The following is a 57,671-nucleotide window of genomic DNA, read 5'->3' as shown; positions in this document are numbered from 1 at the left end:
TGACGTCGCCCTGTACCTGAGTTGGTGCCGACGGACGGGGCGGGACTGGCGGGTAGCGGCCCAGGACCTGGGTCTGTTCATGGTGTGGCTGAAGTACACGCCGGTACAGGCCGACGGGTCGGTGGGCGCCGTGGTGTCCGGACCTGGAGCGGTGCCGGTGCGGGGCGAGCGTCGGGTCAACCGCGTCCTGACCGGGGTGCGCGGCTTGCTGGCTCATGCGATCCGGATCGGCGAGGTGCCGCCGTGGATGCTCGGTCAGATCTACGAGCTGGCCGACACCCGGGATCTTCCGCACGAGGCCCATGCCGAAGGTGCCGGGCTGGAGTACCGGCTGAAGGCACGGCACCGGCTGCAGGAACCGGAATCACAGGTGGACCGGACCAGCGACGAAGCGGTGGTCGCGATGTTCCAGGCATGCCGCAACGCACGGGACCGGCTGATCGTGCTGCTTCTGGCCCGGGTCGGACTGCGCCGGGGCCAAGTGGCCGGGCTGCGCCGCGAGGACTGCCACCTGCTGATGAACTCCCGCGCGCTGGGCTGTGAGGCGGAAGGCCCTCACCTGCATGTCGTGCGGCGGCAAAACCCCAACGGGGCGTGGTCGAAGTCCCGCCGCGCCTGGGTGATGCCAGTGGACTTCCTCGTCGTGCAGGCTTTCGACCAGTACGCCGCTGAACGGCATGAGCGTCTGGGCGCTGGCGGCAGCGACTTCCTGCTGGTCAACCTCTTTCGCCCGCCGCTGGGGTCGCTGGTCTCGCCGGACGCGATCGGCGATCTCATCGAGGCCCTGGCCCGGCGAGCCGGAGTCCAGGAGCGTGTGGCGCCGCACCGAATGCGCCATGGCTTTGCCAGCAACGTCGCGGGCGCCGACGGCACGCTCGATGAGATCCAGAACCTGCTGGGGCAGTCGCAGCCTGCGTCGGCCCAGCCGTATCTACATCCCTCCCCCGGGCGCTTGCGCGCCGCGGTCGAGCGAGTGCCGACGCCACGCGAACTGCTCGACGGAGTGGGCCGGTGACGATCAGCCAGCCAATGTCCCTGCCCGCGACGGACGAGTTCGAAGCGGTCACCGCAGAGCTATGGGGGGCTGTCGACCCGGACTTCCTGTCACTGCTGGGCTGGGAGCCGCAGACGCGGCTGCTGCACTTCCCGCACGACCACCTCTACCTGGGCGTGAAGGCCTGCATCGTTCCGGATTGCTACCGCGCCAGCACCTACGCCTGTGGGCTGTGCTCCGGCTGCCGGAGCCGCTGGAAGCGACAATGGCAGGACCTCAGCCCCGAGGAGTTCGCCGCGTCGCCCGCGGCCCAGGCCGGGCGGTATCTCGGCATCGAGAACTGCGTGATCGCCGACTGTCCGCGGCCCTGGAAGGGTGCACGCGTCCGGTTGTGCGCGGCGCACCACTACCAGCGGACGGTCACGCTGAAGCTGCCAATGGAAGACTTCCTCCTCCACCCAGATGTGAGAGCACTGGAGTCGTACGGGTTGTGCCAGACCGCGGCCTGTGTGCGGCAGCGGCCGGGGAAGACCGCGCCCTACTGCGAGGCTCACAAAGCACGGCTGCGTGACCTTCGACACCGCATCAGGGACTTCGCCGAAGACCACTGGCGGCGCACGGTGACGCCGATCGACGAGGCCAACGAGGTCAACCTGCGCGGCCTGCCTGACCGTGTCGTCGCCGAAGTCCTGTACGGCCTGCAGGAGCGGATCCGGGACTGCGTGCGGACCCCGTACTACAAGCTGCGCCCGTTCTGCGACCTGCTGCGCCGACGGCAGGTGTCCTCGATCGAGGAACTGGAGCTGACCGACCAGAGCAGCGGACTGCACCGGCAGCTGCGCGACGCCTTCGTCCGGTACTCCAGCCGCCGCGGAATGTCCCCCGAAACTGAGCGCCACAAGGACTTGTGGGATCTCCAGGCGTTCGGCCACACCAAGTGGCTCCGGTTCACCGGCATTACCCAGCCCTGGCTGCGGCAAGCCGCGAAGATGTGGGCGTGGGACGACCTTCCCCGGCGCCGCGGCAACAACGTTGGCGATACGGTCCAGTCCCGGCTCAACTCGCTGGAGAAGCTGTCCGAGAGCCTGCGCTTGCAGCGCCCGGACCACGGCACTCACCGGGCGGCTCTGGGCCGCGGAGACATCGTCGCGTTCGGCAACCGCATGGCCTTCCTCGAACAACGCGGGGACATCACGCTCAGGAGCCGCCACGATCACTGCATGTATGTACGCCGCGTCCTGATGCGGATGCGGTCGATGGGACTGACTCGGCCGACCCAGCCACTGCACGGACTCCCGGACGACTTCGCCATGGGGCTGGAGGACGTGCCCGCCCTGCCCGACGATGACGAAGCCGGTCACGACCTGCCTCCCGAGGTCATGGAGGTTCTCTGCGCGCACCTGCCGCAGCTGGAACAGGAACACAACCGGGAATTCCGCCTCACCGTCGAACTCCTCGTCGACACCGGCCGGCGCCCGGTCGAAGTCTGCAAACTGCCCTGGGACTATCTACAGCGGGACGGCGACGGCAAGCCGGTCCTCGTCTACGACAACTACAAGTCACACCGCTACGGCCGCCGCCTTCCCATCCCGGAAGCGACCGCCGGCCTCATCACCGAGCAACAAGAACGCGTCCGCGCCGGGTACCCGGGCACGCCGCTGAACCGGCTCAAGCTGTTGCCGACGACCTACTGCGTGGACGGCACCCGTTCCATCAGCCCCACGTGGGTGTCCGGAAGACACCGGATCTGGGTTGACTCGCTGCCCGACATCCACGTCATCGCCAAGGTCGCAGTCGAGGGACAGCTCGTTACCAAGAGGCTGCCGTTCGACAAGACCAAGATCTTCCCCTACGCCTACCGGCACACCTAGGCGCAACGCCACGCGGACGCCGGAGTCGCCGTGGACGTCCTTCAGCTGCTCATAGACCACGAGCAGTTGGTCACCACGCAGCAGTACTACCGTGTCGGGGAAGAACGCCGCCGGGAGGCTGTCGAGCGGGTCACCCAGATGCAGTTCGACCGTCACGGCAACCGCGTCTGGAGGCAGGCCAAGGCCCTACTGGACACCGAACACCTCCGGCGAGCCGTCGGCGAGGTCGCCGTCCCCTACGGCGTCTGTAGCGAACCGTCCAACGTCGCCGCGAACGGCCAGGACTGCCCCGTCCGATTCCGCTGCGTCGGCTGTGGCCACTTCCGCACCGACGTCTCCTACCTGCCTGATCTGGAGACCTACCTCGCCGATTTGCTACGCAACCGCGAGCGTCTCCTTGCCACGGTCGACGCCGACGACTGGGCGAGAAGCGATGCCTTGCCCTCCGACGAGGAAATCAGCCGCGTCCGCCGTCTGATCCGCCGCGTCAAAGACTCCGTCGACGAGCTCACCGACGAAGAACGCGCCGAGATCGACCACGCCACCGCCCTGGTCCGACGCGCCCGCAACAGCGTCGTCCACCTCGGCCTGCCCCGCATCCGCCAGCCCCTGCCCGACCTCCGACCGAACCGGACCGCATGAACGCCAACCCCCTGATTGAGGGTCGCAAGGCGGATTCAGCCCGCCGCCGCCAGCGCGTTATCAAGGCCATCAACGCCGCCAGACGCGCCGGCACGGCCATCAGCGTCTCGGGCATCGCACGGCAGGCCGGAGTCGACCGCGCCTTCCTCTACCGCCACAAAGACCTGCTCGCCCAGGTCCACGCCGCCGGCGCCGAACCACCCGGCCGACGACGCCAGCCCTGTCGTCAGCAGGGCCTCGCTCCAGGCAGACCTGGCGAACACACTGGACCGCGGCAACCGTCTTGCCGCGCGCGTCAGGCACCTGGAGAACAAGCTCTCGGAACTCCTTGGCGAGCAGGCTTGGCGAGAGTCCGGGCTCGGGGCCCCCGACGACGTCGAACAGCTCAAGAGCCTGATCACCAGGCTGGAACAACAAGTGGTCGACCTGACCGGCCAGCTTGAGGAACGAGACGAGGAACTGCAGGCTGCACGGGCGGCTAACCGGCAGCTGATCAGCCGACTCAACACCGCCCGCCCCACGGAAAGGTGAAGAACGGCAAGGGGCCCCGACCGACGTCGGGGCCCTTTGTGAGGCACCGCGAACCATGGACTTCCTGTGCTCTTCACGAGGCCAGTGGATCAACGGCCAACTCCTGCTGTGCAATGGCGGCTTCGCCTAACTAATGCTCTGACCGGAAAGGCTCACCGGCCTGGTGGGGCGCTAGCGTGCTCCCATGAACGATCACGGTGTTGCTCATGGCTTCACGTCGGTGGACACCCAGCCCCGGCCCTCCGATTGGGTTCACGTCTTGGACCGGTTGGCTGCGGAGCCGTTCTACGCTGCCTACAAGCAGCGGCTGCAGGAGTTTCTTCGTGTCGAGGCCGGCGGACTGTTCCTCGAGGTCGGAGCGGGTACCGGGGACGCCGCTGTGGCCCTGCGCTCGCGCTGCGGGGCCGAGGTCGTCGCGGTCGACAGCTCCTTCACGATGATCTCGCAGGCCCGGGCGCGAGGACTGCCGCGTGCTGCAGTCGCGGACGGGCACCGGCTGCCATTCGGAGCGTGCCAGTTCGACGGCGCCTGGGCTGACCGGGTCCTGCAGCATGTCGCCGACCCCGTCCAGGTGCTGGACGAGCTACTGCGAGTCGTACGCCCCGGTGGCCGGGTCGCATTGGCAGACCCGGACTACGACACCCAGGTACTCGATATCGACGACCAGGAGCTTGCCGGCCATGTGCTGCGCTTCCGGGCCGAGGTGGCGCTGCGCAACGGCTCGCTGGCCCACCGGCACGCCGGACTGCTCGCGGTCCGCGGCCTCCACGACATCACAGTGGAAGCCCGGACGCTGGTCGTGCGCGACCCATCGGCGGCCGACAATGTCATGGGCCTGCGCACCTGGGCCTACACCGCTGCGGCCCGGGGCTACCTTGATCCCATCGACGCGGAACGGTTCGTGGCCCAGTTCGACGATGCCGTGCGCACGGGTCGCTTCACCTACGCCGTCACGTTCTTCCTGACGGTCGGCACGCTGCCCAAAAAACCGATGACCAGCGGGTGACAGCGGCGTGCCGCACAGCAGGCCACGGCAGTCACCATCCTGCCGGTGATGTCCTGGCCAGGGCCCGCTTGATCTCGGCTGCGGGGAACGGAGTGCGCTTGCTCTGCGTGAGCAGTCGCTGGTGAAAGTCGTCCAGGACGATTGCATGCGGCGCGTGACGGTCGATGATCGCGCCGATGTCGGACGGAACGCCGTCGGGCCTGTGGCCTTCGACCCAGGCTCGCAGGAAGGCCCCGTGTTCGTGTTCGGTGCTGCCACCACGCACACCGTCGGGCAGGTGATGGCGAAGGAGGTGGCCCGGTGCGTAGCAGCGGTCGTACACAAGATGATCGGCGAGGAAGGCGCTCTCCTTCGCCGAAAGGTCGAAGTCGCGGCTCAACGCGAGCCCGAAGTCCGCAAAGTACACCTGCCGGCCGTCAGTGAGCAGGTTGGCGAAGTGTGAGTCGAAGTGGACCAGTCCGCGCGCACTCATGAACTCCGTCCCCCGCAGCAGCGCATCCTCGAGCCACTCGTAGGACGACTCGCCACCTGGACCCCGCCAGGCCGCATGACGGGCGTTGCTGAGCCATGCGGCGAGCGTCTGGGGCACGTGTTCCAAGAACAGCACCAGGCTGAAGGATGACCCTCCGATGGCCTTCAGCCGACGGCGCACGGCTGGCGACCCCTCCCAATGGGAAACCGCCCCCTCAATGCCCCCGAACTCGTCAACGAAGTCGGCAGGGGCACTGTCTGGCAAAACCCGCCAGTGATAGAGCAGCGGGAAGCCCGCGTACTCGTTCTTCAGCACCCAGCCTGTGGCCAATATGTGAGCGGCCAGCTCACGCCAAGCACCGAACCCCGCCGATCCCACCCCGTACTGGTAGAAGAGGGGAAGCTCGAAGAGGTTAGCGGTCGACCGCACGTGCTCCGGTTGCAACTCGATGTCCGTCAGCGGGACCCGCTTGACGAAGACGCGTATCCCCTCGATCTCCATCTCCGCCGACCTGCCTCCGATACCGGAACCGAGACTTGGCGCGGCGGCCACTGCATCCCCAAGCCGACGGTCGCTGAACAGGGACAGCCGTGCTCCCGCGGTCACGTATGCGGACACCCGCGAATTATGTCCTGACTCGGTCACATCCATCGGCGGCTCCAGCCTGGCATCAGAACTGACTGCTGTTGATCATGCCGGAGGCACGCGCTATTGCCGAAGTCGGGGTCATCACCGCCAGGGCACTGGAAGGACCTGGCCATTCGGTGAGGCGATGGAGCATCAGACTCGAAGGGTGAAGAATTAGGCCCTGTCTTGCACCACACCTGTTGCGATCACTACGGTGCTCACTCATAGCCACTGAGCTGCAAGAACTCCGCCGAAAGTGCGCATCAGGGTAGGCGATCTCCAGAGAATTTCGGGTGTGCCTGGAACGGCAGCACCCGCGCCCGGCCTACCGGCGCGTGCCCGACGACGTCGTCCGCGCCCAGCACAAGGCGATGACGTACTCGCACCAGCAGCTGGCCGCCGAAGGCTTCAACACGATCGTCTTCGCCGACAACCTGTACCGCCTGGAGCCGCTGTTGAAGCGGCTTTCCGAGCGCCGCGAGGCTGACCTCGGGCGTGACGGCGGCAACGGACTGGGTGACCTGCTCCTGGTCCGCCGGTTCTTCGGCCCGGAGATCCTGCCTCTGTGGACGTGGCGGCCGGGCTCGGACCTGGTGACCGGCCCGGACCGCGTCGCGGAGATCCGCCTCGGGCAGCAGTACCTCACCCTGGCCTTCCGCGCCGACGTCGACGGCGAGGGCGATTACGGCTTCGACGTGCTGCTGTCCTGCCCCACCGACCCGGAGTGCGCAGGGCAGGCATGGGCGCCGGTCTACTCGGTCACCGACCTGCACAAGGCACTGACCGGCGCCATGGACAGCGATCCGGACATCGTCTGCACCGTCCACGGCGACGGCGTCGACGACCAGGACGACGACCCCGAGGGCCGCGCGGACCTTCAGGCGCAGTTCGCGGACGCGGTCGCATGAGTCGCGCCGCCGACGGACCGCACCCGCTCACCCCGGCCGACCTTCCGTCCGGGGATGAGTGGTGGCGCGGCTTCCCCGAGTGCCACCTGCCGATCCAGGGCGGAGGCGCCGGCCTCGCCGCGCACCGCCGCACCGTCCACACCAACGCTGGTGATCCCCGGCGGCCCATCACGATCCATCCGGAGTTCTGACCCGCCCTCACCGGCGTGACGGACGCTCCGTGCCGCCCCGGCCCCGTTCGACGGAGGCCGGGGCGGTCGCGGTGGTCCCTCAACACCGAGGCACCAACACCGAGCAGAGAGTGGAGCTGGACGTCATGCACCTGCGCATCTACGAGGTGGACGTCCCCATACACGACACCAACCACCCCGACCGGCACGGTGTGACTGAGTGCGCTAGTTGTCCAGTGAGTGTGCAATCTGGCCAATTGAGTGCCCAGCGTTGAGCCGGGACGCTGAGCCAAAGCACGATAGTTGTCACCAAGGCAGGCGTGCTGTCACCAGGGCCACCGGGGGGCGAGTGCTGAGCAGAGTTCTGGACCGCGGTGCAGTCTCAGCTGTCCACCCCGGCTTCCCACTTGCGTCGGCGCAGCATGTGGTCGCTGAAGAGGTGTCGGCTCTGGTCGAGCAGTTCACCCACCTCTGCGTCGCCGCGCCGCCCGTCAGGCGACGGATGCCAGCGCTGCACTGATTGCGCGGCCCAGGTGCGCAGCTTCATATCCGGGTCCTGGAACAGACCGACCGCCGCCCGTAGCGCCACTGTGCCGCCGCGCGCGTCGAGCAGCCGGAACGCGCCGACGCGGACGTGCCGCGGCCGGTCGGTACTGGTGCGCTCCAATAGCCAGTCGGCGGGCAGTTCCTTGGCCGAGGGCAGCAGGGCGGCGGCGGTCTCGCGGACGACACCGGCGGCAGGGTCGTCGAGGAGCGGCCGCAACTGCTCCGCATCCGCGCAGTCCAGCGCCCGCAGCCCTGCCACCGCTCGCGCCCGCACCCCGGCCGCTGGGTGCACGAGCAGCAGCCGCAGCAGCCCGGCGTCCGCGCGGTTCCCGCACTCGGCCAGCCCGATGACCGCACCAGGCGGCAAATCGGGGTCGTCCGGTGTCGTGCACCGCTCCCGGTACCAGACCGCCGGGTCAACACCCTGCTGTCGTACGACATACCGGGCACAAGCACGCACGAGCGCGGAACGGTCGCTGAGAAACGGCTCCGCCTGCTCTGCCCGCCCCGCCCGTCTCAGCGCGGTGACGCCGGCCGAACGGGTACGCGGGTTGCGTGCGGACAGCAGTGGAGGCAGCACACCCTCGTAGGCATCCTCATCCCCCAGAGCCGTGAGCGCCGCTTTGGCACACAGGTCCTGGACCACGGTGTCCTGGTCCCCGGCGGCCGCGCGGGCCAGCTCAGCGGGATGGAGCAGTTGGCCCTCGATGGCAAGCCGGTACGCGAACCGCCGGACGATGCGGTCGGGGTCAGCGAAGAGAACAGCGAGCTGCCCGTGGGATGCCTGTCGCAGGATCTGGCCGAGCACATCGACGCCGAAGGCACCTCTGTCGCGGCGGCCGACGCGGAGGATGAGCGGCGCGAGGTCGAGGGCAGAGTCCACGTTCAGGGCCTCGCGCAGAGCCTTCCGGGCGTGCTCGCGCACCTGGCCGACCCAATCGGCGCAGCGGATCACGACCAACGGCAGCAGACCGGGGTATCGGACCGACTGATGCACCGCCTTCTGACGGATCCTCCCGTCGCGGTGGCAGAGGGCGAGTGCGAGCCGAGACTCGCCGAGCTGAGTCAGGTCGGCGGGCAGTGGGGCGGAGTACTCCCACCCCGGCAGGAACTCCGGGCGGTGCCAGGCCACCTCACGCACTCCTGCGTCCAGCGCGAGCCAGTCAGCGGGGTCGGCGACATCAAGCGTGCTGTGAAGCGGCGTACCTCCCGCGAGCCGCGTCGCTGCCACTGTCCCGTCCTCGATGTCCGCAAGCATTCCCGCCCCTCCAGCAGTCGTACCAGGTGATCGTAGGGGCGGGGTTCGTGTAGGGCGCGCGAAATATGGCCCGTGATCGCCAAGGGCCGCCGTATGGCACCCTGCCCACCAGAAGCCGAACGCGGTGACATCGCCCCTGCTTCGCTTGCCGCTGGTGACAGGTAGCGCGCCGCGTCGGTGACAACCACCATGCTTTGTCCTACTGAAGCCGCAGGCCAGCCGATGCCGGTGGTGACAACTATCGTGCTTCGGCGCAGACGCGATAGGCGTCGGGCTGGTTGTCGGTGGCATCGGGTTGGATGAGCACGTGACTGTCTATGACGCGGCCCGCCGCCTCCCCTCTATCGCCGACCTGCGGGACCTGTGCCGTTCGCTGGCGATGCTCGATGCGATCCTGAGTCCGGATTGGGAAAGTCGGTACTACTCCTGCAACGCTGGTTGGGCCGAGGGCGAGGAGATGGCCTCGATGCGCAATGGGTCGGGGGACGAGTATTCCATCGTGTTCTCGGCGGCCGGGGTCTATGTGCGCGGCTTCTGCCATGAGTCTCCGATGAGTCCGTATGGCAACGATGGTGAGCCGTGGCCGGGAGTGATCGACGAGGTCCCCGAGCTCTTCAAGCCCTTCGTTGAGGAGCCGGCGTTCACCGACGAGGACGACGTACCGGTCGTGACGGCCTGCTTGTGGCGGGGAGCGACGGATGATCGCTGGCACCACGGCGCGATCGAGTTCCCCGAGAATGCTGTCGACCCCGATGGGGCGACGAGCCTGTTCGAGCTTCTGGTCGACCGTTCGCCGGAAGCGTTCCAGCGCTTTGTCGAGGACTATTACGAGGTCTCCGTGGACCTGGAGGCAGTGAGCCACGTGTTTGCCCTGCGGCCGCTGAGTCAGGAGCTTGTGTCGCTGTTGAACTCTGAGGTCAGCCTGACGGACCTCGCTCAGGACATCTCCGAGATCGGCTATCCGCAGCCAAACTAGGAGCCAGCCTGAACGTCAGTTACTGACCTTGAATGCGTGATGTCGTCATGGTGGCTGGCGTCGGAGGCTGGTGCCGGTGAGGCAGCCGTCGAGGACGTCGTGGCGGTATTGGAGCTGGCGGAGGCCGCGTCGGACGGCGGTGATCAGGTCGTCGGGGTCGGCGAAGGCGCGGTTGGCTGTGGTGGTACGTCGTAGGACGGACCAGATGCCTTCGACCGGGTTGAGGTCGGGTGCGTAGGGCGGCAGTTGGAAGACGGTGAGCCAGTCGCGCTCGGCGATGTAGCGGCGCATTCCGGCAGTCAGGTGGGTGTTGAGGTTGTCCCCGACCAGCACGATCGGGCCGCCGAGCTGCTGGTGGGCGGTCTGGATGAGGTCGCGGTAGTCCTTCCAGGAGAAGCTTTTACGCCCGTCGGGGCGGGCGTCCGGGCTGGGCCGGTAGATCAGCCGCGAGCGTTCGCTGGCCTTGTAGCAGGCCAGGGCGGCCACCGATAAGCGGCGGCGGGAGCGGCCCCGCACGCGGACCACAGGGGTGTGGCCGCGGCGGGACCAGGTGCGGGTGGTCGGCGGCGTCATCGAGAATCCGGCTTGGTCCTCGAAGACGAGCCAGGCGTCGAGCGCCGCCACGGTCCTTCCACCTGAGGCCAGGTCTCCTTCATCCAGCCGGCCACCGCCGCCTCGTCTGAGCAGCGCGGCGACGCCCTGGACTGTGTAGCTCTTGTGGAACCGTCGCCCGATCAGGGTCTTGATCCGCGACAGCGTCCAGGTTTGGTCCGGCCAGCCATGCGCGACCGGGCCCTTGAGCAGTTCCCGCTCGAGGGCGGCGAAGAGTTCATCGCTGAGCAGCGGCAGCGACGCCGGCCCCTTCGAGGCCAGGGCTTTCGGCCCGTACTGCAACCAAGCCTTGCGCCACCGCTGTACCGACCGGACGCTGACCCGCAGGTCGTGAGCGATGACCGCGCTCTCGTCGCCCTGCTGGAACCGCTCGGCCGCCTCCAACCGCAACTTCTCGCGGAAGGCCCGCCGTTCGTCAGTCAGCCCGCCCCCTTGCGCATACCTCATGCACTTGGCGTACCGCAGGGATCATGGACCGTCAGCCCTACCGACACCACGCTTTGAAGGTCAGTAGCGAGCTGGGAAGGAGTCCAGGGCAAGATCCCATCGGTCGGCCTCGCGAAGCAGTACTGCAGTATCCAGCCGTAGCTCCACGAAGTACTGGTAGACGTCCGCCCCGTCATTTTCCTGCTGCCATGGGGGCGCCGCCTCAAGGGAGAGGTGAACACGAATCGCTGCCCCGCTGTCGCTTCGATCAGCGAGGCTCACGGCAAGGACCGGTTCGACGAACCATGTGTCCGGAGACAGCCAGCCTTCGGCATCGGGCTCCGTCACCGCCACCGTCCCGGCGGCCACCGCCCGCAGCCAAGCGGACACCTGCCGGGCTTCATGAGCCAGCAGACATGGATCAGCAAAGGTCCAACTGCCCTGGGGAGTGGCCACTGATCCACCAATGACCAGCCAGTTGTCGTCGTACGAGTCGCCCCGGACCGCAGCGAACTGATAGCGCAGCGGACAGAGCTCGACACTGCTCGCGTGATCACCCAGAAGCACTGCCACAGGATGCCACGGCCCGAATGCGTGATTCAGCAGCCTACGGAGGACTGCCGGACATGGTGCTCAGCCTTGTCCAGCCATTCGGTGAACCAGTCGCTGAAGGTGACGGGCTTGCCCTCCGCGTCGACGAGGGGCTCAAGATCCGCGTCGTCTGCTCGGGGATCGGACCACATAGTGCCGCGGTGGGAGCCGCTAAGGACTAGCCAGCTGCGCTGAGCACAGCCGTGGTGGCAGATCACGATGGCGCCGGCGGTGCGCTCGGGGGCGAACATGACGGCTTCCCATCGTTCATCCCACGCCTCAATGGCGGTGTCGAAGTCCTCGATTTCCTCGAAGTCCTCCTCTTCGGGACGCTCGGCCAGCAGCCGTTCGAGGACCTCTGGGTCCGGGCCCTTGTCGGGGAACGGTTCGGCAAGCTTGGACAGATCGGCCAGGTCGGCACCGTCGCCCTCCCAGCGCCAGCGGCCCTGAATGCGTCGCACGGGAAAGACGCCATAGGACGGCCCCGCGCCCCCGGCGGCGACCGTCGCGAGGAAGTCCCGGTACTCCGAAGGCAGTCGCACGCCTATCTGGCCTTCCAACTCGACGATCTCGTCCTCGCCAAGCGGATCCTCGAGCGTCCACCGATGACCGAGTGTACCGAACACCTTCTGGCTCGCCGGGAGCGCGCTCAGCTCCACGATCCGCTCCCTCACCCCGGCCCAATCCTGATCAACCATGCAGCGACCATATGCGCCGCCGCTGACACGCCCACCGGAGGGTCGTCGTGTCCTGAGGCGAGTCAACGCCCGCCGAGACTGTCGACCTGACCACCGAACCCACGCGTGGGAGGGACAGTTCGGCGCGACAGTGAGCGGGTTCCGCCGTCCACACGCACAGGATTCCCGGAACTCGCGCGCTTTGCGCCCCGGCGGCCAGGAGCCCGTCGCCCGGATCGAGTGCCGCGCCGGCCGCCGCTTCGCCTGGCTGTATCGCATCGACCTCGCCCTGCCCGTCCGGCCGATGACCCTCGCCAAGGAAGCCGCACTCGACAAGGCGATGGCCGCCCGCACCACCTGCCCGGCATGCCGCCGTCGCTATCACCACGCGCTGCCTCTGCGCACCCTCGGCAGCTGCCTTCTCCGAACTACCGGGGCGTCCCGTGGTCAGGTGACAGGACGATCAGTCCTGCGGGGAAGGGGCCGGTATGGGGCCGGAGAACTGCTGTGAACGGCGCGGGTGTTAGCTTCCCTCCCGTGTTAAAACACCAGGACGAGACCAGGGCGGCCTACGACGGGGTCGTCGACCTTTATGCGTCGATGTTCGCTAATCGGTTGGAGACGCAGCCGTTCGCACGGAACATGATCGGCACCTTCGCCGAGCTCGTGCGTGGCACGGGGAACCTGCGGGCAGCCGACGTCGGGTGCGGACCCGGCCATTTGACCGCCATGCTGCACGACTTGGGGTTGGACGCCTTCGGGCTCGACCTCTCCCCGGCTATGGTCGCCCACGCCCGGCGGGCCCATCCGGCGCTGCAGTTCGACGAAGCACGAATGGAGGCCCTGCCGGTCGAGGACGGCGCGCTCGGCGGAGTGCTGGCCCACTAGCCGATGATCCATACCCCACCTGAAGAATTGCCCGCGCTGCTCGCTGAGCAGGTGCGTGTCCTGGCACCAGGGGGCCTGCTCCTGGCGTCCTTCTTCGGAACCGAGGGGCCGGAGCCTGTCCGCTTCGACCACAAGGTGGCGCCTGCCTATAGCTGGCCGGCGGAGCAGTTTGCCGAGTTGCTGGCCGGGGCCGGACTCGCCATGGTGGCTCGGTTGCTCCACGACCCAGCGTCCGAGCGGGGCTTCCTCGACACCCACCTGCTGGCCCGCCGCCCGTAGAACGTGGCGCGTGGCCGGGGTGGTGTGGATCATCCGCGTGGATGAAGCTCGTCCAAGCGCCGCGTTCTATGGCGGTGGCCGCTGAGCACGCCAGAGCGACAGCCGTTCAGTCACGCAGGCCCCGGCGGGGTGGCCGCCGTAGTGGTGCGAGCAACGATCTCCCGGAAGGTAGGAATGCCCAGGTCGACAGACTCTTGCTTCCGGGAGATCTGGGCGTCGAGTTGGGCAAGCTTCTCCTCGGCGTGGGTCAGGCTGCTCTGCAGCCCCTCGATCTCACCGAGCCACCCTTCCCTTTCGGCTTCCAAGATGCGCGTGAGGAGGTTGTCGCGGATTTCGACAAGTCGGGGACGCTCTGTCGCGTGGACGATCAGGACGGGGCACCGGACACAAGCGTGTTCGTGAGCACAGTCAGTTCCGTATGCGCGGCCGCAGTCGCCCAGGGCGAGTTTGCGACGCTCAAAGTGTCCGAGAAACTCTCCCCATTCCTCAGGAGTGACGGTGCGGTATTCATCGGCAGGTCGCAGAGCCCGGCGCCGGGCGATGAACGCTCGATGTGCCTCGATGGCATCAGTGGGGTAGATCGCGGCGTATCCCATCGTCGTTCCGATGTGGTCGTGACCAGCGATGACCTGGGCGATGTGAGGGGGCAGGCCGTTGAGGATGGAGTCCGTGATGAAGATCCGGCGGAAGTCGTGGGGCTGAAAGATGAGGGGGTCGCCCGCGCTGTCCGTCAGACCTGAGGCCAACAAGGTGACGTCGAGTCCCCGACGGATCGTCGCTCGTGACAGCGGACGCAAGTAGCCACCAGAGCGATCCTGAAACAGGAGAGGCATCGGCGGGTTCCAGACCCGTTCATAGTGGTCATAGCTACGAAGAACGGGGACTCTCCCGTCCGATCCTCGGACTCGAGAGACGACCGTGCTCAACACGTCCGCCAGCTCCGGCGTGACCAAGACAAGTCGCTCTTGGTCCGTCTTCGACGGGGCGATCTGCAAGAGCGGAACGGTCTGACCGGTGGTGGGGAGCTTGTAGCTGACGATGCTGTGATGCCCCAGCTCGAGGAGTTCCTCGATACGGATGCCGGTGTGCCGCAAGATCTCGATGGCAGCCCACCCCCAGAATGCGCTGCGCTCCTCACCCGCGAATGAGCGCCGGGTGCCCTTCGCATCCCAGGCATGGATCGGACGCCCGTCAGCGCATTTACTGAAGCGCGGAACTCTGAACGTCTCACCAAGCACGCTGAAATCCGAACCGAGCGGGGCAGCGTTGAGTGCATCGAGGCGCATGGTGGCCTCTTTCAGCAGGCGGTGAGCCGTCTTCACCAGCGTGGGCAGCGCCGGCAGGCGCTCGCGAGTACGTCGGTCCATGCGGGCCTTGAGCTGCTTCCCAGCCTTTCTTCCCGAGCACTCGGCTTCGCTGATCGGACAGGGCGCCACCCAGGCAGCCCACTGGCCAGGGTCCTCCACTGCCCACTCCGCAAGGTCCAGGTAGAAGGCTCTGACCTGGGTTTTGATCCCGATTGCACCTCGGCGTGGCTCTGTGAACTCACGAAATGATCCGTCGGGCAGACGCTTCCGGACGGTCTTCGTAGCCAGGCGGACCTTCCAAGCAGTGATCACCTCGGCAGGCAGCCGAAGAGAGTCGATGCCCGGATGATGCCGCTCCAGGTCGCCCCAGAACCGAAGCGCCAGCGAGATCGTGAGCGCCTGCAGCGTCGTGAAGTCCAGCCCTACGGACCGATGGGAGAGGTAGGCGACCAAGAGATCGCGGATCGGACGGCACTTCAGTTCGTAGCGGTCGACAAGGTCCGCCGGGGTGAGTTGCCCGGTACGGTTCGAGATCCGGAACAGCGTGTGCGGTGCGTCTGCTGGAAAGAGACCCAGGTCGCGTAGCCAGGTGTAGGCGAGCTGGATCCGTCCATTGCTGTTGCTCGGATTCTTGCTTTGCCAGAGCAGCAGGTCGCCGACTGTGGACGTTCGCGTAATTCCCCAGCCGAAATGTCACGTAATTCCCCAGGTACTGGGTCGTGAGCCGACTGTGAAGTCCTGGGTCAGTCCCACCAGAGCACGAGGAGAAGGTGCCGTTGGGATGCAGCGAGGTAGAACTCGCGCAGGGCATTGAAGTGCCTGAGCAGGTACTTCCTCGGGCCACCGACGATCTTGTCCGCCCCAGGACCGATCAAGGAAGCGGCCTCGCTGTCGTCGGTCGGCAGGCCGGCCAGGACGGCCGGAAAGTCGATTTGACCGAGCAGTTCCGAGACGCGGGCTACTTGACCTGCGGAAAGGGCAGTGGGAGGCGGTCCGAAGGAACCGATGGCATGCGGGTGCGTGTTGAGGAAGCCGAGATCGATCACCGAGTCTCCGGCGGTGGCCTGCCGAAGAGCATCCAGGTGGACGCCGTCGATACCTGCCAGCTCGCAGGCCCGTTCCAACATGGCCGGTGCCCAGTCCAGGTCCAGGACGTCCGCCGACGGCGGATCCCAGTTGGGATCTCCATCGGTCGATGTTCCGGCTGACCGACGGCAGGCGGCGAGATACTCCGCCGGGACGCGGGCGAGTTGCTGGGTGACGGCCATGACGGCAGTATCCCGACGGCGTCCACCGGTTTTCCTACTTGGTCGGGGGCCTGCCGTTCTTGTCGGTGGGGTTCTTCGGGCGCTTGTTGGGGCGGTAGCTGGGGCCGTTCATGATGACCTGGTGGCTGGTGTTGATCAGCCGGTCCAGGAGCGACTCGGCGACGACGGGGTTGGGGAAGAGGGGATACCAGTCGCTGGGCGCCCGGTTGCTGGTGATGATCAGGGACCGGCCCTGCCGCTCAGAAACGAGTTCGTAGAGGTCGTCGGCGTGGGCCGCGGAGAGCTGACGCATGGCGAAGTCATCGAGGATGAGCACGTCGGGCCGTACCAGTTCACGGATCCGTTTCTCCCAGGTGCGGTCCGCGTGCCCGCCGGCGAGTTCGGCGAGGATCCGGCTGGTCTTGGCGAAACGGACGTGGGCGCCCTGACGGACCGCGAGGTGGCCCAGCGCCTGGGCGATATGTGTCTTGCCGACCCCGACCGGGCCGAACAGGATGACGGACTCGCCCGCGTGGAGCCAGCGCAGGGCTCCCAGGTCGCGGATCTGGGCCGCGGGCAGTTTCGAGGAGGCGGTGAAGTCGAACTCCTCCAGGGTGACCTGCTGCTCGAACTTGGCCCGCTGGAGCCTGCGCTGGAAGGCAACCGTCTCGCGGCGGGTGATCTCGTCATGGCAGAGGACCTGGAGGAAGTCGAGGTGGCCGAGTTCGCCGCCGTGGGCCTGGGCGAGGCGGGCGTCGAGGGTCTCCAGCATCCCGGACAGCCGCAGGGACTTGAGGGACTCGCGCAGGGCGGTGTCCATCACGCTCATCGTGCCGCCACCTCGTCTTCGCCGTGGACCTGGTCGTCGCGGGTGCCGTCCGGGGTGTCCGGGGGTGTGACGGAGCCGAAGAGCCCTTGCGGGCCGTGGAGGAAGGCCGCGGCGCCGGCGTCTCCGCTGGTCTCGGGCTCGGGATCGCTCTCGGTGCCGGCGACCAGGATGCCCTTGATGGTGCGGTAGGACGGGTCGCCGACCGTGATGGCTCTCGCGCAGGCCGCCTCCAGGCGAGTGTCGCCGTACTTCTTGCGCAGTCCGAGAACCCCCTGGGCAGCGCGGAGCCGGTAGAGCGCGTTGACCTCCAGCAGCTGGTCGACGACCTCGCGGCAGGCGTCGCCGACCTCGGATGCCTGGGTGCGGCACCAGATGGGCGTGCCCTTGTCGACCGTCCAGGACCCGGACACGTGCGTGCCTGTCACCTTCTGGCCCTTCTTCATGGGCACACCCGTGTCACGCCAGCTGGACGTCGAGCTGACCGTGACGGTCGCGGCCTTAGCGACACGCCGCATCTGGCGAGTTGGGCCTGCCTGCAGGCGCTGCCGGACCGCCCGGCGAATGAGTGCCAGGTGCCCGCAATGCACCGTAATGAACGGCTCGGGTTCGTACTGGGTGGCTCAATGCATGGAAGCCCAGGACTACCATGCGTTAAAGAGATCACGCACAGTAATCGACTTTAGTAATCACGATGTGAAGCTAGCCACAAACCGATCTTCAGTTCGTTTCTTACTGGGCACTTCCTCGCCCTTACGCCCAGTAAAGGTCTACAGGCAGTGGGTCACAACTGACGGGGCGCATGCATAAGCGGCCTGCGTGTGCAAACCCGGTGTCGCATCAATACCTAGGGCCTTCGATCCACCCGTCAAACCGGCTCAGTGCCTGAGAATTGCAGGAATTACGTTGGGTAGTCTCGAGGCTACCGCGGCGTCTATCTGTGCGACGATGCCGCCGGCGGTGCAACCCCCTCCCCACCGGCCTTCTGGTCCCGCGGGCCAGGAAGTCGCCTGGTCCCTGCCATCGGGCAGGCACTGGTGAGGGGGGTGAGTTCCTGTGAAGGGGCGTCACCGTCGGCGCGGTCCGGGCTGGTTACCGGTTCTGCGTCAGGTAGCGACGGTGTGGACGGAGATGGCGGCCGCCATCTACTACACAACCAAGTTGCCGCAGTCGCCATTGTGGGACTGGGTGGTCAGCTCCCTATTCGCATTAGGGAGCTGACCAGTCCCACCGGCCGCTGCGAAGCCGCACCCACCTGCCAGTGGGTGCGGCTTCCTGCGTTCATGGGCGTACTGGGCCCGGCCAGCGTACGCTCCAACATGTTCGCAAACGACAGCTGAGCCTGCCGTCTACCTTGCCCATTCCAGTCCGAGGGCGGCGAGCGCCTGGCGCTTGTCTTCGGTGAGCCTGTCCCGCCTAGAACGTGCGCTCGAGAGAAATGTCCGGAGCTTCACTTCCGCCCCATCCTCAAGCCGTTCGACGTGGCCCCGAGGGACCGTCACAGAGCCCGTACGCGCCCTGTGGCAGGGCCTCCGCCCCCGCTCGAACGCCCCAGAGCCGCCCTTACGGGCCTTGGCGGGCGTCTCCTGCGAGCGCGGGCAGGCCCGTGATGCCGAGCCGCTCCAAGCGCTCATGGGCGCCGTGGACGGGGTCGCGGCGCATCTCTGCGTCCGGGGCCGGGAGCCGGCTGCGGCGATGCCCGAGCTGCTCCAGCGCTCGCGCTCTCCGTCGTGAAGGGCCTGTCAGCTCGGTCGTCCTTCATCCACCGACCAGCTCATGCAGCGCGTAGTGGTGAAGCGGCGTTGTCTGGGGTAGCCACAAACACGGGCTACGAACGGCTTCCACGGCGATCAGCAGGGCTCCGGGCGGCCCCGCGCGTCGGCGGCGGGGACCGAGGGAGGGGCAAGCCATGGGGACACGGATACGTATGAGGAAGATTTTCTGGGCTGCGATGGCGGGGGTTGGAGGGGTTGGGCTCATCCTGCTGACTCCATTTCTCCTCATGGCAGTTGGACCTGACGACGCAGACTGGGCAAAGCTGAGCCAGATCAGTCAGGCTTACGGGGCGCTGTCGGTCATTCTTTCTGCTGGTGCCGTCGCTGGAGTCGCGGCCTCGCTGGCGTATCAAGCCAGACAAACACGTATCGCGACGGAGGAGACGACCTGGAGTGCCCACCGGGAGCTCCTCCTCTTGGCGCTAAGTAAGTCTGAGTTCCTCACGTGTTGGGAGCCGCCGTCCACGTCTGTGACCCCAGATGAATGGCGACGCATTATTTACACCAATCTCATCATTCAAGACTGGGAGAAAACTTATGTTCTTGGCTTGATGACCGAAGCGCAATTATCTAGGACTTTTGAACTGCACTTCCAAGGGGAGACAGCGAGAGATCACTGGTCGAACTCGCGAGAACACTACTTGCGCTATGCCGGTGGTGGGATGAACCGGAGACTTCGAAACTTCGCGCGCACGGCAGACCGCTGCTACCAAAACGCGGTAGCTGCCGGGCCAGCGATCCCGGCACACAGCTACTTCACTTCACCCGTCCTCGTACAGCCGCCGCCATCGCAGGCCTGATGGGCAACCAAGGTCTCACGCTGCCCAGTCGACACCGAGCGCGGCCAGCCGAGCTGTCCAGGACCGGTGTTTGTGATCAGAGGCGGGTGGTGTGGCCTGGGCTGATCAGTTTGCTGTGCGGCTGCGGTGTGGCCGTACGCATGCCTCGGTGGCTGTGACGATCATGAGGTCCGGACGACGGTGGACTTCCGAAGTGCAGCTTTGTCAGGTAGCGGTGGTGGTGATCAGGTTGTGTCATCTGCGACGTGCATGGTTCATGTTCAGTGATCGTTTGGAATGGACGCCCGCACCGTGATTCTGACGCGGGTCACCGCCGACACCTGGTCCGGTTTGCCTCGACGCCTCGACGCCTCGACGCCTCGTTCCCCGGCACCGGCTACCACCGCTCCACCCTCACCGTCCACGAGGTGTTCTGCGAGCCGGAGACGTCCCCTCGCTCGGCATGCCACCAACCCGATCACCGATGACGTCAGCGAGACGAAGCTGCGCGGCGGGTACCGGCCGCGCGATCTGCTGCCCTGCGGCGCCGTTCGGCCCGGTCGGGCCGGTTGACCTCCACCACGTGAAGGCCCGCCGAGCGGGCGGCCCGGGTGAAGCCCGCCCCGCAGGAGGCGGTGCCTTCCACGCCGATCGCGATCACGTGTCCGTGCGCGGTCAGGAAGGCGATCGCCGCGGCATACCCGGCGCCGGTTCGGCAGGCTGCAGGGGCCCAAGGGGCCGGGACCCGGGAAAGGACTGCAGATCCGCCGCGTTTCACAACCGCGCAAATAACCCGGATGTCCAGACTCTCTGGACATCCGGGCTATGGTGGTGGTGTGACTTCAACTGTCGACCTGCTCCGCGGCATGCTGGGCGAGAACGCGTACAGGGCCTTGGAGACATTGGCCAGCGCGGCCACACCCCTGTCCGGCCGGAAGGTCGCGAAGGCGCTGGACGTATCTCCAACCACGGCGACGGCGGCGCTGGACAAGCTTCGAGAGGCCGAGTTCGCCACCTCAAGCCAGGTCGGGCGTGCCAAGCAGTGGCGCCTCAACACCGAAAACGACACGCTGCGCACATGGCTGGAGGAGACCCGGATGAGTGCCGCCAACGCTGCTCCCACCGGGATGAGCCCGTACGCGACAGGTGGTGGCGGCGTCACCTTTGAGCGCAAGGTCGCCGTCCAGTATCTTGCTCGCCTCCTCCTCGGCGAGGGCGCGGCCGAGCTGGGCGACAGCCGGTCGGTCGTCAGCGTGGCCTTTCAGCAAGCACCCGAACACTCGGTTGACGACCTCGTCATCCACGCGGCATGTGCTGACGAGCCGGAGCCGTCCCTGGTGCTCGCCCTCGCCATGCGCCGGGCACCCGACCTTGTGCAGAGCAACGAGTCGAGCAGGAAGCTCATCTGCACGTTCGTGCAGGAGGTCGTCAACGCACCCGCCAACGGGCCCGAATACCGAGCGGCTCTGGTCGTCGCCGGTCCGCAAGAACACGCGGAGCAGTTGGCGGTACTCGCAGCCGGGGCCGGCAAGCAAAAGGATGCGCCCAGCTTCTTCGGCCTCGTCCGGACGCACCAAAAGTTCCGGGCCGACATTCGGGCACGGCTCACGCACATCGAAGAACTCGTCAAACTCGCCCTGACCACGCTCGGGACCGCCGATCCCAGCCCGCAGCTTGTCGAACAGCGCACCTGGGAACTGCTGTCACGGCTGACCGTGCTCATGCCCCGACTCGAGACACCAGACGAATCGGACTGGGCCCAAGTAACGAACTCCCTGATCCCCGTGGCCCGCGGCACCGACCTCTACGGGGCAACGCGGTTGCTGGAACGGCTCGTCGCCCTGGCTGACGAGTACCCGCCGAAGGCAGCCACCGTCGACCTGAGTCTTCTGCGGCGCGACGCGCACCAGGTCCTCGACTCGGCCACACGCCGCCACCGGCAGGGATGGAGCGCACTCGGCCACCTTCACGAACGGGCGCTTGCCTCGGTGCGCGACGAGATCGCCACCGAGGACGGTCGAACGGTGCAACTTGACCGGAGCGATACGGCACTTCAGCTACTTCAGCTCGTGGAGTCCCCGGCGGCGGCGGTCGTCGCCCACGGTGACTCCGGCGTGGGCAAGAGCGCCCTCGTCGTGCGCACGCTCGCCAACGCTGCACAGGACCCCGATTCCATGCAGGTGGCGTGCATCAACCTGCGGCATCTTCCCCCCACCACAGTGGAATTGGAGTCCGTACTCGGCACCTCGCTCACCGCGCTACTCGGCGAGCTGAGCGCCCCTCGGCGCCTCCTCGTTATCGACGGCGCCGACGCATTCGCCGAGGGCCTACGGAACCCCTTCCTCTATCTGGTCGACGCGGCTGGTCAGGCCGACGTCAAAATCGTGGCCATCACGGCGAACGACGCCCAGCAAGTCGTCCGCGACACGATCAAAGAACGCTGCGCCGGAGAGGTCGCTGGCTTCGAGGTACCACCGTTGACCGATGCCCAGGTAGCAGACATCGTCGCAGTCTTTGAGGAGTTGTCGGCCCTCGCGGCGGACCCGCGCTCACGTGAGCTGCTGCGCCGACCCGTGGTGGTGGACCTGCTCGTTCGAGGAGGCGTGAAGGCCACACCCCTCAGCGACGCCGATGCCATGCAGCAGGTGTGGTCGGGACTGGTGCTCCGTCAACGTCCTGAACGGGGGACCCCGGACGCCCGGAGCATTGCCCTTCTCCGCCTGGCCGCCCTGGAACTCGGCCAAGGAGACCCCCTGGAGGTCGTCGGAGCAATCGACCCCACGGCGCTTGCGGGACTGCGCCAGGATGGGGTGCTGCGTACGGGCGAGGACGACCCGTTCGCCATCGGTCCGCAGTTCACCCACGACGAAGTGCGCCGGTACGCGATCGCCCGGCTCTTCCTCTCAGCCAGCCACCCCACGGCGAAATTGGTCGAGGCCGGCGTGCCGCGTTGGGCGCTCGGTGCCGCACGCCTTGCCTGCCAGGCACTGCTTGCCGCTCCCGACACCCCGAAAGCCCCTCTGCGCGGCAGGCTCGCCCGCCTGCAACAGGCCTTCGACGACCTGGCTGCGGCAGGCCACGGGGACCGCTGGGCAGACGTACCCGGCGAAGCGCTCCTGACACTCGGAGCGCCCGACCCGGTCCTGCGCGAGGCCTGGCCCACGCTGCGCGCTGAGCCCGGCACCGGCTTGCGGCGACTCATCCGTCTCGTGCACCAGCGGCTGCACAACGAAGCGGGTCTGGTGCGGATCGCCGCAGCCGAGCCGCTCATCGCCCTGCTCCTCGACGAAGACGAACCCTGGCAACAGGGCAAGCACGTGCAGGGCATGCTGCGGGACTGGCTCCACGCCGTCATCATCGCGGAAACACCCGCCGGGCATCCGCTCCGGGTCAAACTGCACGACCGCCTGCTTGCCGCCTGCGCCGCTGCAGACCGCCGGCTCAACGACGAGCAGGCAGCCGCGGCTGCGGCCCGGGCGGCTCTGTCGCCGGAGGAAGCCGAAGCCAAGCGCCAGTTCCTGGAGAAGCAGCGGCTGCCCTTCATGGGGGACAGCCGTCGGCGCGCGCGCCGACGCAGTCGGCTTGAGCTCCCCCGCGAGATCACCGATGAGCTTATGGTCGAACTGCTGGCACTGCTCGGCCCGGATCTCGGTGAGGACGGCGAGGCCGTCCTGCGCCGTGTTGCGCGCGACGCGCCGGCATGGGCCGGTCCCGCTGTCGAGGAGGTACTGACCGGCCGGGCGTTGGCCATGTATCGCCGCGGTTTCCTGGCCGAGCTGACCGAGGCCTACTACATCAACGAGGACCACGACGGGGCAGGATTCCACGAGTACGGCATCCGGCGCCATACCGCTCGCAGCCTCGGCGTGGCGCCGCTCGCGGCCTGGTACCGCGGTCCTTTCATGCCGATGTTCCGCTCGGACTTCCGCAACGGCGTCTCGATGCTGAACCGTATGCTCAACCACGCCGCGCTGGTGCGCGCACGCACCCTCGCCGGCGGTCACGGCCACGACAGTGCCCGGATCGAGGACCACGAACTCGACGCCTACCGCACCGAACTCGACGTCACAGGAGCACGCCGGACCTACGTCGGAGACGAGCAAGTCTGGCTCTGGTACCGGGGGACCGGCGTCGGCCCCTATCCCTGCATGAGCGCGCTGCAAGCACTGGAGCGGATCTGCGACCAACTGGTCGAGGTAGACGTCCCCCTGGACACGCTGGTCGCTATCTTGCTCCAGGACTGCGAAAACCTGGCGATGGTCGGCCTGGTCGTCGGGCTGCTCGTCCGCCACCTGGAACGCGCCGACCGTCTGCTGGATCGCTTTCTCACGGAACCGGTGATCTGGCACCTGGAGTTCGCACGTCTCGTCCACGAAGCGAGCGGCCTGAAGGCAGCCGACGATGGACTAACGGCACCCGAGCGTCGGCGCTGGTCGCTACGGGAGGCAGCCATGACGATGGTGCTGCGCGCCGACGATCAGCGAACGGGCGAGTTGCGACTGATCGGGCAACAGCTTGTCGCAACGGCCAGGCGACTTGCAGAAGAAGAACTCGGCGAACTCGACGAGACAGCCGCCCAAGAACAGCTCGCGCCTGTGCGCGCCTGGGCCAGTAGCCTCGACCGCGGCACCTACCAGGCCCAGCAAGTGGAAGGGGGCCTGCAGATCCAGAGCACGCCGCCCCGAGACGTCGTTGAAGCGCTGCAGACCACGAACGTCGAAACGGCACGCGCCCAGGAGGCCATTCGGCTCAGCGTCCGCTATTACATCAATCCCAAGAACGGCAAGGATGACGCCGTCGACGCGGACGAGTTGGTCTCCGACCTGGCTTCGGCACAAGACCTCCTCGAAAACCCGCCCGGCCTCGACCCCAGCGGCCAGTGGGACGCACCCGCCGCGGTGGCCGCGACGGCACTCACCGCAGCCATCGTGGACGGCGTCGAGCTGCCCGTCGACGCACTGCGCTTCGCTGTTGACACACTCCTGCGCATTGGCGAGAACGCAGCACCACCGCGTCGATTCGAATCCGAGGACTCATACTTCGAACAGGGGGCGGACCGTATTGCCGCACAGGCACTGCCGCTCCTTCTGCTGCCCGCTGCTGCGGAGTTGCGCGCCAAGATGGACGGCAAGGACGGTTCCACGACGTACCGTCAGGCCGCCGCCGCGGCATGCAAACTGGCGCACTCCCTCCCCAACGAGGTTCGTGTGCACCTGGCCCGCGGCCTCGACCATGTCTGGCTGGCTGCGTGCACAGCCGGAAACAACACCTGCCACCACGAAACCGCCTTCCATCTGACGGTCGAGACGATGCGCGACTGCACCCTCGGGGACTGGGATCCCGAGACCGGACAGCGCAAGGTCGTCGTGCTCCACGATCCCGTCGCGCACTCGCTCGCGGCCGCCGCCGCCGACTCCATCTACGTAGACCGCCTCGACGCGGCGATCAGGGCCCTCGGCCCGGCGGCGACCGCGTCGAACTGCGTCTCGACCTCCGCTCGCGAACTGCTTACCGTCCTCGTTCAAGCCCATCGCCGCGCGTTGCTTGCATCCGAGCGCGACGTGGACAGCCGCGGCACCCACGCCCTGATCGCGGCCCGGGCACTGCTTACGGTGGCAAGCGCGGACGACGATGCACCCGTCTTCCAGCACATCGAGGCCTATGCCGACGATGCGACGCTCCTCGGCGGCTTTCTGCGCGCGTTGTCTTCCGCTGCCGAGGAGTCTGCGGACAGGGCAGCCACCGCGAAGCGGCTGTGGCCGACCGTGATCGCCCATGTGATCGCCCTGCAGGCCTCCGGGCACACGCCCTTCGCAGGGCGAAGCGAGTACTTCTCCGCCCTGGCTTCGCTTTTGCCCAACCCCGCCTCCGAAGTGGCCTACCTCTACCGGGAAGTGGAGGACGAGCCCATCGTTTGGTGGGAGCCGCTGGCCTGGCAGGACACCGTCGCCCAGTGGTTGCCCCTCGCTCAGGGCCACGCAGCATGCGTGGATCAGCTCATCGGCTTCATCAAGCCTCTACCGGCCGAAGAGCAGGTACACATCGGCCTTCCTTGGGTAGTGAACCTTGTCCTCGCCAATCCCAGTCAAGTAGCGAACCGCACTTATCTATTGGCGTCATGGCTAATCGAACTACGCCAAACTGTGGCCGACGTAGGCATGCCAGCTGACTGGCAACGGGTAGTCGATGCACTCGTAGTTGCTGGAGTGTCCCGACTTGCACCGTACTCTGAGTGACCGCGCCGGGAGATGGAGCGCGCACCACGAGGCGCAGGACCGACCAAAGTGACCGCGGACTGCGATCACCAGGTCGGGGGCTGCACGGGACAGAACGATGGTGCTGTCGTTGTTGCAGACGGGCACCGACTTCTACGAGTCTGAAGCGGGCGGCGCACGCGGCTGATCCGCGTCGCGCAGCCGCCCGCAGGACCGGCAGCGCAACCGGAGACGGGCCGTCGCATGCCCCGCTTCCTGGCCGGGCGGTTGCCCGCCCGAGACCGCGTCTTACGACGAGGGCCGGGGATCGGCGGCCGCCGTTTCCAGTTGCTGCAGGAGGCGGCGGATGAAGCGGCTCCACTGCCTCTCCTCGTCGTCCGCATCGAACCAGTCGTCAGGCGAGGTGGCGGCGTCCCATTCCTTGAGTTCGGCCAGGAGCGAGGCGGTGTCCGTTCCCAGCTCGGGATGGTCCAGGACCCACCGGACCTGTTGGGCGAGGTCGTGTACCCGGTGAGCTGCACGGTAGTAGGCGACCTGCGGCGTCGACAGGCGGCGAGTGGCGTAGCCGCCGCACTTGCTGCACGGGTCGAATCGCTCGGCGTCCAGCATCTGCTCGACGGTCACCAGGTCGTAGTACCGGCTGAGACCACGGACGCGGCTCTGGTGCTGGCAGCCGGGGGAGTGGGCCCGGCCCTCGAACTGCCCTGCAGCATCCGTCGTGTACAGCTGCACGGATGCCAGGATGCCCAGCGGCAGAGCCGACCCTCCACGCCGTGCACCGTCCTCCGCGGCGGGCCTGAAAGGCCGCAGATCCAGCTGCTCCATGGCCAGCAGCCCGTCCCACACAGGGAAGGGCACCGGATCACGGCGCTCGCCGCTCGCGTCATACCGGTCCCCGAGATCGCGCAGGTCCGCCACTCCGCGAGCAAGGAGCAGACAGCGCAGTGCTGCATCGGGGTGCGAGCGTCCTCGGGCCAGGCGCACCACCAGCCGTTCACCCTCGGCCGTGCCCAGGCTACGGCCGAAGTCCGGGTGGCTGGGCTGGTGGATGCGGGGCGTCCAGACCGGATCATCATCTGCCACGGCGCCGGCTGTGAGCTCCTCACGCCGGGCCGCCACCAGTGCGTCGGGCAGATCACCGGCAGCCGCCACGACGACGTACCGGCCTCCGCGAGCGACCCGCGCCTCCAGCACGGGCAGCGGCAACACCTCGGGTCCGGCCTCGACGGACAGCACCAGATACAGCTGATCCACCTCCCGCGAGACGGTACGCAAGGCCCGCAGATCACCTGCGGTGACCGGCCGCCGCTCACTGACCGGCGTATCGTCGAACACCCCCGGCCCCACCGCCTCGACGGGCACCCGCGGTGCCGCGTCCTGCGCGGCGACGGCCTGCTCAGGCGTCAGGCACGACAACGCCGAAGGCTGGGACAGCAGACGGGCTCCGACAGGCTCGGGCACCCGCAGCGTCACGGTCAACCCCTCCCAGTCCGCGTCGGTGGCCCAGCAGGCGAGCACACCCAGCTCCCACTCGCTCAGACGGCCGAGAAAAACCTCGTCACGGCCGAACGGATCATTCAGCCCCTGCTCCGGGAGTCGGACCACCAGCACCCGCTCATCCTGCTCACCGGCCGCACCCGCCCGCAGCGCGAGCGCCCAGGACGCCACCAGCTCCTGGGCACGCTCCAACGCCGCATCCCACCCTTTGCGCCGGCTGCTGATCCTGCGGACGAGGTCGTAGGCGAGGTGGCCGTGTCCGCGAGGATCCTCCCAACTGTCGGCGGCCCGGTGACTCCACCGCCGCCACAGCGATGCCAACTCCTCCGCCACCACCGTGGGTGCGCCGAGGAGTGCGAACACCGGGTCCTCGGCCGGCAGAACCGGGGTGCCCATCGTTGTCACGCCGGCCGCGGCTGTGAGCGCCTCCCGGGAAAGCAGTTGCCCAGCCTGCCGCTGGAGCAAAGCAACATGATCGGCCTTGAGCCGCATACCGGCAGCGGCCCAGGGCTTCAGCCAGGGAAACAGAGCAAGGAAGCGGTGGCAACGGTGCAGACTGGCCGCCGCGCTGCGCCACTGGCCCACGACCGAGTCGCGTACCTGCTGGGCCTCTCGCCGTGCACGCCAGTCGTCCTCTTCCTCGTCCGCGTCGGGGGCTTCCCCATCGTCCTGCGGGGCCTGCAGGAGCAGGACGGCCGCCTGCTTCACCTCGTCGTCGGCGAAGCTGTCCTCGTCCGCCTCGCTGTAGCTGCCGAGTTCGTGCAGCAGCCCCAGACCGGTCAGCGCACTCAGGAACAAGCCGACTCCGGTGCCCGGCCGGGCCCACGGCCCGTACCTGGCGCACTGCGGGCACATCCGCTCGACCACCACCCGCAGCGGCAGCTCGCTCGACGTGACTCGGCCGGCGCGTATGCGGGAACAGTGCTCCGTGGCATGCAGCTTGGCTGCCTTGCCCGGCGCGGACCAGACCCTGATGGGAGATGCCTCGAAGGGCCCCAGCGGCACCTCCGGCGTCAGCGAACCGTACGTCAACACGACCTCCTCCGTATAGCCTTCGAGGTTAACCGCGGCCACTGACACGGCAGCCCGGTGAACTCAACCGGCCCAGGCCTCCTGCTGCCAGTCACGGCCCCCGCGGCAGCATGCCGCCGTCACGCGCATCGCGTGGTGTGCGTGACGGACGATGGGGAGATCTCGATCGCCCGCGGGACGCCCACGGATGGGCTGCGGGCTCTCGGCTGAGGCGACAGATCCGGGTGGCACGACGTCAACTTGGCGCCCCTTGTTACATTTTGCCCCGCTGCCGCCTTTCCTTGTGGTGAGGGCCGCCTTCGGGCGGTCGCCCGAAGGCGGCGGACGGAGACGGCGTGGGAACTGACGGATGCGGCACCGATCCTTGCTGCCGCTGCCGCTGCCGCTGCCGCTGCCGCTGCCGGTCTGGCAGCCGGGCACGGCCGCGGAGCGAACCTGTGGGGAGTGGTCTGCCGCGGCAGAAAGCGCCGGATGCCGGTGCCCGGATGATGCCCTCCCGGCGCGGCTGCCCGGGGCTTGTAGCGCCTTTGCGCACGGGAGGCAAGCATGGTCACCCGAAGGTGTGATGCCGCGGGACAGAGGCAGGAACGGTCGTCCTCCAACGGCGTAGTGTCATATGCCTGTTGCCCGGGGCACTGGGCAACTCGCAGGTCGGGCCAGGGGAGAGGGCGGCATCGGGAATGGCGGGGACGGGCTGGAGTGAGCATGGGCTGTGCAGGACGGCTGACCCCGATGCCCTGTTCGTCGAGGGCGCAGCGCAAAACCGCGCCAAAGCGCTGTGCGGCGGCTGCGGCGTTCGGACCGAGTGCCTCGCCTACGCCTTGGACCAGCGCATTGAATTCGGGGTGTGGGGAGGCATGACCAAGCGAGAGCGCCGGGCTCTGCTGAGGCGACGGCCCACGGTCACGTCCTGGCGGCGCCTGCTGGAAACGGCCCGCGTGGAGCACGGCCGCGGCCGTGCCGTCACGCCTGCTATCCCGCAGGCGAGTTGACCCCTCCCATCTCAGGTTGCACCGGGGAGCGCCGTCGAATGGCTTGGTTCAGCCCGGCTGCATCTCCTGTCCGGACTGCACGCTCAATCGCCGGGGAGAACTGGTTATGACCGAAGCTCCGTGTGAAGCCGTCGGCGACGACACCGACCGGGAGGTTGTCGCCCATGAGCGGGCCGAGCTACGGGAGTTCGTGACAGGGCTGAGCCCGGACGACATCAGGTCGGGCGACTGGTTCACCAAGCTCAGCCTTCAAGCCCTGAGCTCATACACCAATACCGTCGACTGGCAGTATTTCCAGGAGCGGTATGAGGGCCTGCCCGTGGACGCCATTGTCGACGAGCGGATCAAGATGGCGGCCCGCTATGCCGCACTCGAAGGCGGGTTGTCGGCCAGCGCCTACACGCTGACCATCGCCGCCACCATCGGCCCCCGTGGTGGTGCCTCGGCGGCGACCGTCCCGGCCGCCGGCGTGACGATGATGGTCGATCTCGCATTCATCACCCGGCTCCAGCTCCGCCTGGCCTACGACATTGCCGTCCTCTATCGAACCCCGCTCGACCTGTCCGACCCCGATGACATGTGGAAGCTCATCCGAGTGGCCTTCACGATCAAAAGCGGGGCAGTAGTCCGGGAAGGCGTGCTCAAGGTGGTCCCGGCCATGACGCGACGGGTGATCAAGGGTTTCTACTCCGGAATGGTGCTGACCGCCGCGAAGGGCCTCCCCTTCGTCGGGAAGTCTCTTCTGCAGCGCAACGTCATCAAGATCGGTATCCCCGGGGTCGGCGTTCCCCTTGCGGTGGCCGTGAACCGCTATACGACACTGCTCGCGGGACGGCACGCGCAAGCCGTCTTCCGCAACGAAGCGCGGGTGATCGAACTCGCCGAGAACCTGAGCAGGCGCAGTCAGCACCCGCAGCTGATGCTGTGGGTCGCGTGGCTCGTCATCCGGGCGAACCACAAGACCGCCGACGAGGAGACGCTGCTGATGCGCCACCTGACGAGGCTGGCCCGGGAGCAGCATCAGGTCGTCGACGAACAACTCACGAACCTCGTCGACTTCGACCCCGGCGAGGTGTGGCGGCGCATAGACGCCGAGCGAGGGGATCTGAGCGACCTCCTCGACGTAGCCGACCGCGTGGCCACTGTGGACGGCGCTATCAACGCACGTGAAAAAGCCGTCATATCCGAGCTTCGAGAGCGCTGCCGCCGAGTCTGACGCCGCCCTGCCCCTGGCAAAACCGCCTGATCGCGGAAAGGCTCTCATCAGCTGCCACAAGAAACCGTCTTCGAAGGCACGGGAAACGATCGCCTGAAGCGGCGTGTTCGCCCTGGCCAAGCGAGTGCTGTCGGCGCCCGCACAGACTCCTTCTCCCCGTGTAGGCGCTGCAGTAGACGACGAAAGAACCCTTGGTCACTGCCTTGACCCAGGAGTGGGCCCCGGCCAGCAGGAGCTGCTGCTCGCTGCTGCATGCGGCCGCCGACAAGCCAGGCTGTGCGATGACCGTGTTGATGTGGGGGCGCAACTGAGGCGCGCGCTCCCGGATGCGGTAGAGCTCGTCGATGCTGCCGACCAGGTACGGGCTCTGTCCCGAATTGCGGGCGGCCCACTTCACGGCACGGTTGTACAGGGTCCGCAGCAACGCCTCGACGCCGTACTCACGCCACTTCGCACCACGCACGGCCTGGCCGCACACCTCGTACAGGTCGGCGACGCGGCGGCCGGGTGTGGGCTCGTGGGAGTACTTGCAGTGCACGAGGGTGATGGTGATGTCCGTTTCGTCTGCGCAGATGCCGACGAGGTCGGCCACCTCGTTGGCCCCGTCGTCATCGAGCAGGACGTCGAAGTGCTGCTGCCCGCTCAGGTGGAGAGACATGTAGTGCTGCACAGAGTGCGTCAGCCGCTGCGGTCCCATCGACTCGACCTGGATGTCGACTCCGTTCCACTCCAGCACGCTCAGCAGGGACAGGTCGAAGGGCGGCAGGTCGGTGCGCGGCGCGAGCAGACGGTCGTCAGGGGCCAGCACGCGGTCGCCGGCGAAGAACAGATATGGCTTGTGCTTGTTGATCCACTCGGCGGCCGGGATGAGGGTGCGCTGGTAGCGCACGAGGGCGTCCTCACCGAGGGGGGAGTAGGTGAGCCCCTGGTCGGTGAACTCGGCGCTGTAGGGGACCTCCCAGTCCGGGGAGAGGAGAGAAAACAGGAGCGGCCCATCGGCGGCGAAGTCGTCCACGCGGAAGCCGACATCGGTGACGGGGTGGGACCGCTCGTTGTAACGAGTTGGTGCGTGATAGCGGGTGAGACGTGTTCAGCTTGGCCGTGGCCGGTTTTCAGACGTTGGCGGTGCGGTCGGAGACGAGGCCGGCGATGGCGCGGTAGGTGTCGGCCAGGCGGTCGCGTCGGTGTGTCCAGCGGGTCAGTTGCTTCCAGCGTTTGTGATCGGCAAGGGCGTGTTCGACGGTGATGCGGTCGGACGAGTGCCCGTGTCGGTCCCGTTCCCACTGCTCGACTCTGCCGGGCAATGCTCCTGGCCGCGGTTTTCTGGGCGGTGTGATCGCTTGGCCACGGTGGTCGCGGCTCAGGCCGAGATAGCCGTCGTCCAGGAGGACCTCGACGTCGGGGAAGTGCCGGAAGCAGACGGCGATGCCTTCGTTGCGGGCGGCCGTGGCGTCGTGCATACGCCCAGGCCGCAGGGCATCGGTCCATAACGTGCGGCCACGCCAGTCGGCGATCACGGGGGCCTTCATCGTGTTCTGCTTCTTCTTGCCCGAGACGAAGGCACGGGCGTCCGCCGCGGCTGGCCGGTGGCCGGCGGACCTGGATCTCGGTGGCGTCCAAACGCAGCTCGACGCCTTCGGCCTGGGCATAGGCAAATACATCCGTCAGCGTCCGAAGCCGCAGGCCGGGACGGTCGGGAACCGCGCACCCCCGCTCCGCCAGGAGCGTGCGCACCTCTGCGATCGCCCGGGTGACGGTGGAACGGTCGACACCGAACAGCAGCCCCAGCACCGAGTGCGGCAGGTCGTGCCGCAGATGGATCAGCGTGGCCACCAGCCGGTCGACGAACACCAGCTGATGGCTGGCGCCGGCACCCGCGGCCCGCTTCCTGGCCCCGCCCCGCGTCGCATGGCGACGACCTTCGACCCTCGCCTGCCACGGCTCGGCCAACTCTTCGACCAGGCACGCAAGATGAGACCGAGAGAGCCCCGTGAACAGCCGATGCGCCAGCACCGCCCGATTGACCATGATCGACACAGCGAGATCATGCCATCCACCTGGCACGACACCTCACCCGCTATCACGCACCAACTCGTAAGGCCCGACGCATGTACGAGAACGAACGACCCCCACATATGTAGGGAATCTGGACGTGGATGGCATCCCAGGCCTGTGAGAAGCCCCGTGCGTACAGGGAAGACCTTGCTCCTGGCGTTCGCTACGACTGGACCCGCGACAGACCCCCACGCGTGTGGGGAATGCGACGACGGACAGCTGTGCCCGGTTTGCGCCACCCCGGGTGTGGGGCCGTCCTCGGGTGAAGTCCGGACGCGGGCGGGCGCGGTTGTCTATCGTCGGGTGGCATGGGGACCGTGGGCATGGGCGGGTCGGGACACGGGGTGCCGTTCGCGGGGGAGCCGCCAGTGTTCGAGGACCGGACTCAGGACGCATGTGTGGTGGTGCCGGGGATCATGGGCAGCGTCCTAGAGGACGCAGCGACGGGCCGCGCGCTGTGGGGTGTGAGCCTGGCGATGCTCACCGGGCTGACCGGCCCGAGCCTGTTCGGGGCCCTGCACGCGGACGAGCGGGAGCGGGCCGCCGACGCCGACACCGCCCGGCGGGCGCCACTGACACGCATCCGCGCGACCAGCTCCTGGCCAAACCGTGGTGGTTACCCGTCTTCCAGGGCCTCGACCCCTACAGCGACACGGTCAAGACCCTGCAGAGGATCACCCAAGCGCCGGAGGCGGTGGCACCGTTTGCCTACGACTGGCGCCTGGCGGTCTCCTACAACGGCGCCCTGCTGGCCCGCGCGGCCCGCGCGCACCTGACCCGGTGGCGGGAGCGGGCCGCTGCCACACTCGGGAGGCGGGCTGCGGGCGGACCAGGGCAGGCGCGGCTGGTGTTCGTGGCGCACTCGATGGGCGGGCTGGTGGTGCGGGCCGCGTTGGAGCAGGACCCCGAACTCGCGGCCGACACCCGGACGGTCATCACCGTCGGCACGCCGTTCCTGGGCTCGGCCAAGGCCGTCCTCGCGCTCAACCTCCTGAACGCTCGGGTGACGCCGGAGCGGCTGGTGCGGCGGGTGCAGGCGATGGCAGCGACCTTGCCCGCCGTCCACGACCTGCTGCCCGGCTACCGCTGCCTGGACCTGGGCCTGGACGTCGCACGCCTCACCCCGGCGGACGTGGCTCGGTTCGGCGGCGACCCCGGCCTGGCAGCCCGCTCACTCGACCAGCACAAGCGCCACCGCGAGGAGCCGCTCGCGCTGCCTGGGCACCGGGCGATCGTCGGCGAGGCCCAGGCCACCGTGCAGACCATCGACGATCACCAGTACGCCGGCCTCGCGGTCGCCGTAGGCCGCCGCCACGCCTTCGACGTCGAAGCGGACGGCGAACTGGTGCGCGACCCGAGCACCGGCATCCCGGCCCGCCGTGACGCCTCCGGCGACGGCACTGTCCACCTGCCCTCTGCCCGGACCGGCACCGAGGCCGTCACCTACGTCTACGGGCAGCACGGCACGCTGATGCGCCACGACGAGGTCCTGCGCCAGATCCGCCGCATCACCCTGGAACGACCCCAGGGCGCCCCCCTCGGCGGCGACGGCACCGGCCCCGGCCTGGAAACCCCCCAAGTCGGTGGCACCCTCGGACAGCCGCTCACCCTCACCGCCACCGGCCTGGACACCCCGGCAGGCGCCACCTTGAGCGTGCACTCCGCCACCACCGGCCGTCCCGGCCACCCCCTCACCCTGCGCCCCGACCCCGACCGTACGGACGGCGCGCTGTCGGCCCGCTTCACCCCCGAGGCCCCGGACTTGTACCGCGTCACCTTGGATACCGGCCGGCACGTGCCCCTGACCCAGCTCGTCCTCGTCACCCCGCCCGACACCGGCACCCGGTAGCCTTCCCATGACCACATCCGCCGCACCGGACGGCACCCCGCCCCGCACCACGGCCCCCGGCACCGGCGACGAAACCGTCGGCGCGTTCCCTAGGGGCGGCGTCGAGCTGTTCCCGGTCAACTTCACCGCCTACCGGCACCACGAGGACCTGGACACCGACCGGCATGTCAAGGCCGTCGCCGACCTGCTGGCCGACTACGGCGTCCGCACCACCGAATGGACCGTGCTGGCAGGTGAACGGGACCTGCAGGCGGTCGAGGACCGGCTCCGCGCCTGGAGGCAGCCCACCGCCGCCGGCGGCCACAACACGCTGCTGTACTGGGTCGGCCACGGAACCGCGGAGCGCCTCGCTCATCACCGCACCCCTTCACCGATCGACGACGGCGTCAGTCCGCAGGCGATCGCCCACGCGATCGGCAGCCGCCAACTCCACCCCGACAATGATGGCAGCTGGGCGATCGTCGTCCTCGACGCCTGCTTCTCAACGAGCTTCGCCAGAGCCGTCCACCGCGAACTCTTCGACGACAAGCACGCCGGCGTACGCCGGTACCTGCTGCTGGCCACCGCCGCCCAGGGCTACGCCGAACTCGGCGCCTTCAGCCGCGCCCTGGAACGGGCCCTGAACGTTACCTTCCCTACCCAGCGGGCCATCGGACTGTCCGCTCTCGGACGCGAGCTCGCCGGCGACCTCGACGGCTTCTTCGACGACCTCACCGTCGACGACCACCGCGACCAGCTCGTCAGCCTCCGTCTGAAGGCCGCGAGTTCGGTCTCCGCCCCGCTGGACCAGCTCGCCGAAGTCCAGGCCGTCATCGACCAGCTCCCCGACGACGAACGCCGCCACTTCCTGCCCAAGGCCACCGGCGCCGAACTCGGCGAACTTGCCTGGTACTTCCACGGCCGCACCCTCCAGCGCGACCAGATCCTCAACTGGCTGAACGCCGCAAGCAACGGCGCCCTCGTGGTCACCGGCCCCGCCGGCGCCGGCAAGTCAGCCCTCCTCGGCCACGTCCTCCTGCACACCAACAGCAGCCTGCGCGACATCCTCATCCGCCACGGCCACCTCACCCCACTCCCACCCTGCATCCCCTGCCCTAACGACCCGTTCGACCTGGTCACCCATCTAGCCGGCCTCACCCCCGCCCGTGTCCTGCACCTCGTCGCCCACGCCGCCGGCCTCACCGACCTCGCCACCCTGGCCACAGACGGACAGCCCCCCGCCGACCTGACCGCCCGGCTCCTCACCGAGCTACGCGAGCGGCCCACTCAGCTGACTCTGCTGTTCGACGGCCTCGACGAAACCGAACAGCCCCTCCACATCGCCGATCAGATCCTGCGCCCCCTCGCCGCCCTCCCCACCGTTCGCCTGATCATCGGCACCCGACGCTCCACCCGCGAAGGCCCCGACCACCCCACTCTCGACGACACGAACATCCTCGACACCCTGGGCCCACACCCCGCCACCCTCGACCGCCCGGCCACCGTCGGCCCACAGTACGTGGAGGTGTCCCGGGACCCCGAGGCCATCGCCGGATACCTGCGCGCCAAACTCCACGCCGCCAAACACCAAGGCACTCTGAACGCCGACTACCGCCTCATCGAGGAAGCCGTTCGACGCCTCGTCACCGACCAGCAGCAGGACGGCGCGGAGCCGCAGCAGTTTCTCTACGCCCGCCTCGCCGTCCACGAACTCCTCAACGCCCCCCGACTCCTGGCCGACCCCACACCCCTAACCGGCCAAACCCACCGACAGCTCTTCAACCGCGCCCTCGAACGCCTCCACCACGTAAACCCCCACTACACCCACCTCCTGAAAGCCCTCGGCCTCGCCCAGGGCCGCGGCCTGCCCGACCAGGACGACATCTGGTCCACCATCGCCAACGCCCTCGCACCCGGGCCCGCCCAGACCCGGGACAGCATCCCCAGCCTGCTCCACGACGCGGCCCCCTACCTCGCCCTCGACCAGGAACACGGGCAGAGCGTCTACCGCCTCGCCCACCGCACCTTCACCGAACACTTCACCACCACCGACACGAACCACGCCCACGCGGCCATCACGACCGCCCTCGCCCGCCACACCCGCCACACCCTCCGGCGCCAAGGCACACCCGACGCCGCATCCCAACCCGCCGATGTCAGCCCCTACACCCGCCACCACCTCATCACCCACGCACGGCTGGGCCACGCCGCCGGAGCCCTGCACACCCTCGCCGACCACCCCGACGTCCTCGACACCCTCGCCCTGGCCGGCATCACCACCAACGCCCTCCACCACGGCCTCAACCCCGACGTGCTGCCGCCCGCGATTGCCGGCACCGTCCTGTTCCAGCACCACGCCCAGGAAATCGACTCCGACCAGCAGGACCACGACACGCTCGGCTGGCGCCGTTGGTGGAGACGCCTCGGCACCACCTACATCCAAGGCACCCCGCCTCCCACCGAACCCCACCCCCACAACACCCGCCCCTGGCCACTCACCCTCCGCTCCGGCACCGTCGCACCACGCCGACTCCACCTCCAACTCCCCGGCCAGACCGGCCGGGTGTGGGCGGTGGCGGTGTTCACCGCACTCGACGGCACCCCTCGCCTCGCCACCGGCAGCGACGACGGGAAGCTGCGGATCTGGAACCCGGCCACAGGCACCCAGGACGGCCAAATCCTCACCGGCCACCGCGGCGGGGTGTGGGCGGTGGCGGTGTTCACCGCACTCGACGGCACCCCCCGCCTCGCCACCGGCGGCCCCGACAGGACGGTGCGGATCTGGAACCCCGCCACCGGGACCCAGGACGGCCAACCCCTCAACGGCCATGACAGGTGGGTGTGGGCGGTGGCGGTGTTCACCGCGCCCGACGGCACCCCCCGCCTCGCTTCGGCCTCTGGCGACTGGACGGTGCGGATCTGGAACCCGGCCACCGGTACCCAGGAAGGCCAACCCCTCACCGGTCACAACGGCGGGGTGCGGGGGGTGGCGGTGTTCACCGCGCCCGACGGCACCCCCCGCCTCGCCGCTGGCCACGACGACGGGACGGTGCGGGTCTGGAACCCCGCCACCGGCACCCAGGACGGCCCGGCCCTCACCGGCCACCGAGGCGGGGTGTGGGCGGTGGTGGTGTTCACCGCGCCCGACGGCACCCCTCGCCTCGCTTCGGCCTGTGGCAACGGGACGGTGCGGATCTGGAACCCCGCCACCGGTGCCCCGAAGGGCCGACCCCTCAGCGCCTTCCTCACCCGGGTGTGGGCGGTGGTGGTGTTCACCGCGCCCGACGGCACCCCTCGCCTCGCCACCGGCCACGATGACGGGGTGGTGCGGATCTGGAACCTGGCCACCGGTGTCCAGGAAGGCCAAATCCTCACCGGCCACCGAGGCGGGGTGTGGGCGGTGGCGGTGTTCACCGCGCCCGACGGCACTCCTCGCCTCGCTTCGGCCAGCAACGACGACAGCACTGTATGGATCTGGAACCCCGCCACCGACGCCCAGGAAGGACAAATCCTCACCGGCCACGACGGCGGGGTGACTGTGGCAGCGGTGTTCACCGCACTCGACGGCACCCCTCGCCTCGCCACCGGCCACGATGACGGGGTGGTGCGGATCTGGAACCCGGCCACCGGCACCCAGGAGAGCCAAATCCTCCCCGGTCAGACCGGCCGGGTGTGGGCGGTGGCGGTGTTCACCGCACTCGACGGCACCGCCCGCCTCGCCGCTGGCCACGACGACGGGAAGCTGCGGATCTGGAACCCGGCCACAAGCACCCAGGAAGGCCAACCCCTCACCGGCCACACCGACTGGGTGACTGCGGTGGCGGTGTTCACCGCGCCCGACGGCACCCCCCGCCTCGCTTCGGCCTCTGGCGACGCGACGGTGCGCATCTGGAACCCCGCCACCGGCACCCAAGACGGCCCGGCCCTCACCGGCCACAACGGCCGGGTGCGGGGGGTGGCGGTGTTCACCGCGCCCGACGGCACCCCCCGCCTCGCTTCGGCCAGCGACGACGGGACGGTGCGGATCTGGAACCCCGCCACCGGCACCCAAGAGGGCCAACTCCTCACCGACCACCTCATCCGAGTGTGGGCGGTGGCGGTGTTCACAGGGCCCGACGGCACCCCTCGCCTCGCTTCGGCCTCTGGCGACTGGACGGTGCGGATCTGGAACCCGGCCACCGGTGCCCAGGAAGGCCAACCCCTCACTGGCCACAACGGCGGGGTGCGGGGGGTGGCGGTGTTCACCGCGCCCGACGGCACCCCCCGCCTCGCTTCGGCCAGCGACGACGGGACGGTGCGGATCTGGAACCCCCGCACACGGACAGGGCACATGCTCCTTTCGGAGGACGCAATCCGCGCACTGATAGCGGGCCACGACCTGCTCGTCATAGGCACCTCATCGGGCCACCTCGTGATCGACGTGTCGTCTGAACCGACCGACACGCCATGATCGCCAGGACAGTGTCTAGGGCAGTTGAGCTGAGAAGCCATCCGCTTACCGCTCGGCAGGCTTGATCAGTCGAACACGGTTCCTGTTCGGGTGACCTCTCGACGGCCGGGCCGCGTCAGACCCAGTCGACGCCCAGCTTCCGCAGCGCGCCCAGCTGCTCCTGGGTGAGGCGGAAGGCCGGCTGTCCGCGACGCTGGAGGGCACCGTGCACTGCGTCCAGAACCGCGCCCGCCTGGTTCGCGCGCTTTACGAACGGCTTGACCGGCGGGAGGCCGCGCTCGCCCCGGAGAAGGTGGCACCGAGCAGCAGCTGACCCATGTTCCGGGCCGACGGCCGTGCGGAAGGGTACAAGTACCGGTATGGCGCGGGGTCGGGTCCGGTGGCCGGCGGTCGTCGAACGGGCCCGGGAGATCGTGGAGAGCTACGGGGGCGGCGCTGCGCCAGGTGATCTACTGCCTGGTTTCTCAGGGGGCGCTTACGCACACGGCGTCGATGTACCGGCGGCTGTCAAGGCCCGCCGCGAGGGCCGGTTCTCCGACCTGATTGACACCGTCCGGGAGATCCACGTCCCGCCCTCCTGGCAGGAGGGGACGCGTTCGTCGCGGAGATGCCCGGCTGGTTCCGTCTGGACCGCACGGAAGGCCAGGAGCGTGCGCTGTATGTCTCTGCCGAAGAGGACACCCTTCGCCAGCAGCTGACCGGCTGGCTCGTTCCGGCGGGCATCGCCGTCCTAGTGGTCGGCGATTCAGCTCGCCCACGTAGTCAAGGGGACTTCGCAGAGGGCAGGACGACCGGCGTAACGACGAACTGGGGCGCGATGCTCCATCGGCTCGCCAAGGCCTGAGTTCAAACGCGCGTTTTGGCCCGACCGTGTGCACGATGGAGGCACAAGGCTTGGTCGGAAGATCGTGGGCCGGAAGAAGATCGTGCATGAAACGGAAGATCGCCAGCATCGCTGTCGTCGCTGCCCTCGCTGTCGGCGGCGTCGCAGCCTGTGGAGACGGCGACAGCAGCAATCACTCCACGCCTAAAACGCCGAACAGCAGCACCCCCCGGGTGCCGTCACCGAGCATCCCCAGGCTGGCCATAGGACAGACGCTCCACATCTCGACCTCGCCCGCGCAGATGGCCAGGCCGATTCCTGCCGGTGCTGCTGATGTGGCCCTGCTCAATCTGGACGTGACCATGACCTACAGGTCGAAGGACACCCGGACTGTGGATAAGGCGGACCCTGGCGAGCAGTTCGTCATCTGGACGATTAAGGTCACGAACACCGGCCCGGATGAGTTCGACCTTTACCCGCTGACGGCGGCGCAGCGGTGGACGTCGGGCGGCCAGGTGACAGCACCGGGCCTTTTCCTTGGTCTCGACGACGATCTCGGCGGCAAGCCCGACCCGCGACCGGGTGAGACGGTCACCGGCAGTAGCGGGGCGGTCGTCCCCGAGGGGAGCGGGGTGCTGGAGTTCAGCGACCGACAGGGCGTCCCGATGTTCGCAGTCGTTGTCAGTAAGTAGCACCTAGGCGGGTTGCAGGCAGAGCAGGGCGGCTCTACTCAACGTCAACGGCCTTGGCCGTAGTCCGCATAGCCTCGGCCATCAGCGCGACGGCGTCGGCCCGGAACGGGCCGAGGTGCACGTACGGCGAGCCTCTGTGAGTCACCATCGGGCGCACGCCGCCCCCAGACACTCTCGGGGAGGCCAAGACGGGATAGGGTCGCCCGGATCGCCTTCGCTGCGTCTGCGGCTTCCTTGCGGCCGTCCCGATAGGTCTGAATGTCCATCGTCACGAGTGGACCCCAGAGGCGTGGTCGCGGATCTGAGTGGCGTGGCTGGCGGCGAGGGTGATCTTTCCTGCCGCCTTGGCCGCGTTGAGGCGCTCCCACTCGGACTGGCAGGTTTTGCAGCCAGCCATGGGTGCGCAGTCGAGCAGCCACGCGTTGAAACCCACCGGCAGGTCGATGGGTCGTTCCTGGGTGGTCTTGTGCTTGCTGGCCATGAACGCTCCCCGGCTCGTGTGACTCCAGATACGACCTTAGGAAGCAGGGAGTTGGGCAATCCACGAAGTTGCACGCGGTTGCACGATGGGCAGGTGCACCCTTGACCCCCCTCTTCCGCCCAGGTGAGGCTCACCCTGCAACCGGCAGCAACCGGCTCGATGCAGGGAGAGGCAATGCAGCTACGGTTCGTCGGCAAAGATCCGAAGTCTGGAGATCACGGCTGCCCGGCCGTGTGGGTGGACGAGGCGACGCAAGATCTCGTCATCCAGGGTGTGAAGGGCGATCACGAGACATTGACCCAGACCGTCCAGGACAGCCCGCTCCCCGAGCATGAGGGCGTGATCCGGCTACCGCAGCGCATGAGATGCGGGACGTGTACGCGGTCCCGAACGAGGACGAGGGGTTCGCGGCATGGCAACGCGGCCACCGGCTCGACCCTGAAGACCGCGCGTCTTGGTGGCGGCCTTGGCTCGACTTGGTCCAGGAGGTCACCGCCAAACGCGTTGTCATGCGCCGTGCCCGGATCGTCTCGGAGCCGGGCTCTGCAACTGTGCCTCGACCCCGAGGAGCTCTACCCAGCCGAAGCCCCTGCCTCTGCCTGGCTGGAGCAGCTGCGCGCCGGCTTGACCCTCGTCGAGATAGCCGCAGGGCATCCCGACCAGGACAACACGAGCAGCCTCGACCTCCTGGCCAGCCTGTGCAGGTCCAAGGACCTCGTGCTTCAGGACCTCGCGCGTGGCGAGGAAGTCATTGGCAAGGTGCTGCTCGCCACCTACCACGCATCCAAGGGCCGAGAGTTCGACACCGTGATCCTGCCGGGCCTCCTCCAAGGCATCATTCCGCGAGATGTCCCCAACGGGAAACAGTGGCGGAGGCCCACGGAGACGGAGCTCGGTGAGCAAAGGCGCACCTTCTACGTCGCCCTCACCCGTGCCGAGTCGACCGTGACCATGATCGTCGGTCCCGGGTACGAGACCAGGAACGGGTACTGGATATCCCGTGGGCCCTCAGCCTTCGTGATCGAGATGGCGCGGCGGCTCTTCCCCAAGGAACAGACTTGACCAGGCGGCCGTACGGCGGTGCCCGACCCCGTCCCGGCTCCGGCCGCCGACCCGGGCGACGCCAACCCAGCGGCGACGTCGCCGGCGGCCCCGGTCGATGACGACCAGGCGGTGGGACTCCGCGAGGCCCACGAACGCCACCTGCCGGACATCACCATCGCCGCGCTGCGCTACGCCCGCGCCAACGACCGCACCTTCCCCAAGCCGGTCGACAAGCGCGGCGCCGAACTTCTCTACCGCGTCGGCGACCTCAAGAAGTGGGCCCGCAACCGGCCCCGCGCCGCCTCCGGGACCCGTGCGACTTTCCATGGCGCCCGGCCGGACCGACCAGGGTCGGCTTCTGCCTGCGAGGCACCCGCCCCGCTCCGGGCGATCACCCGCCGTCGAAAGTCTCCCCGAGAAGCACCTGGGCCCACTGCGCTGGGCGGCCGGTGGTACTCACGGAACGCACGCAGAACCACGAAGTGGTGTTCCCTAGCCTGTCTGAGATCGTCGTCAGATCGCCAGCGAGGCCTTCCTTGCTGAGTCTCGCCACACCTCTCGGGATCGCTTGGGACTGCTGCACGGATGAGTGACACCTGACCTGGCTTGCTGAGAGGCAGCCTGGAAGGATGTTGCAGTGCCCAAGCCGTATCCGAAGGAGTTCCGCGAGGACGTCGTGCGGGTCGCGCGCAACCGCGAGCCCGGCGTCACGCTGGAACAGATCGCCGCCGACTTCGGCGTCCACCCGATCACTCTGTCGAAGTGGCTGCGCCGTGCGGACAGCGATGAGGGCGCCAGGCCCGCGACAGCGTCGGGTGAGTCGGCCGAGCTGCGCGAGGCCCGCAAGCGCATCCGCCTGCTGGAGCAGGAGAACGAGGTCCTGCGCCGGGCTGCAGCGTATCTGTCGCAGGCGAACCTGCCGGCAAAATGATGTACCCGCTCGTCCGCGAGCTGGCCGCCGCCGCTGCCCCTCACCGGGTGCCGGTGGCGGTGACGTGCCGGGTGCTCAATCTGGCCCGCCAGCCCTACTACCGGTGGCGGGCCTCTCCGGTCACCGATTCCGAGCTCGCCGAGGCATACCGGGCCGACGCTCTGTTCGACGCGCACCGCGACGATCTCGAGTTCGGTCACCGCTTCCTCCTCGACGAGGCCCGCGCGGCCGGTGAGGCGATGGCCGAGCTGCGATCTCTCGGTTTCGTGTCGGTGGTGGTGAGAGTCGGTGGTGGTGTTCTGGGGCTGGTCAGCGGCTGTTTGTGAGTGGGGAGGTCGCTGTCATGAAGTGAGAGATTGATGGGCGGGAACGCTGTCGTGGGGCTTTATCGCATGGCAGCCGATGTTGTCTCAGGTTCGAGAGTTCTTATGTGCTGAGGTTGGTCCGGCCGGTGTGATCATGGGGTGGATCAAGAGGTAAGGGCCGGTCGTGGGGCTGTGCTGCCGAGGGCGTTGGTGGTGCGTCGTTTGTTGGAGGGGCAGCAGGCGGGGGAGTTGTCGACGCGGTATGTGTGTGCGGTCGCTGAGACGGTGGGTGTTTCGGAGCGTACGGTCTGGCGCTGGCTGGAGCAGGCCAAGTCGACCGGGCGGGCAGAGGCGCCGGTCCGGCAGGGATACGCGGTGTCGGACGAGGTGTGGGCGCTGCTGGGTGAGGCGGGGGGCAATGTCTCGGAGCTGAGGCGTCGGCTGGTGGCTGCCGGCGGCGAGGTGGCCATTCCGTCGATGTCGACGTTGTGCCGGGTGATCCGCCGGGACCGTAGGGCGGGGCGGCTTTGCTGACCGGGCGGGAGCCTGAGGTTGCCGGGCCGCGCAGGCCGGATCCCCTCAGTGAGCTGGGCCTGAACGTGGTGGCCGAGAAAGGCGTCGGTGGACAGGTGTTTCTGCGGGAGCAGAAGCATCTGGCGCAGGTCCCGGTCCTGGTCCCGGATGCCCAGGTGGTGCACACGCCTGCTGTGCGGTCGGTGCTGCGGACGGTCGCGCACGCGGCCGGGGTGGGGGCGGTGGTGTGTTTGTACGGCGACGCCGGCCAGGGCAAGACCGTCGCGTTGCAGTACGCCCTGTCCCAGCTGCCGCACCCGGCCAGGGTCGCGCAGGCCCGGCGAACGTGCCGCGAGGGCCTCGGCGTGTTCCTTGCCCGCGCCGGTCAGAGCGCCGTCCTTGCCGTAGTGCAGCACGGTGTTCGCCGAGTTCCAGTTCTCGACGACCTGGAGCCCGCCGTGGATCTCCCGGCGCAGGCCGGGCTGGCCAGGTAGTTGCAGGCGAAGAAAGTGCGCACGGCGCGGCCGAGTTCTTCGAGGGCCTGGTAGGTGGGGTGCTTGGGGCCGCCGCCGGTGAAGCGCCGCAGTACCTGCTCCGCCTCGGCGGTGCCGAGGCGGAGCGTGGTGGCGTACTTGACCATCTGGTCGTACTGCTGCTCGATCAGCTCCCAGCGGATCGGCCGCGTCAGCGAGGCACCGAGCGCCGGCCAGCCGGGCGGCGTGTCGTACGGGCGGTACAAGCGGATGCTGCCGATGTTCTTCAGCCTCGGCAGCAGGCGGAAGTTCAACAGTTTCGGTGAAGGCGAAGCCGACGACGCTCGCGCCGTGCGTGCCGGCGTAGTTGGACTCGACCTCGGCGTCCGTGCAGTGCAGCAGCAGGCCCTCGATCATCGCCGCGACCTCGGAGGAGGAACAGCTCTTGAGCTGGGAGTAGGAGGCCAAGGGCGACAAGGGTGGCCGACGCCCGGCCATTACAACAGAGAAACGGGCCCGCCGCGCTACCGCGGCCTACTTTGCGGCTGGTGTCTGAGCTGGGACACCGGGGCCGACGAGAAGGCCGTCCACCAGGGCCCGGAGCCCGTCCTGGTAGGTGTCCTCGGCGGTCAGCGGCGCCCAGCGGTCCGCGGCCTGCGCCAAGCGGGGCAACTCGCTGGAGTCGAGATCGGCAAAGACCTGCTCCCGGTAGGTCTGCACGGTCATCATCTGCGCGCCGCCGGGCCGCTGTCGTCCTGACCACGATCTCTCCGGCGGTGTAGTACCAGATGGAACGGTAGCCGTGCACGGCCCCGTCGAGGGAGAGGCCGCATTCAACCAGACCGTCAACGATCTGCTCGACAAACCACAGCGCGGATGTGGACATCAAGTCGTCGGCGGTCAGCACCTCCACGATCCATGGGCAGGCGGCGAGCGCCTCGTGGATCGCCGTGGCGGCGACGATGACCCGCTCGCGAGGGTGGGCCGGCAATTCGGGTCGGTGCAGCGTCCGCGCGGCGTAGTCGTCCAGCAGGAGGAGGAGCAGTTCTTCCTTGTCGCGGACGTGGTGGTAGAGCGCCATCGGCGTACTGCCGACCTCCGTGGCCAGCCGCCGCATCGTCAGCCGTTCCACGCCTGTCTCGGTCACGATCCGGCGGGCTGTCTCGATGATCTCCTTTCGAGAGATACGGGGAGGTCGGCCCGGGGTTTTGCGCGGTGCGGACGGTTGCGGCATGCCCCCATCATCCCGCAGGTGTCGACAGCGGCCATCGTCCGGCGCTAAGTTTTCTTACATGTATAAAAACTCGCGGGAGAGACGAGGCGTGGTGCTGGCGGCAGCCGCCGTCGCCCAGTTCGTCGTCGCCCTGGACATGTCCGTGGTCAACGTCGCGTTGCCCGCGATCCGCAACGCGCTGGGATTCGCGCCGCTCGATCTGTCATGGGTCGTGCACGTGTACGCGCTCACGTTCGGCGGGTTCCTGCTGCTGGGAGGCCGCGCTTGCGACCTGTACGGCCAGCGTCGGATGTTCGCGCTGGGACTTACCGTCTTCGGGCTGTGCTCACTGGCGGGCGGACTGGCCCAGACGCCCTGGCAACTGATCGCCGCACGCGCCGGGCAGGGCCTGGGCGCCGCCGCTGCCGCACCGGCCGCGCTGGCGATGCTCACCACCACCTTCACCGAAGGCCCCCAGCGCGTCCGCGCCCTCGGAGTGTGGAGCGCGGTGAACGCCGCTGGTGGCGCGCTGGGTGTGCTGGCAGGCGGGCTGCTGACCGAGTACGCGGGCTGGCGCTGGGTCATGCTGATCAATCTGCCCATCGTCGTGGCGGCTCTCGCGCTCATCCCCGCTGGGGTGCCCGCCGGAACAGCACCCGCCCGGCGCGAGAGGCTCGACGGGGTGGGCGCCGTCCTGGCGACCGGCGGAGTCGGGCTGCTGGTGCTCGGTGTCGTCCGCACCGACACCCTCGGCTGGGACTCCCCAGTCACGTGGGCGACCCTGGCTGCCGCGGCCGTACTGCTGACCGCCTTCGTCTTCGCCGAGTCGAGGGCCGACGCACCGCTGCTGCGCCTCGGCCTGCTGCGCAGCCGCTGGGTCGCCGGCGCGAACGTGCTGGTGTTCCTGGCCGCGGCCGGGCAGTTCACGGCGTTCTACTTGGTGTCCCTGTACATGCAGCAGGTCCTGGGCATGGGTGCCGCAGCGACCGGCACCGCATTTTTGCCCTTCTCCCTGGGGCTGGTCGCGGGAACCATAGGCGCGACCCGCATCACCGCGTCACGCACCCCCCGTGCATCCTTGGTGCCAGGCGCTCTGCTGGCCGCCGCGGGCCTGGCCTGGTTCGCCCTCATCAGCCCCGACGGCAGCTTCCTCACCGACGTGCTCGGCCCCTCCCTCGTCACCAGCGTCGGCGCCGGACTGGTCCTGGCCCCGGTCGCCGCCGCCGCGACCACCGGCGTCGCTCCGCGTGAGGCCGGCATGGCCTCCGGCCTCATGAACAGCTCCCGCCAACTCGGCGGCTCCATCGGCCTGGCTGCCCTGGCCACCATCGCCGCGCACCACACCGGCACAGCCACCGACCCCGCCGCGCTCAACGACGGCTACGCCCTGGGCCTGGCCATCGCCGCCGCCATTTTCGTGCTCGCGGCAGTCGTGGCGATAGGTGTGCTGCCGCGCCGCCGGACCGTCACACCTCTCCCGCAATCCACCGCCCCCGCAGAGAACCAGCTGGAAGGAACACCGTCATGAAGACCACCACCGTCGACCTGTTCGCCTCGGCACTGCACTTCCACCCCGACGGCGACGTCCGAGCCGTCGAACGGCAGATGACGAGCAACGGCTCCGGCGCCTGGCAGATCGCCACGTTCCACGTGGGGACCGACGCCGACGTGCACGCCGACCACTGGGAGATGCACCCAGAGGCCGAGGAAGCGGTGTGCTGCCTGACCGGCGGTGTCCGTCTCTACTTTCGTCCCGACAGGCCCGGCGGCGGCGAGGAAATGGTGCAGTTGCAGGCAGGCACCGCCGTGATCGTTCCCCGCGGGCGCTGGCACCGCCTGGAGCTGGAGGCCCCCAGCGACCTGATGTCGATCACACGTCGCAACCGCACCCGCCTCGAAAAGCGCACCGATACCCACTGAGGGGAAGGTGGCCCGGCAAAGCAGTTGTCGGGCCACACGAAACTCGCCCGAAGAAGGCCCGTGTTCATGGCGATCTGTAGGGGTGGCGCGCCGGGTGGGCACGCCACCCTCTCATGTCGACCGCCCCGCACGCCGGATTACTTGGCCATGCAGGGACGTGTCAGCTGCATATCCGTTGAAGCCGGTGACGACGGCCGCCCCAGTAAGTCCAGATCTTGTGGGGTCCGGCCTGGTGCGCGATGTCCCCGGCAAGCGCGATGAACACCTTGTGCTGGCGGGCCATGCGCCGCCAAGAGTCGAGGCCAGCGGCTGCGCGATGCCTGCCTCGCCACCATGGTCGACCTCGGCGTGCACGCGGACATGGAGCCGGCCGACTTCCTCCCCGCGATGGACGGCTACCGGCAGCGCGACCCGGAGCTGTGACATTGCTTCACTTGGTGAGTCGGCTGCATCGGGATGCGCCCGCCCAGTTCACAGGGCTCCTCTGCGCTTCGGCTTCACTGCCGCAGGCACTCGCCGTCATCTCCCGCAGCTGCCAGGCGGCCCAGGGATACACTGCTCCGCCTCACCCTTACCGGAGGTCACCTCAGTGTTACCTGCACGGACACTCGCCGTTGCCCCGCTGGCTCTGGTGATTCTCGCCCTGTCCGGTTGCTCGTCCTGGGGCTGCACCGACACGACGGCGAAGCGCGGTAAGGCCGGTGTCAGGGTGCAGGTCGTGGACACGTATGGGCAGCGTCCCGGCGTCACCGTCGAGGTCGTTGGCTGGCGCCTTGAGCTCCACCCGCAGGTGCCCTCCGAAGGTGACAAGGTCCACTTCCACTACCGCTTCGACGGCGCCGACGAATACTCCGGCCGTGCAGTGGACGTCTGCGCGGTCGATAAGAAGCGCGTGGCGTTGGGGTGTCAGACGATCTATTCGTCGGAGGCGTGGCAGCAGCCGGACGGTGCTCTTACGGGCGACGGCCGGCTCGCTGTCGAGCACCCTGAGCAGGTTGCCGGAGTGCTGTTGATCCCCAATGACCAGTCCTATGACCGACGAACCTGCGATCAGGACGTCAAGGACGGTGGCGGGATCCATCCTCCGGAACCAGCCGGAGTGGGGGACCAGCTGTAGGGGGTCAAGGCGGTTGAGCTTGCGGCACGGGTCTGCTGGCGCCGAGGAATTGTCAAATCCTGTGGATGGGACTGCTCGCAAGCTCCGGGCCACTCCGCTTTTGGCCTATGCCCGCGGTGGATGGGTTCCGTCGACTTCGCACTGTCACTAGCGTCCGTGTGGCGGATGTGCGACAGGCCACCCGGCCGGCGCGGCCCTGCCCAGGCCGGTACGCCACCAAGCGGTGCCTGCCAGCCGGTCGTACGGGGCTGTCAGTCTTTGTGCACGGGACGCAAGGTCACCAGGTCGTTGCCGTCGCAGTAGGCGAGCGGCCCGCCGACGGCTTTGTTGGCGGGCCGGAACGCCTGGCAGTCCGATGTGCCCCGCCAGAGGGTATTGCCCCGGTGGTCCAGCAGGAGCAGGCGGCGACCGTCCTGCCAGAAGCCGCCGGTGACGGACCGCGCCGCGGGGCTCAGCCCGTGGGGGCGGACCAGCTGGTCGGCGCCTGCGTACAGGAGCCGATCCGGGCGGCCGGGCGCGCGGATGATCTCGTTCATGGTGCCGTAGGTGACCAGGTACTCGCCCGGGGCCAGTCGCCGGGAGCGGCGCAGGGTGCCGAAGTAGGGATCGACGACCAGGGTGCCTTTGGCGTCCGGCAGTACCATGCGGTAGCCGACGATCAGGGGAAGAGTGCGGTCCCAGCGGCATCCGGTGCGCGCGTCGCGCGGGGCCTGAGGCTGGTCCCAGACGAAGCTGTACTGCCAGCCGCGGTCCCCGTCACCGGATTCCACCCCGCTGGCGAGGACGGTGGCGTGGCAGCTGCCCTTGGCCGGTGCGGTGACCATGATGACCCGGTCGTTTTCCTTGATGATTCGATCGACGGTGCCGTCGGGCGGCCGCAGCGCCGCCTGCCAGTGAAGCCCGCCGTCGCCCGGGTCAACAGTGCCGACACGGTCGGGGGTGACCAGATAGGGCCCGCAATGGTCCCCACTGCGGCCGTCGGCGGTGGCGAGCGCGTCGGCCTGGCAGACGACTCCTACCGCCCCGGACACTGCGCGCGTCCACTGGAGTACACCCGACCAGGCGTCCCAGCCGGTCAGGCGGCAGGACCTGGGGCGGCAGACCGCCGTCAGTACCACGGAGCTGTTCTCCAACAGGAAAACCTGGCTGCCGAGCGGCAAGGCCTGACGCCAGAGCAGGAGCCCCCGCTCCGGGTTGAGCCCGGCGATCGCACTCGGACCCCGGCGGCCGTCTCTGCCGCCGACCAGTATCACCCGGCGACCACCGCCGAGCACGGAGTGCGCCGCGCCGGGCTGGTGCGAGGTCAACGCGAATTCGGCCGGCAATGTCAGCCGCCAGCCCCCGTTCTCTGCGCCATCCAGGCGGACCAGCGTGCGGCCCTGGCCGAGCAGCCCCGCTGCGGGGTCGTTCAGCGCCCAGGTGCCATCGGGGCCCGGCCGCACCGGCAGTGGAACACGCGAGGCCTCCTCGGGCACCGCCTCCCCATCGCCGAACATCGGCGGCGACGGGGCGAAACAGCCCGCCACCAGCAGCCCCACCGCCACGGTCAGTAGCCCTCGCCGCCACCGATGCCTCATCGCGCCCCCCGGATCCGCCCACACGGTAGAACGCCCGCAAACCTGCTCGCCGCTCTTCCGCCTCCTTCGTGATGACCTCGTAGCACGAGGGGGTCGGATCAGCCGTACCCCAGTCGCCCTATGCTGCGGCGATCACGTGCGAGTACATCTGATGGGGGCGGTCATGTTCGACGCGGAAGAGTAATTGTCAACATCAGCGGGGTTGTTCAGGCCGCAATGGCTTCGGGGCGTTCGACGAGGTGACCGTTCTTGAAGCGGGCACCGTTGCGGACGAGGGCAACAAGATGGGGTGCGGTGATCGCGCGCCAGCGGGCCTGGGCAGACTGGTCGTGGCGAGGGCCAGCTCCTGCGTCTCGATAGCCGGGGCGCGCATAATGCGCCAGCTGGTGCGCGGCGCGGTGACGACGTGGACCAGGACGACGACGGCCTGGCGGCCGAAGCCGCCGAGCCACGTCCCGGTGAAGCGGACCTGATCGGCCGCCCAGTCGCCCGCCCGCTGCCACGGGGCAGACGCCCGAGTAGATAGCTGGCCGCGAGCACGACGACCCTAGTGACGACGATGCCCATCACACCCACCGCATCCCGATCACGGACAGCTGCTCCATCCGCTCCGGGGTCAGCGTCGCGGCCCTGCTGCGCTGGTTGCCGACCCATGCCCCGAGCCGAAGCTCCCGCTCCTCCTGGTCTTCGCCGACGATCCGCTCGACGTGCTTCCTCGGCACTCGAAGGTGTCCCTCACGTTCGTAGAACTGCTTGGCGGCCTCGTAGTTCGTCGCCCACTTGTCGGCCTGCGTACGGCGCGGGCGCGGCTTCTCGTCCTCGGCCGCGGGCTCGATACCGAGGATGTGCTCACACATCCATTGCTGCACGGTCGTCAGCTTGTCCCAGCCCAGCCGGACCGAGCGCACCCACCGCCCCAGATCCTCGCCTTGGTGCACGACCACGCCCGGCTCCATTGGGAGCTCGCCGCCGACCTCCAGGCGCAGCCGGACCAAATGGAAGGCGCGCTGCCATTCCACGGGCCAGGCGGGGCACCACGACGGGTCGATCTCCTCCAGCTGCTCGCGCCGCTCCTGCGACAGCGCCCCGGCCGCCGACTCCACCACAAGCCCCCCGGCGCGTCGCTGCTCGATCTCGGCGGCCTTCCGGGCGGCGGCGCGTGCGTTCTTCAGCCAGATGCCCACCGGGTAGCCCTGGTAGGTGGCGTCCAGTGGCGCCAGGAGGTGACCTGCTTCGGCTGCCCACCTGCGGGCTGCGGCGAGGCCTTCTTCCCAGGCGACGTCGTAGTGGGACCAGACCATGCCCAGCTTTTCCAGCTGTTCGCCGCGGTCGGCGTCCATGTCCCCGCGGGTGTAGAAGCGCCGGTTGTCGGCGATCCATTGCCCCAGCGGAAACGCGGCGAGGGAGGTCGGCCACTCTTCGGCTTCCGCTTCCTGGTCGTCGCGGTCGGGGACGCGGTAGGTGAAGGGGACCTTCAGGTTGCCGTGGAGCCGGTGGTAGATGGTGGCGGCTTCGATGCCGCGTCGCCAGTGCTGGTGTTCGAGGTTGATCACGCGCAGGTTGATGAACGCGGCCAGCTGCGCGGGGTCGCGCGGCGTGGAGAACTTCAGCAGCTCCCGGGCCGGCACTGACAGTCGGTCGCTTCGGTCGCTCTCGGCTCCCTCACCTTCCGGTCCGCCGCGGCTCTGCACGCCCCTGACACGGCTTTGTGCCTGTTGCTCGGCGAGTTGTTCGACGATGCGGGTGTCGTGCGCTCTGAGCGCTTCAAGCAGCTTCGCAAGGCCGCCGTACGCCCGGCTGGTGAGCATGTTGTCGGCGCTCTCTCCGGGCCCGAGCAGGACCGGTACGACCAGCGACGCCGTTTTGCCCTCGCCGGGCTGCATCCGCAGCGCCCGGCCGACGGCCTGGACGAGGTCGGGCATGGAGCCGCGTACGTCGGCGAAGTACACCGAGTCACAGTGGGATGTATCGATGCCTTCGCCGAGCACGCGAACGGACCCAAGAAACGTCTTCTCCACGACGGTGCCGTCAGCAGCGATTCCCTTGGAGAACTCGTCGAGGACGCGGCGCCGGTGGAGGGGCTTGTGGTCGCCGCACAGCCAGTTGGCCCAGACCATCCGCGGGTACAGCTCCGGGTCGGCGTCGTGCAGTCGCTTGGCGACGTGGGGGAGGTCGGCCGCGAACGCTTCGGCCTCCTTCACCATGTGGTGGAAGACGAGGGTGCGCCGGAAGCCCTCTTCCGCAGAGGCTTTCACCAGGGCGGTCTGCAGGGCGGCGAGCCGCGCCCCGCGTACCTGCTCGGAGCGGGCGTCCTCGCCCAGGAGTTGTGCGGCTTGGAGCTGAGTGTCGGTGATGTCCAGGCACACCACCTGGTAGGGAGCACAGATTCCCCTGTCGATGGCCGCCGAGAGCGTCAACGTGAACGCCCTGCTGCCGAACGGTGAGCTGGGGTCGTCATCCATCGACGCCACCAGTTCACCCGGCGCGCCCTGCTCGGAGTCCTCATCTAGCTGCCACAGCCGGGGAGTGGCGGTCATGTAGAGGCGGCGCAGGGCGGGGATGCGCGTGTTGTCGTGGACGACCGCCCACGGCCGGCCGATCCTGCCCGAAACCCTGTGCGCCTCGTCCGTTTTACCGACTGAAGTCGTGTTGGGAATGCCGCTGAGCTGGCGTTTCAGGTGTCGTGCATGTTCGCGATGTCGGGGTGGTTCGGGGAGGTCGTCATGGCGACGGCGGACACCCAGCACCAGGGGACCAGCACAAGACGGTGACCGTCGCCGTGGACGGCGAGCCGGTGGAAGTGTCGAAGCGTACGACGCCGATACCGACGCGACGGTGCACCCCCTGGTTCGGACTGCCGGGCGGCATGGGTACTCGTTCGCCGGCGCAAGGGGGCGCCGTGCGTGATGGGGAGGCGTTCGTGTCGGTCTCCGTCGGCCCGATGGCGGCGGCGTTGTCAGTGGCGCGTGGTAGACCTGTTCATCGGGTGAACTTGTCCTGTTTTACCGCTAGTTGATCAAGATCGAGTGAAGAGGTGTGACATGGTCGAGACGGAACTGCCAGGACAGGGGGTGGTGTTCTGGCCGGTGGGCACGGGGGACTCCACCACGATCGTGCTGGGCGACAACCTGGTCATGCAGGTGGACCTGCGGGACATGAAGGCCGCCGACGAGGACGACGCGGTGGTCGCCGCCGTCATCGACCGCCTGGAGGAGACCCTCCCGCGACCCGACGGCGAGACGCCCTACCTGGCGGTCTTCGCCCTGACCCACGCCGACTCGGACCACTGCTGCGGCTTCGGTGACCTTCTGGAGAGCTCCATCCTGATCGGGGAGATCTGGGCGACGCCCCGGCTGTGGCGCGAACTGTCCGAGGACAAGCCGATGTGCGAGGACGCACAGCGCTTCCAGGACGAGGTCGAGCGACGCGTGGACGCCACCCTCAAGGCCGTCAAGGACGGCAAGGTGCCGGCCAGCGGTGACCGGGTGCGCATCATCGGCTACGACGAGGACCGCGAACTGCACTCCTACGCCGAACTGCCCGACGAGTACTTCACTTTCCCCGGCGACGTGATCACCAAGATCGACGGCCAAGACGTCGAGGACCGGTTCGAGGCGTTCGTCCACGCACCGTTCAAGGACCACTGCGCCGGCGACCGCAACGACACGTCCTTGGCCCTGCAGGTACAGCTGAAGGCCAGTGACGGCACAGTCGGCCGACTGCTGTTCCTGGGCGACCTCGCCTACCCCATCATCAAGATGATCTTCGAGAACAGCGAGGCCGCTGGCAACGCGGACCGGGTGGAGTGGGACGTGCTGCTCTCCCCGCACCACTGCTCGAAGAAGGCCATGTACGCCGAGGGCGAGGACGGCGAGGAGGAGCTCAAGCAGGACCTTCTTGACCTGCTCCAGGCGCATGCCAGCCCGGACGCCCGGGTGATCGCCAGCTCGTTGCCCTTCCGCGAGAAGGACGAGAAGGGCAACAACCCGCCGCACCTGCTGGCCCGGGACGCCTACGCGTCGATCACCGACTACGAGGTGCTGTGCACGGGGGAGTACCCCTCCAAGGAGGAACCCCGTCCGGTGGTATTCGCCCTGGAGCCGGGCCTGGGCCTCGAATTGGTGGACGTCGCCGACCTGGAGAGCAAGGCCCGGATGCTGGAGGCCGCGGGCGGGGGACGCCGGCTGCTGGCCGCACTGGGTGCCTCCCGCTACCCGGCCGCGGCCTTCGCTGCCGGTACCGGCTTGCCGCACCCGCGGGGTACGGACGCCGCGCGCGCCGGTGTGCAGCAGGCCAGGGGTGACAAGGCCGAGCCCGCGGTGCAGATCGGATTCGGTGCCGCGTGAAGGACAGCACCACCCTGGAACTCACCGAGGGCCAGCAGCTCGCCCTCGACCAGCTGCACCGGATCGTCCAGGCATCTCGAGGATCGGTGGCGGCCACCCACGTGGCCGCCGCAGCCGACGGGTACGTCGAGGCCCGCGTCAGCGTCGGCTGCGCCAACCTGCCGCCCACCCAGAACGGCCTGCGGCTGCGCAGCGTCGAGGCGGTCACCCTGCGGATCCCCCCGGACTTTCCCTTCAGGGCTCCCAGCGTGCAAACCCGGCACACCCGCTTCGCCGGCGCCCCGCACGTCAACTGGGGCCGCCACCTGTGCCTGTACCGCTCGACGGCGACCGAGTGGGATCCGGCCGACGGCATGTACGGGTTCATCACCCGCCTCCTGGACTGGTTCGAGGCGGCCGCCGCGGGACAACTGGATCGGCCCGGCGAACCCCTGCACCCCCCGAACGCCCTGACCGACCACACCGCGGGACTCCTCGTGATTCGCCACGACGCGCCCGTCGCACGACCGGACGGGCCGTGGCTGGGCGCCGCCGTACTGCACCAGGTCAACGACATCAGATGCGACGTCGTGGGCTGGCTCGCCGTCGAGGACCCCTGGCCCGACAGCCTGGAACAGTTGCGGGAGAGCGCCGCGCTGCCGGCCGACGCCCGCGCCTTCCTCGCCCCCGTCGTCGTCACCACGAAGCACCTGACGTTCGAATACCCGCTCACCGCGCGCGAGCTGGTGGAGTTCCTGGCCCGCGACCACATCACGCCGCGCCTGCTGCTGGGGCTGACGGGATTCGTCGCTGGCCACAACCGCACCCTGCTGTGCCCCGACGCTGACGCCGACGCCACCGCGTCGACCGGGGACGACGAGGACACCCCAGCCGCGCCGGTGCACCTGCTGCTGGGCACCCCCTCGCGGGGTATCGCCGGCGACAGGCCCCGCCGGACGCACCTGGTGGCCTGGCACCTGCCCGACTTCGCCGATCAGGTCGGGCGCCTGGCCGCCGACACTGCCTTCAGCGGGCATGCGCACCTGGCCGAACTCGGCGATGAGGTCGTCCGGTTCGGCACCGACTGGCTCGACCGCCAGAGGACCCGGTGGATGCGCGTCTACGAAGCCCGGCCCGAGGTCACGGTCCGACGCGATCACGCCAGCCCTGCGGCCTGGCTGCGCGGCAAACGCATCCTCGTCCTGGGCGCGGGCGCCCTGGGAGCACCCGTCGCCGACATGTGCACCCGCGCCGGAGCCGCGCACCTCACTGTCGCCGACCACGGACTCGTCCACCCCGGAATCCTGGCCCGCCAGCCCTATACGGACGCCGACATCGGCTTTTCCAAGGCGAGGGTCCTGGCCGACCGCCTCAACCGGATCGACCCCCACGCCACCCGTGTCGAAGCCCTCGTCGGCAACGTCACCACCCGGCTGTCCGCCCTCGACCTACACACCTTCGACCTGATCTGGGACTGCACCGCCAACCGCATCGTCCGCGCCCACCTCGAACGTGCCCGCCGCACCGACACCGCCCCCTGGCCCCACCTGGCCACACTGATGATCGGCCACCACGCCACCCGCGGCATCGCCGCCATCTCACCCCGCGGTGCCACCGGCGGTGGCACGGACGTCCTGCGGCGCACCGCGCTGGCCGCGCACGCCGATGCCACGCGCGCCTTCGACGACCTGATCGACGACTTCTTCCCCACCACACCCCCGACCGAGCTCTTCCAGCCCGAACCCGGCTGCTCGGACACCACCTTCACCGGATCGGCCGCCGACGTCACCGCACTGGCCGGACAACTGGCGACCGGCGTCCTCCACGCCCTGGCCGAACCCGCCGACCGGCACACCATGGCCGTCCTCATCGTCCGCATGCCCACCGGCCCCACCAGCACCCAGCCGTCCGGGCCGCGCTGGCTGACCTGGCCCAACGACACCCTCGCCACGGACGAGGCCACCGGTTACGACGTGCGCATTACCCCCGCCGCACTGGCCGAGATGCGCGCGGAAGCCCGCCGCGGCGCCCGAGTGCGGGGCCCGCGCGTGGAAACCGGCGGCACCCTGCTCGGCGCCGTCGACGACGCTACCGGTGTGATCTTCATCGACGAGGCCACCGGCCCGCCCCCCGACTCCCTGCTGACCGAGGCCTACTTCCAGCACGGCCTGGACGGCGTCGGCGGCCACCTCACCGCCCGCCGGAAGGCTACCGGCAACATCAGCCGCTTCCTGGGCATGTGGCACACCCACCCGCACACCGCAGCACAGCCCAGCACCACCGACCGCGCCGCCATGACCAGCCTCACCCTCCCGCTGGACGACGCCCCCGCCCGCGCCCTCGTCCTCATCGCCGGAGGACCACCTCCCGTCTGGCACCAGTGGCTCGCCACCGGGGAGAGCCCCGACCTCTACGCCCACCTCGCCGCCCGCACCGCCTCGGTCACGGCTGAGCCGCCCCCGCAGCAACCACCCGCTCACCTCGGCCCCGTGCAGTGGTGGCCCGGCGGCTACTCCACCCGCCCCCACAGTCCCGTCCCCGTCCCACGCAAGGGCTCCCGCTCATGACCCCCACCATCGGCCTCGCCCTGTCCGGCGGCGGCTCCCGCGCCGCCGCCTTCCACCTCGGGTGCCTGCGCGCCCTGCACGACCGCGATCTCCTCGACTGCATCCGCGTCGTCTCCGGCATCTCCGGCGGGTCCCTCCTCGCCGCCCTGTGGGCCTACGGCCCGAAAGAGTTCACCGACTTCGACGCCAGCACCACCGACCTGCTGCGCTCCGGCCTGCAACTGGACATCGCACGCCAGGCATTCAAGCCCTCCGCGGCCGCCCGCAACCTCACCGCGGCCGCCCGCGCAGGCACCCGCCAACTGTTCACCCGCACCACCCAGGTCACCGTCGCCCGCCCCGCCAACCGCACCGACGCCCTGGCCGCCGTCCTCGCCCACAAGGCGTTCGGCACCACCACCTTGGCCGACGTCACCCACCCCGGTCTCGACGTCGTTCTGACCGCCACCGACCTGGCCACCACCAACGCGGTTCGCTTCGGGAGCACCCGCAGCGGCTGCTCCCGCTACGGCACCATCACCGAGCCCGTCCACGTCGCCACCGCCGTAGCCGCCTCCGCCGCCTACCCCGCGCTCCTGCCAGCCCTGGAACGCACCTTCACCTTCCAGCACCGCGACGGACACCACCAGCAGCACACCGTGCTGCTCACCGACGGCGGCGTCTACGACAACCTCGGCCTGTCCGTCCTCGAACCGGGACGCTCACCGCACCACACCCAGCACGTCTACGACGTGCCCTTCATCATCTCCTGCGACGCCGGGCTGGGGGAACTCGCATTGAAGGCACCGCACTTCATGCTCGGGCGCCTCAGCCGCTCCTTCGCCACCGTCCACCGCAAGGCCCAGGACTCCGCCCGCGCCCGCCTGCACGAGTGGGCCGCGAGCGGACGCATCGACGGTTTCGCCCTTGCCTATCTCGGAATGAAGGACGACCGCCTGCCCGCGCCGCCAGCCGACCTCGTTCCGCGCAGCGCGGTCGCCTCCTACCCGACCAACTT

The 57,671-nt window shown here is 68.6% G+C and carries 39 protein-coding genes and 8 pseudogenes (1 of these 47 running past the window's edge); 29 read left to right on the top strand and 18 right to left on the bottom strand.

All coding sequences use genetic code 11. From position 1 onward, the window contains the following. From QF032_RS00235 to QF032_RS00215, 5 genes are all read left to right on the top strand, one after another. Positions 1–1,015: the 3' portion of a tyrosine-type recombinase/integrase gene (locus QF032_RS00235; RefSeq protein ID WP_307054244.1), read on the top strand. The gene continues 131 nt to the left of window position 1, outside the view; 1,015 of the gene's 1,146 nt are visible here — the last part of the coding sequence; the start codon falls outside the window, past its left edge; the stop codon is at positions 1,013–1,015. Next, on the top strand, positions 1,012–2,865 hold the full coding sequence (locus tag QF032_RS00230) for a hypothetical protein (protein ID WP_307054242.1): 1,854 nt from the start codon (positions 1,012–1,014) through the stop codon (positions 2,863–2,865). Before QF032_RS00235 ends, QF032_RS00230 begins: the two co-directional genes overlap by 4 nt. A gap of 30 nt (positions 2,866–2,895) precedes the next feature. Continuing rightward, positions 2,896–3,507, top strand: coding sequence for a hypothetical protein (locus QF032_RS00225; RefSeq protein WP_307054240.1), 612 nt, complete (start codon positions 2,896–2,898; stop codon positions 3,505–3,507). Beyond that, on the top strand, positions 3,504–3,950 hold the full coding sequence (locus QF032_RS00220; RefSeq protein ID WP_307054239.1) for a DUF6262 family protein: 447 nt from the start codon (positions 3,504–3,506) through the stop codon (positions 3,948–3,950). The genes QF032_RS00225 and QF032_RS00220 overlap by 4 nt, the downstream gene beginning before the upstream one ends. Positions 3,951–4,222: 272 nt before the next feature. Next, positions 4,223–5,044 (top strand): methyltransferase domain-containing protein, encoded by an 822-nt coding sequence (locus QF032_RS00215; protein WP_307054237.1) that lies wholly within the window; start codon positions 4,223–4,225, stop codon positions 5,042–5,044. Positions 5,045–5,075: 31 nt separating this feature from the next. Here QF032_RS00215 and QF032_RS00210 read toward each other — a convergent pair whose 3' ends face one another. Next, the gene (locus QF032_RS00210) at positions 5,076–6,167 is read right to left on the bottom strand and encodes a protein kinase family protein (protein ID WP_307054235.1); all 1,092 of its coding nucleotides are present in this window, start codon (positions 6,165–6,167) and stop codon (positions 5,076–5,078) included. A 269-nt stretch (positions 6,168–6,436) separates the two neighbouring features. On the opposite strand from QF032_RS00210, the pseudogene QF032_RS00205 reads away from it, so the two are divergent. Both QF032_RS00205 and QF032_RS00200 read left to right on the top strand, forming a co-directional pair. Continuing rightward, a pseudogene (locus QF032_RS00205) lies at positions 6,437–7,051 on the top strand (ATP-binding protein); the annotation flags it as partial. Then, positions 7,048–7,242 carry a hypothetical protein gene (locus QF032_RS00200; protein WP_307054233.1) on the top strand — a complete coding sequence of 65 codons (195 nt, stop codon included), beginning with the start codon at positions 7,048–7,050 and terminating at the stop codon, positions 7,240–7,242. The pseudogene QF032_RS00205 and the gene QF032_RS00200, both read left to right, overlap by 4 nt. 361 nt (positions 7,243–7,603) lie before the next feature. Here QF032_RS00200 and QF032_RS00195 read toward each other — a convergent pair whose 3' ends face one another. Next, positions 7,604–9,025: a hypothetical protein gene (locus tag QF032_RS00195; protein WP_307054230.1), complete on the bottom strand. Its 1,422-nt coding sequence runs from the start codon at positions 9,023–9,025 to the stop codon at positions 7,604–7,606. A gap of 307 nt (positions 9,026–9,332) precedes the next feature. On the opposite strand from QF032_RS00195, the gene QF032_RS00190 reads away from it, so the two are divergent. Next, positions 9,333–10,001, top strand: a complete 669-nt coding sequence (locus QF032_RS00190) for a hypothetical protein (RefSeq protein WP_307054229.1) — start codon at positions 9,333–9,335, stop codon at positions 9,999–10,001. A gap of 45 nt (positions 10,002–10,046) precedes the next feature. Here the strand turns inward: QF032_RS00190 and QF032_RS40850 are convergent, their stop codons facing one another. From QF032_RS40850 to QF032_RS00170, 3 genes are read right to left on the bottom strand one after another with little or no spacing between them, the layout of a single operon-like run. Next, positions 10,047–11,060, bottom strand: coding sequence for a transposase (locus QF032_RS40850; protein WP_444875842.1), 1,014 nt, complete (start codon positions 11,058–11,060; stop codon positions 10,047–10,049). A gap of 60 nt (positions 11,061–11,120) precedes the next feature. Next, positions 11,121–11,606 (bottom strand): WapI family immunity protein, encoded by a 486-nt coding sequence (locus QF032_RS00175; protein ID WP_307054227.1) that lies wholly within the window; start codon positions 11,604–11,606, stop codon positions 11,121–11,123. Positions 11,607–11,638: 32 nt separating this feature from the next. Then, complete coding sequence (locus QF032_RS00170; protein ID WP_307054226.1) at positions 11,639–12,328, bottom strand: SMI1/KNR4 family protein; 690 nt, start codon at positions 12,326–12,328, stop codon at positions 11,639–11,641. Positions 12,329–12,509: 181 nt separating this feature from the next. Here QF032_RS00170 and QF032_RS00165 point away from each other — a divergent pair, with 181 nt between their 5' ends. Together QF032_RS00165 and QF032_RS00160 are read left to right on the top strand one after the other, a co-directional pair. After that, positions 12,510–12,818, top strand: a complete 309-nt coding sequence (locus tag QF032_RS00165; RefSeq protein ID WP_307054224.1) for an RRQRL motif-containing zinc-binding protein — start codon at positions 12,510–12,512, stop codon at positions 12,816–12,818. A gap of 26 nt (positions 12,819–12,844) precedes the next feature. Further along, a pseudogene (locus QF032_RS00160) lies at positions 12,845–13,474 on the top strand (class I SAM-dependent methyltransferase). Positions 13,475–13,584: 110 nt separating this feature from the next. Here QF032_RS00160 and QF032_RS00155 read toward each other — a convergent pair. The 4 genes and pseudogenes from QF032_RS00155 to QF032_RS00140 form a co-directional block, all read right to left on the bottom strand. Beyond that, positions 13,585–15,234 (bottom strand): site-specific integrase, encoded by a 1,650-nt coding sequence (locus QF032_RS00155; RefSeq protein WP_307054222.1) that lies wholly within the window; start codon positions 15,232–15,234, stop codon positions 13,585–13,587. A gap of 290 nt (positions 15,235–15,524) precedes the next feature. Next, positions 15,525–16,049: a DUF1877 domain-containing protein gene (locus QF032_RS00150; protein WP_307054220.1), complete on the bottom strand. Its 525-nt coding sequence runs from the start codon at positions 16,047–16,049 to the stop codon at positions 15,525–15,527. A 34-nt stretch (positions 16,050–16,083) separates the two neighbouring features. Then, positions 16,084–16,857: an IS21-like element helper ATPase IstB gene (istB, locus tag QF032_RS00145; protein WP_307054218.1), complete on the bottom strand. Its 774-nt coding sequence runs from the start codon at positions 16,855–16,857 to the stop codon at positions 16,084–16,086. Further along, a pseudogene (locus QF032_RS00140) lies at positions 16,854–17,237 on the bottom strand (IS21 family transposase); the annotation flags it as partial. The pseudogene QF032_RS00140 and the gene istB, both read right to left, overlap by 4 nt. Before the next feature lie 1,544 nt (positions 17,238–18,781). On the opposite strand from QF032_RS00140, the gene QF032_RS00135 reads away from it, so the two are divergent. Both QF032_RS00135 and QF032_RS00125 read left to right on the top strand, forming a co-directional pair. Next, positions 18,782–19,429 carry a DUF6082 family protein gene (locus QF032_RS00135; RefSeq protein ID WP_307054216.1) on the top strand — a complete coding sequence of 216 codons (648 nt, stop codon included), beginning with the start codon at positions 18,782–18,784 and terminating at the stop codon, positions 19,427–19,429. An 815-nt stretch (positions 19,430–20,244) separates the two neighbouring features. Next, positions 20,245–25,644, top strand: coding sequence for a hypothetical protein (locus QF032_RS00125; protein ID WP_307054214.1), 5,400 nt, complete (start codon positions 20,245–20,247; stop codon positions 25,642–25,644). Between the two features lie 267 nt (positions 25,645–25,911). Here QF032_RS00125 and QF032_RS00120 read toward each other — a convergent pair whose 3' ends face one another. Beyond that, positions 25,912–28,152, bottom strand: coding sequence for a hypothetical protein (locus QF032_RS00120; RefSeq protein ID WP_307054212.1), 2,241 nt, complete (start codon positions 28,150–28,152; stop codon positions 25,912–25,914). A gap of 680 nt (positions 28,153–28,832) precedes the next feature. Between QF032_RS00120 and QF032_RS00115 the strand changes: the two genes are divergently transcribed. Continuing rightward, entirely contained in the window at positions 28,833–29,144 is a 312-nt protein-coding gene (locus QF032_RS00115; protein ID WP_307054210.1) for a WhiB family transcriptional regulator, read from the top strand. A gap of 106 nt (positions 29,145–29,250) precedes the next feature. Beyond that, the gene (locus QF032_RS00110) at positions 29,251–30,360 is read left to right on the top strand and encodes a hypothetical protein (protein ID WP_307054209.1); all 1,110 of its coding nucleotides are present in this window, start codon (positions 29,251–29,253) and stop codon (positions 30,358–30,360) included. Here the strand turns inward: QF032_RS00110 and QF032_RS00105 are convergent. Both QF032_RS00105 and QF032_RS00100 read right to left on the bottom strand, forming a co-directional pair. Beyond that, positions 30,323–31,375: a hypothetical protein gene (locus QF032_RS00105; protein WP_307054207.1), complete on the bottom strand. Its 1,053-nt coding sequence runs from the start codon at positions 31,373–31,375 to the stop codon at positions 30,323–30,325. The two genes, QF032_RS00110 and QF032_RS00105, sit on opposite strands and share 38 nt — an antisense overlap. Before the next feature lie 97 nt (positions 31,376–31,472). Beyond that, positions 31,473–32,388, bottom strand: a pseudogene (locus QF032_RS00100) (transposase family protein). 421 nt (positions 32,389–32,809) lie between these two features. Here QF032_RS00100 and QF032_RS00095 point away from each other — a divergent pair. The 4 genes from QF032_RS00095 to QF032_RS00080 all read left to right on the top strand — a co-directional run bounded on the left by QF032_RS00095 (position 32,810) and on the right by QF032_RS00080 (position 40,208). After that, a complete protein-coding gene (locus QF032_RS00095) occupies positions 32,810–34,264 on the top strand; it encodes a lipase/acyltransferase domain-containing protein (RefSeq protein ID WP_307054205.1) in 1,455 nt (484 codons plus the stop codon). Positions 34,265–34,271: 7 nt separating this feature from the next. Further along, positions 34,272–38,693 (top strand): hypothetical protein, encoded by a 4,422-nt coding sequence (locus QF032_RS00090; protein ID WP_307054203.1) that lies wholly within the window; start codon positions 34,272–34,274, stop codon positions 38,691–38,693. 607 nt (positions 38,694–39,300) lie between these two features. Then, on the top strand, positions 39,301–39,537 hold the full coding sequence (locus QF032_RS00085; protein WP_307054202.1) for a hypothetical protein: 237 nt from the start codon (positions 39,301–39,303) through the stop codon (positions 39,535–39,537). A gap of 86 nt (positions 39,538–39,623) precedes the next feature. Continuing rightward, entirely contained in the window at positions 39,624–40,208 is a 585-nt protein-coding gene (locus QF032_RS00080) for a hypothetical protein (protein ID WP_307054200.1), read from the top strand. Positions 40,209–40,476: 268 nt separating this feature from the next. On the opposite strand, the gene QF032_RS00075 is transcribed toward QF032_RS00080, so the two are convergent. Beyond that, complete coding sequence (locus QF032_RS00075) at positions 40,477–40,689, bottom strand: hypothetical protein (protein ID WP_307054197.1); 213 nt, start codon at positions 40,687–40,689, stop codon at positions 40,477–40,479. 365 nt (positions 40,690–41,054) lie between these two features. Here QF032_RS00075 and QF032_RS40510 point away from each other — a divergent pair. The 5 genes and pseudogenes from QF032_RS40510 to QF032_RS00055 form a co-directional block, all read left to right on the top strand. Beyond that, positions 41,055–41,234, top strand: a pseudogene (locus tag QF032_RS40510) (DUF6879 family protein); the annotation flags it as partial. Further along, on the top strand, positions 41,206–41,751 hold the full coding sequence (locus QF032_RS00070; RefSeq protein ID WP_307054195.1) for a 3'-5' exonuclease: 546 nt from the start codon (positions 41,206–41,208) through the stop codon (positions 41,749–41,751). The pseudogene QF032_RS40510 and the gene QF032_RS00070, both read left to right, overlap by 29 nt. A gap of 619 nt (positions 41,752–42,370) precedes the next feature. Further along, the gene (locus QF032_RS00065; RefSeq protein ID WP_307054192.1) at positions 42,371–42,664 is read left to right on the top strand and encodes a transposase; all 294 of its coding nucleotides are present in this window, start codon (positions 42,371–42,373) and stop codon (positions 42,662–42,664) included. Continuing rightward, positions 42,664–42,990, top strand: a complete 327-nt coding sequence (locus tag QF032_RS00060) for a hypothetical protein (RefSeq protein ID WP_307054189.1) — start codon at positions 42,664–42,666, stop codon at positions 42,988–42,990. The genes QF032_RS00065 and QF032_RS00060 overlap by 1 nt, the downstream gene beginning before the upstream one ends. Before the next feature lie 264 nt (positions 42,991–43,254). Next, positions 43,255–43,503: a hypothetical protein gene (locus QF032_RS00055; RefSeq protein ID WP_307060554.1), complete on the top strand. Its 249-nt coding sequence runs from the start codon at positions 43,255–43,257 to the stop codon at positions 43,501–43,503. A gap of 365 nt (positions 43,504–43,868) precedes the next feature. Here the strand turns inward: QF032_RS00055 and QF032_RS00050 are convergent. Both QF032_RS00050 and QF032_RS00045 read right to left on the bottom strand, forming a co-directional pair. After that, positions 43,869–44,414: pseudogene (locus QF032_RS00050) on the bottom strand (Tn3 family transposase); the annotation flags it as partial. A gap of 75 nt (positions 44,415–44,489) precedes the next feature. Then, positions 44,490–45,189 (bottom strand): annotated as a pseudogene (locus QF032_RS00045) (TetR/AcrR family transcriptional regulator). Between the two features lie 58 nt (positions 45,190–45,247). On the opposite strand from QF032_RS00045, the gene QF032_RS00040 reads away from it, so the two are divergent. From QF032_RS00040 to QF032_RS00030, 3 genes are all read left to right on the top strand, one after another. Beyond that, positions 45,248–46,696: an MFS transporter gene (locus QF032_RS00040; RefSeq protein WP_307054186.1), complete on the top strand. Its 1,449-nt coding sequence runs from the start codon at positions 45,248–45,250 to the stop codon at positions 46,694–46,696. Beyond that, positions 46,693–47,088, top strand: coding sequence for a cupin domain-containing protein (locus tag QF032_RS00035; RefSeq protein WP_307054184.1), 396 nt, complete (start codon positions 46,693–46,695; stop codon positions 47,086–47,088). Before QF032_RS00040 ends, QF032_RS00035 begins: the two co-directional genes overlap by 4 nt. Before the next feature lie 589 nt (positions 47,089–47,677). Continuing rightward, the gene (locus QF032_RS00030; RefSeq protein ID WP_307054182.1) at positions 47,678–48,205 is read left to right on the top strand and encodes a hypothetical protein; all 528 of its coding nucleotides are present in this window, start codon (positions 47,678–47,680) and stop codon (positions 48,203–48,205) included. A 251-nt stretch (positions 48,206–48,456) separates the two neighbouring features. Here QF032_RS00030 and QF032_RS00025 read toward each other — a convergent pair whose 3' ends face one another. The 3 genes and pseudogenes from QF032_RS00025 to QF032_RS00020 form a co-directional block, all read right to left on the bottom strand. Further along, positions 48,457–49,749, bottom strand: a complete 1,293-nt coding sequence (locus QF032_RS00025) for a PQQ-binding-like beta-propeller repeat protein (protein WP_307054180.1) — start codon at positions 49,747–49,749, stop codon at positions 48,457–48,459. Between the two features lie 239 nt (positions 49,750–49,988). Continuing rightward, a pseudogene (locus QF032_RS40505) lies at positions 49,989–50,147 on the bottom strand (IS256 family transposase); the annotation flags it as partial. A 201-nt stretch (positions 50,148–50,348) separates the two neighbouring features. Further along, the gene (locus tag QF032_RS00020; RefSeq protein WP_307054179.1) at positions 50,349–52,319 is read right to left on the bottom strand and encodes a helicase associated domain-containing protein; all 1,971 of its coding nucleotides are present in this window, start codon (positions 52,317–52,319) and stop codon (positions 50,349–50,351) included. Between the two features lie 504 nt (positions 52,320–52,823). Between QF032_RS00020 and QF032_RS00015 the strand changes: the two genes are divergently transcribed. From QF032_RS00015 to QF032_RS00005, 3 genes are all read left to right on the top strand, one after another. After that, complete coding sequence (locus tag QF032_RS00015; protein ID WP_307054177.1) at positions 52,824–54,128, top strand: hypothetical protein; 1,305 nt, start codon at positions 52,824–52,826, stop codon at positions 54,126–54,128. Further along, a complete protein-coding gene (locus QF032_RS00010) occupies positions 54,125–56,674 on the top strand; it encodes a ThiF family adenylyltransferase (protein WP_307054175.1) in 2,550 nt (849 codons plus the stop codon). The genes QF032_RS00015 and QF032_RS00010 overlap by 4 nt, the downstream gene beginning before the upstream one ends. Next, a partial coding sequence (locus tag QF032_RS00005; RefSeq protein ID WP_307054173.1) for a patatin-like phospholipase family protein occupies positions 56,671–57,671 on the top strand: 1,001 nt, incomplete at its 3' end. The genes QF032_RS00010 and QF032_RS00005, both read left to right, overlap by 4 nt.

Origin of the sequence: Streptomyces achromogenes, assembly GCF_030816715.1 — a bacterium.
Classification (GTDB): Bacteria; Actinomycetota; Actinomycetes; order Streptomycetales; family Streptomycetaceae; genus Streptomyces; species Streptomyces achromogenes_A.
This window is presented reverse-complemented; position numbering and strand designations above follow the sequence as displayed.

Coding starts and splice junctions, on each gene's coding strand:
- QF032_RS00095 (WP_307054205.1), top strand. CDS start 32,810: ATGTGTGGTGGTGCCGGGGATCATGGGCAGCGTCCTAGAGGACGCAGC.
- QF032_RS00040 (WP_307054186.1), top strand. CDS start 45,248: ATGTATAAAAACTCGCGGGAGAGACGAGGCGTGGTGCTGGCGGCAGCC.
- QF032_RS00075 (WP_307054197.1), bottom strand. CDS start 40,689: ATGGCCAGCAAGCACAAGACCACCCAGGAACGACCCATCGACCTGCCG.
- QF032_RS00135 (WP_307054216.1), top strand. CDS start 18,782: ATGAGGAAGATTTTCTGGGCTGCGATGGCGGGGGTTGGAGGGGTTGGG.
- QF032_RS00060 (WP_307054189.1), top strand. CDS start 42,664: ATGTACCCGCTCGTCCGCGAGCTGGCCGCCGCCGCTGCCCCTCACCGG.
- QF032_RS00110 (WP_307054209.1), top strand. CDS start 29,251: ATGACCGAAGCTCCGTGTGAAGCCGTCGGCGACGACACCGACCGGGAG.
- QF032_RS00020 (WP_307054179.1), bottom strand. CDS start 52,319: ATGACCGCCACTCCCCGGCTGTGGCAGCTAGATGAGGACTCCGAGCAG.
- QF032_RS00215 (WP_307054237.1), top strand. CDS start 4,223: ATGAACGATCACGGTGTTGCTCATGGCTTCACGTCGGTGGACACCCAG.
- QF032_RS00170 (WP_307054226.1), bottom strand. CDS start 12,328: ATGGTTGATCAGGATTGGGCCGGGGTGAGGGAGCGGATCGTGGAGCTG.
- QF032_RS00080 (WP_307054200.1), top strand. CDS start 39,624: ATGAAACGGAAGATCGCCAGCATCGCTGTCGTCGCTGCCCTCGCTGTC.
- QF032_RS00150 (WP_307054220.1), bottom strand. CDS start 16,049: ATGGCCGTCACCCAGCAACTCGCCCGCGTCCCGGCGGAGTATCTCGCC.
- QF032_RS00015 (WP_307054177.1), top strand. CDS start 52,824: ATGGTCGAGACGGAACTGCCAGGACAGGGGGTGGTGTTCTGGCCGGTG.
- QF032_RS00090 (WP_307054203.1), top strand. CDS start 34,272: ATGACCACATCCGCCGCACCGGACGGCACCCCGCCCCGCACCACGGCC.
- QF032_RS00115 (WP_307054210.1), top strand. CDS start 28,833: ATGGCGGGGACGGGCTGGAGTGAGCATGGGCTGTGCAGGACGGCTGAC.
- istB (WP_307054218.1), bottom strand. CDS start 16,857: ATGAGCGTGATGGACACCGCCCTGCGCGAGTCCCTCAAGTCCCTGCGG.
- QF032_RS00035 (WP_307054184.1), top strand. CDS start 46,693: ATGAAGACCACCACCGTCGACCTGTTCGCCTCGGCACTGCACTTCCAC.
- QF032_RS40850 (WP_444875842.1), bottom strand. CDS start 11,060: ATGAGGTATGCGCAAGGGGGCGGGCTGACTGACGAACGGCGGGCCTTC.
- QF032_RS00200 (WP_307054233.1), top strand. CDS start 7,048: ATGAGTCGCGCCGCCGACGGACCGCACCCGCTCACCCCGGCCGACCTT.
- QF032_RS00085 (WP_307054202.1), top strand. CDS start 39,301: ATGCCCGGCTGGTTCCGTCTGGACCGCACGGAAGGCCAGGAGCGTGCG.
- QF032_RS00195 (WP_307054230.1), bottom strand. CDS start 9,025: ATGCTTGCGGACATCGAGGACGGGACAGTGGCAGCGACGCGGCTCGCG.
- QF032_RS00220 (WP_307054239.1), top strand. CDS start 3,504: ATGAACGCCAACCCCCTGATTGAGGGTCGCAAGGCGGATTCAGCCCGC.
- QF032_RS00210 (WP_307054235.1), bottom strand. CDS start 6,167: ATGGATGTGACCGAGTCAGGACATAATTCGCGGGTGTCCGCATACGTG.